Annotated in this window: 45 protein-coding genes and 2 tRNA genes (1 of these 47 running past the window's edge); 28 read left to right on the top strand and 19 right to left on the bottom strand. The window is 45.0% G+C overall.

Features of this window, described 5'->3' with window-relative positions; translation table 11 throughout:
- The 4 genes from GQF63_RS06280 to GQF63_RS06265 all read left to right on the top strand — a co-directional run.
- A protein-coding gene (locus tag GQF63_RS06280; protein ID WP_160368373.1) for a DMT family transporter crosses the window boundary here: on the top strand, window positions 1-132 show its end. Its footprint begins 747 nt before the window's first position; only the last 132 of its 879 coding nucleotides appear in the window; its start codon lies off the left edge, out of view; it ends in the stop codon at window positions 130-132.
- 858 nt (window positions 133-990) lie between these two features.
- Window positions 991-2,292, top strand: a complete 1,302-nt coding sequence (gene der, locus GQF63_RS06275; RefSeq protein WP_160368372.1) for a ribosome biogenesis GTPase Der — start codon at window positions 991-993, stop codon at window positions 2,290-2,292.
- A 14-nt stretch (window positions 2,293-2,306) separates the two neighbouring features.
- Window positions 2,307-3,773: a cysteine--tRNA ligase gene (gene cysS, locus GQF63_RS06270; RefSeq protein WP_160368371.1), complete on the top strand. Its 1,467-nt coding sequence runs from the start codon at window positions 2,307-2,309 to the stop codon at window positions 3,771-3,773.
- A gap of 22 nt (window positions 3,774-3,795) precedes the next feature.
- Entirely contained in the window at window positions 3,796-4,656 is an 861-nt protein-coding gene (locus tag GQF63_RS06265; protein ID WP_160368370.1) for a DUF4440 domain-containing protein, read from the top strand.
- A 73-nt stretch (window positions 4,657-4,729) separates the two neighbouring features.
- Here the strand turns inward: GQF63_RS06265 and GQF63_RS06260 are convergent, their stop codons facing one another.
- Window positions 4,730-6,100, bottom strand: a complete 1,371-nt coding sequence (locus GQF63_RS06260; RefSeq protein WP_160368369.1) for a peptidylprolyl isomerase — start codon at window positions 6,098-6,100, stop codon at window positions 4,730-4,732.
- 171 nt (window positions 6,101-6,271) lie between these two features.
- On the opposite strand from GQF63_RS06260, the gene GQF63_RS06255 reads away from it, so the two are divergent.
- On the top strand, window positions 6,272-7,369 hold the full coding sequence (locus GQF63_RS06255) for a lactonase family protein (RefSeq protein WP_160368368.1): 1,098 nt from the start codon (window positions 6,272-6,274) through the stop codon (window positions 7,367-7,369).
- 6 nt (window positions 7,370-7,375) lie between these two features.
- Here the strand turns inward: GQF63_RS06255 and mnhG are convergent, their stop codons facing one another.
- Genes mnhG through GQF63_RS06220 form a run of 7 tightly spaced genes read right to left on the bottom strand, consistent with a single transcriptional unit; the run spans window position 7,376 to window position 13,126 of the window.
- A complete protein-coding gene (gene mnhG / locus GQF63_RS06250; protein ID WP_160368367.1) occupies window positions 7,376-7,792 on the bottom strand; it encodes a monovalent cation/H(+) antiporter subunit G in 417 nt (138 codons plus the stop codon).
- The gene (locus tag GQF63_RS06245; RefSeq protein WP_160368366.1) at window positions 7,785-8,057 is read right to left on the bottom strand and encodes a monovalent cation/H+ antiporter complex subunit F; all 273 of its coding nucleotides are present in this window, start codon (window positions 8,055-8,057) and stop codon (window positions 7,785-7,787) included. The genes mnhG and GQF63_RS06245 overlap by 8 nt, the downstream gene beginning before the upstream one ends.
- The gene (locus GQF63_RS06240; protein ID WP_160368365.1) at window positions 8,054-8,530 is read right to left on the bottom strand and encodes a Na+/H+ antiporter subunit E; all 477 of its coding nucleotides are present in this window, start codon (window positions 8,528-8,530) and stop codon (window positions 8,054-8,056) included. Before GQF63_RS06240 ends, GQF63_RS06245 begins: the two co-directional genes overlap by 4 nt.
- Entirely contained in the window at window positions 8,527-10,044 is a 1,518-nt protein-coding gene (locus tag GQF63_RS06235; protein ID WP_160368364.1) for a proton-conducting transporter transmembrane domain-containing protein, read from the bottom strand. The genes GQF63_RS06240 and GQF63_RS06235 overlap by 4 nt, the downstream gene beginning before the upstream one ends.
- Window positions 10,041-10,397, bottom strand: coding sequence for a Na+/H+ antiporter subunit C (locus GQF63_RS06230; RefSeq protein WP_160368363.1), 357 nt, complete (start codon window positions 10,395-10,397; stop codon window positions 10,041-10,043). The genes GQF63_RS06235 and GQF63_RS06230 overlap by 4 nt, the downstream gene beginning before the upstream one ends.
- Before the next feature lie 4 nt (window positions 10,398-10,401).
- Window positions 10,402-10,815 carry a Na+/H+ antiporter subunit B gene (locus tag GQF63_RS06225; protein ID WP_160368362.1) on the bottom strand — a complete coding sequence of 138 codons (414 nt, stop codon included), beginning with the start codon at window positions 10,813-10,815 and terminating at the stop codon, window positions 10,402-10,404.
- 1 nt (window position 10,816) lies between these two features.
- On the bottom strand, window positions 10,817-13,126 hold the full coding sequence (locus GQF63_RS06220; RefSeq protein ID WP_160368361.1) for a putative monovalent cation/H+ antiporter subunit A: 2,310 nt from the start codon (window positions 13,124-13,126) through the stop codon (window positions 10,817-10,819).
- A gap of 146 nt (window positions 13,127-13,272) precedes the next feature.
- On the opposite strand from GQF63_RS06220, the gene GQF63_RS06215 reads away from it, so the two are divergent.
- A complete protein-coding gene (locus tag GQF63_RS06215) occupies window positions 13,273-14,355 on the top strand; it encodes a metallophosphoesterase (protein WP_160368360.1) in 1,083 nt (360 codons plus the stop codon).
- A 634-nt stretch (window positions 14,356-14,989) separates the two neighbouring features.
- Here the strand turns inward: GQF63_RS06215 and acs are convergent.
- Window positions 14,990-16,903 carry an acetate--CoA ligase gene (gene acs / locus GQF63_RS06210; protein ID WP_160368359.1) on the bottom strand — a complete coding sequence of 638 codons (1,914 nt, stop codon included), beginning with the start codon at window positions 16,901-16,903 and terminating at the stop codon, window positions 14,990-14,992.
- 185 nt (window positions 16,904-17,088) lie between these two features.
- Between acs and GQF63_RS06205 the strand changes: the two genes are divergently transcribed.
- The 8 genes from GQF63_RS06205 (at window position 17,089) to GQF63_RS06170 (ending at window position 28,797) form a co-directional block, all read left to right on the top strand.
- Window positions 17,089-17,958: a UbiA prenyltransferase family protein gene (locus GQF63_RS06205; RefSeq protein WP_160368358.1), complete on the top strand. Its 870-nt coding sequence runs from the start codon at window positions 17,089-17,091 to the stop codon at window positions 17,956-17,958.
- Between the two features lie 286 nt (window positions 17,959-18,244).
- Window positions 18,245-18,802, top strand: coding sequence for an RNA polymerase sigma factor (locus GQF63_RS06200; RefSeq protein ID WP_160368357.1), 558 nt, complete (start codon window positions 18,245-18,247; stop codon window positions 18,800-18,802).
- Between the two features lie 138 nt (window positions 18,803-18,940).
- Window positions 18,941-20,089 carry a FecR family protein gene (locus tag GQF63_RS06195; protein ID WP_160368356.1) on the top strand — a complete coding sequence of 383 codons (1,149 nt, stop codon included), beginning with the start codon at window positions 18,941-18,943 and terminating at the stop codon, window positions 20,087-20,089.
- A 123-nt stretch (window positions 20,090-20,212) separates the two neighbouring features.
- Entirely contained in the window at window positions 20,213-23,869 is a 3,657-nt protein-coding gene (locus GQF63_RS06190; RefSeq protein ID WP_160368355.1) for a SusC/RagA family TonB-linked outer membrane protein, read from the top strand.
- 25 nt (window positions 23,870-23,894) lie between these two features.
- Window positions 23,895-25,442 (top strand): RagB/SusD family nutrient uptake outer membrane protein, encoded by a 1,548-nt coding sequence (locus GQF63_RS06185; RefSeq protein ID WP_160368354.1) that lies wholly within the window; start codon window positions 23,895-23,897, stop codon window positions 25,440-25,442.
- A 15-nt stretch (window positions 25,443-25,457) separates the two neighbouring features.
- Window positions 25,458-26,339, top strand: coding sequence for a zinc-binding metallopeptidase (locus GQF63_RS06180; protein ID WP_160368353.1), 882 nt, complete (start codon window positions 25,458-25,460; stop codon window positions 26,337-26,339).
- A gap of 11 nt (window positions 26,340-26,350) precedes the next feature.
- Window positions 26,351-27,658 carry a DUF4302 domain-containing protein gene (locus tag GQF63_RS06175; protein WP_160368352.1) on the top strand — a complete coding sequence of 436 codons (1,308 nt, stop codon included), beginning with the start codon at window positions 26,351-26,353 and terminating at the stop codon, window positions 27,656-27,658.
- An 11-nt stretch (window positions 27,659-27,669) separates the two neighbouring features.
- Window positions 27,670-28,797, top strand: a complete 1,128-nt coding sequence (locus GQF63_RS06170) for a BACON domain-containing protein (protein ID WP_160368351.1) — start codon at window positions 27,670-27,672, stop codon at window positions 28,795-28,797.
- Between the two features lie 87 nt (window positions 28,798-28,884).
- On the opposite strand, the gene GQF63_RS06165 is transcribed toward GQF63_RS06170, so the two are convergent.
- Both GQF63_RS06165 and rsmA read right to left on the bottom strand, forming a co-directional pair.
- Entirely contained in the window at window positions 28,885-29,814 is a 930-nt protein-coding gene (locus GQF63_RS06165) for an NAD(P)-dependent oxidoreductase (protein WP_246163354.1), read from the bottom strand.
- A gap of 1 nt (window position 29,815) precedes the next feature.
- Window positions 29,816-30,595 carry a 16S rRNA (adenine(1518)-N(6)/adenine(1519)-N(6))-dimethyltransferase RsmA gene (rsmA, locus tag GQF63_RS06160; RefSeq protein ID WP_160368349.1) on the bottom strand — a complete coding sequence of 260 codons (780 nt, stop codon included), beginning with the start codon at window positions 30,593-30,595 and terminating at the stop codon, window positions 29,816-29,818.
- Window positions 30,596-30,727: 132 nt separating this feature from the next.
- Between rsmA and pdxA the strand changes: the two genes are divergently transcribed.
- From pdxA to miaA, 4 genes are all read left to right on the top strand, one after another.
- Window positions 30,728-31,783 carry a 4-hydroxythreonine-4-phosphate dehydrogenase PdxA gene (gene pdxA / locus GQF63_RS06155; protein ID WP_160368348.1) on the top strand — a complete coding sequence of 352 codons (1,056 nt, stop codon included), beginning with the start codon at window positions 30,728-30,730 and terminating at the stop codon, window positions 31,781-31,783.
- Between the two features lie 72 nt (window positions 31,784-31,855).
- A complete protein-coding gene (locus GQF63_RS06150; protein ID WP_160368347.1) occupies window positions 31,856-33,256 on the top strand; it encodes a CCA tRNA nucleotidyltransferase in 1,401 nt (466 codons plus the stop codon).
- Window positions 33,257-33,327: 71 nt separating this feature from the next.
- Complete coding sequence (locus GQF63_RS06145; RefSeq protein WP_160368346.1) at window positions 33,328-33,912, top strand: IS1096 element passenger TnpR family protein; 585 nt, start codon at window positions 33,328-33,330, stop codon at window positions 33,910-33,912.
- A gap of 87 nt (window positions 33,913-33,999) precedes the next feature.
- The gene (miaA, locus tag GQF63_RS06140) at window positions 34,000-34,908 is read left to right on the top strand and encodes a tRNA (adenosine(37)-N6)-dimethylallyltransferase MiaA (RefSeq protein WP_160368345.1); all 909 of its coding nucleotides are present in this window, start codon (window positions 34,000-34,002) and stop codon (window positions 34,906-34,908) included.
- 387 nt (window positions 34,909-35,295) lie between these two features.
- On the opposite strand, the gene GQF63_RS06135 is transcribed toward miaA, so the two are convergent.
- Window positions 35,296-36,099, bottom strand: a complete 804-nt coding sequence (locus tag GQF63_RS06135; RefSeq protein ID WP_160368344.1) for a hypothetical protein — start codon at window positions 36,097-36,099, stop codon at window positions 35,296-35,298.
- 117 nt (window positions 36,100-36,216) lie between these two features.
- On the opposite strand from GQF63_RS06135, the gene GQF63_RS06130 reads away from it, so the two are divergent.
- The gene (locus tag GQF63_RS06130; RefSeq protein ID WP_246163352.1) at window positions 36,217-37,731 is read left to right on the top strand and encodes an alpha-L-fucosidase; all 1,515 of its coding nucleotides are present in this window, start codon (window positions 36,217-36,219) and stop codon (window positions 37,729-37,731) included.
- A gap of 46 nt (window positions 37,732-37,777) precedes the next feature.
- Here the strand turns inward: GQF63_RS06130 and GQF63_RS06125 are convergent, their stop codons facing one another.
- The 4 genes from GQF63_RS06125 to recJ form a co-directional block, all read right to left on the bottom strand.
- A complete protein-coding gene (locus GQF63_RS06125) occupies window positions 37,778-38,848 on the bottom strand; it encodes a branched-chain amino acid aminotransferase (RefSeq protein ID WP_160368343.1) in 1,071 nt (356 codons plus the stop codon).
- Between the two features lie 719 nt (window positions 38,849-39,567).
- Entirely contained in the window at window positions 39,568-41,085 is a 1,518-nt protein-coding gene (locus GQF63_RS06120) for a GH3 auxin-responsive promoter family protein (protein ID WP_160368342.1), read from the bottom strand.
- 19 nt (window positions 41,086-41,104) lie between these two features.
- Window positions 41,105-41,839 (bottom strand): LPS export ABC transporter ATP-binding protein, encoded by a 735-nt coding sequence (gene lptB / locus GQF63_RS06115; RefSeq protein ID WP_160368341.1) that lies wholly within the window; start codon window positions 41,837-41,839, stop codon window positions 41,105-41,107.
- 30 nt (window positions 41,840-41,869) lie between these two features.
- Complete coding sequence (gene recJ, locus GQF63_RS06110; RefSeq protein ID WP_160368340.1) at window positions 41,870-43,570, bottom strand: single-stranded-DNA-specific exonuclease RecJ; 1,701 nt, start codon at window positions 43,568-43,570, stop codon at window positions 41,870-41,872.
- 114 nt (window positions 43,571-43,684) lie between these two features.
- Between recJ and GQF63_RS06105 the strand changes: the two genes are divergently transcribed.
- The 3 genes from GQF63_RS06105 (at window position 43,685) to GQF63_RS06095 (ending at window position 46,323) form a co-directional block, all read left to right on the top strand.
- Complete coding sequence (locus GQF63_RS06105; RefSeq protein WP_160368339.1) at window positions 43,685-44,467, top strand: MBL fold metallo-hydrolase; 783 nt, start codon at window positions 43,685-43,687, stop codon at window positions 44,465-44,467.
- A 68-nt stretch (window positions 44,468-44,535) separates the two neighbouring features.
- A complete protein-coding gene (locus GQF63_RS06100; protein ID WP_160368338.1) occupies window positions 44,536-45,015 on the top strand; it encodes a cation:proton antiporter regulatory subunit in 480 nt (159 codons plus the stop codon).
- A gap of 9 nt (window positions 45,016-45,024) precedes the next feature.
- A complete protein-coding gene (locus GQF63_RS06095) occupies window positions 45,025-46,323 on the top strand; it encodes a cation:proton antiporter (protein WP_160368337.1) in 1,299 nt (432 codons plus the stop codon).
- A 29-nt stretch (window positions 46,324-46,352) separates the two neighbouring features.
- Here GQF63_RS06095 and era read toward each other — a convergent pair whose 3' ends face one another.
- On the bottom strand, window positions 46,353-47,231 hold the full coding sequence (era, locus tag GQF63_RS06090) for a GTPase Era (RefSeq protein ID WP_160368336.1): 879 nt from the start codon (window positions 47,229-47,231) through the stop codon (window positions 46,353-46,355).
- Between the two features lie 112 nt (window positions 47,232-47,343).
- Between era and GQF63_RS06085 the strand changes: the two genes are divergently transcribed.
- Both GQF63_RS06085 and GQF63_RS06080 read left to right on the top strand, forming a co-directional pair.
- Window positions 47,344-47,416, top strand: a tRNA-Met gene (locus GQF63_RS06085).
- Window positions 47,417-47,468: 52 nt separating this feature from the next.
- Window positions 47,469-47,541: transfer RNA gene (locus GQF63_RS06080), tRNA-Met, on the top strand.
- A gap of 169 nt (window positions 47,542-47,710) precedes the next feature.
- Here GQF63_RS06080 and GQF63_RS06075 read toward each other — a convergent pair.
- Both GQF63_RS06075 and gltB read right to left on the bottom strand, forming a co-directional pair.
- A complete protein-coding gene (locus tag GQF63_RS06075; RefSeq protein WP_160368335.1) occupies window positions 47,711-49,162 on the bottom strand; it encodes a glutamate synthase subunit beta in 1,452 nt (483 codons plus the stop codon).
- Window positions 49,163-49,179: 17 nt separating this feature from the next.
- Window positions 49,180-53,679 carry a glutamate synthase large subunit gene (gltB, locus tag GQF63_RS06070; protein WP_160368334.1) on the bottom strand — a complete coding sequence of 1,500 codons (4,500 nt, stop codon included), beginning with the start codon at window positions 53,677-53,679 and terminating at the stop codon, window positions 49,180-49,182.
- Between the two features lie 207 nt (window positions 53,680-53,886).
- Here gltB and GQF63_RS06065 point away from each other — a divergent pair, with 207 nt between their 5' ends.
- The 4 genes from GQF63_RS06065 (at window position 53,887) to GQF63_RS06050 (ending at window position 57,387) form a co-directional block, all read left to right on the top strand.
- Entirely contained in the window at window positions 53,887-54,987 is a 1,101-nt protein-coding gene (locus GQF63_RS06065; RefSeq protein WP_160368333.1) for a mandelate racemase/muconate lactonizing enzyme family protein, read from the top strand.
- A 199-nt stretch (window positions 54,988-55,186) separates the two neighbouring features.
- Complete coding sequence (locus GQF63_RS06060; protein WP_160368332.1) at window positions 55,187-56,167, top strand: deoxyhypusine synthase family protein; 981 nt, start codon at window positions 55,187-55,189, stop codon at window positions 56,165-56,167.
- Between the two features lie 25 nt (window positions 56,168-56,192).
- Window positions 56,193-56,747 (top strand): hypothetical protein, encoded by a 555-nt coding sequence (locus tag GQF63_RS06055; protein ID WP_246163350.1) that lies wholly within the window; start codon window positions 56,193-56,195, stop codon window positions 56,745-56,747.
- A gap of 61 nt (window positions 56,748-56,808) precedes the next feature.
- Window positions 56,809-57,387, top strand: coding sequence for a non-canonical purine NTP diphosphatase (locus GQF63_RS06050; protein ID WP_160368331.1), 579 nt, complete (start codon window positions 56,809-56,811; stop codon window positions 57,385-57,387).
- Window positions 57,388-57,671: the final 284 nt, after the last annotated feature.

Genomic DNA, 57,671 nt, shown 5'->3' with positions numbered 1-57,671 from the left:
TATGGTATCCTCTTAGCCTTGCTGATTTTTGGGCAAAAAGAAGCGATGTCTTCGGGTTTTTACATGGGGGCAAGTATTATCCTGGCCGCTGTATTTATATACCCTTATTTGAAGTCCAAAATCCGTTTCTAATCCTTGATTATTCTTTTAAATTAATCTGGTTGTTCCTGAAAAAGGGTCTACCATGTTGGGCTGGGTTGTTCGCTTATTCCTACTTTTTTATCGGAATTGTGGAAAATAATTAATTCCTACCTTAAAGGATTTACCTGTAAATATTCTTCTACAATAAAATAATAAATCCGTCGGGATTCCATTGCGCAACCGATTGCGTAGCATTTTATTTTTGCTTAAGTCTCCCATTCCCTGTATCTTTTTCTAAAATTTCATAGAAAATATAATACTATGTTTAAAAAATACATAAAGTAAGATAGTATTATTTGAAATGTAAGGGATGTTTGATTGTATAGGTAAATCGTTTAATGTTTACTGCAAACATGGAAATACAAGGAAATTATAATAATTTTTCGAGTAGATTAAAACATTCCGAATAGCTGGTGTCACTAATACTTGCACGAAAATTGCAATTAGTAATATGAATGCATTAACATGTTCCCTATAAAAACGGTTTAATAGAAAATAAACGGTTTTTATTCAATAGAATCTCTAACTATTAATTTTCAAAACGAGAAATGAGGTTGCTTTTCACACAGGCAACCTCTCTTTCTTGGTGAAATCTTCCTCCCAGCATAACAGCAGCTTGGTCGATGCAATGATGAATTTCCTATGCTGCCTGAATGCCTTTTAAAGAGACCTATTTGCAGCGCCTGCGAAAACTTTTCTAAAATAGCATGTTATCTTAAGGTAAATCCTTTGCTTTTTTCCCTTTCTTTTAGCTTAGCAGTACCAAGATGTTTTATTTAATCGTAACTTTGTACTTTTACAAAAAGCTGAACATTAGGTTGCCGGGAGGTAACGAATCAATAAAATAATATGGCAAATATCGTAGCAATTGTTGGAAGACCAAATGTAGGGAAATCCACCTTATACAACCGTTTAACGGAAAGTCGCAAAGCGATCGTGGATGACTTTAGCGGAGTAACCCGCGACCGTCATTATGGTCAGGCAGAATGGATTGGCAAGAAATTCACCGTCATCGATACGGGTGGCTTTGTGCACGGATCGGAAGATGTTTTCGAAGCAGCTATCCGTGAGCAAGTATTGATTGCTATCGAGGAAGCTTCCGTGATCTTGTTCGTAGTCGATGTAACAACCGGTACTACAGACTTAGATGATGAAATTGCCGGCATCCTACGCCGCAGTAATAAACCTGTCTATATCGTATCCAATAAAGTGGATAGCGCCAAACAGGTAAATGACTCGGCAGAGTTCTACTCCTTCGGTCTTGGTGATCCGTATAACATCTCTTCCATGACTGGTTCTGGAACCGGTGAGCTCCTTGACGATGTGGTGAGCCATTTCGAAGTGGAGGAAGAGGAAGAATCTACCTTGCCGAAGTTTACCATCGTCGGACGTCCGAACGTTGGTAAATCATCCCTTACCAACGCTTTGCTAGGTAAGGAACGTAATATTGTGACCCCAATTGCCGGTACAACGCGCGATGCCATCCGTATCCACTATAACCAGTTCGGACACGAATTCCTATTGGTTGATACCGCTGGATTACGCCGTAAATCGAAAGTTAGTGAGAACATCGAGTTCTACTCGGTAATGCGTACCATCAAAGCCTTGGAAGACTCTGACGTGGTGATCTTGATGTTGGATGCCAAAGATGGCATTGAAGCACAAGATATCAATATTTTCCACCTGGCCGAGAAAAACAAAAAAGGGATCATGATCTTGGTGAACAAATGGGATACCATAGAGAAAGACCATAAAACAGCGAAAGCTTTTGAAGAAGCGATCCGCAATAAGATTGCGCCGTTTACCGATGTGCCTATCTTATTTACTTCTGTAACCGAGAAACAACGTATTTTCAAAACCGTGGAAACGGCCATGGAAGTTTATCAAAATAAAACCAAGAAAATCCCTACGTCTAAGTTGAACGAGGTGATGTTGGAGATTATTGAGAACTACCCGCCACCAGCGAACAAAGGAAAATACATCAAGATCAAATACGTGACGCAGATTCCAGGAAGATCGCCTATGTTTGCTTTCTTCTGTAACTTGCCCCAGTATATCAAAGATCCGTACAAGCGTTTCATCGAAAATAAACTCCGCGAGAACTTCGATTTCAAAGGAGTGCCTATTCAAATCTTTTTCAGACAAAAATAGTATCAATACCCGATATGCAGCATAACTTAGTTTTATACAATACCCTTACACGTAAAAAAGAGAATTTCGAACCTATACACCCTAACCTGGTTGGGATGTATGTGTGTGGACCCACTGTTTACAGTGATGTACACTTGGGGAACTGTAGAACCTTCGTATCCTTTGATTTAATCTATAGATACCTGCTGCATCTGGGCTATAAGGTGCGCTACGTGCGCAACATCACCGATGCCGGACACCTGGAAGGCGATAATGACGAGGGCGATGATAAGTTTGCGAAGAAAGCCAAGCTAGAACAGCTGGAGCCAATGGAGATTGTACAAAAGTATACCATCGGATTCCATGATGTTTTGCGCTTGTTCAATACCTTGCCGCCAAGCATCGAGCCTACAGCAACCGGCCATATCTCGGAGCAAATCGAGATGGTGAAACAGATCATCGATAATGGCTATGCCTATGAAGTGAATGGCACGGTTTATTTTGATGTAGAGAAATACGTTAAAGAATATAACTATACCATCCTGACGAACCGTAACCTGGAAGACATGCTTAACAATACCCGTGAGCTAGGCGGACAGGATGAAAAACACGGACGTCTGGATTTCGCCCTATGGATCAAAGCCAAACCAGAGCATATTATGCGCTGGCCTTCCCCTTGGGGAGTAGGCTTCCCGGGATGGCATATCGAATGTTCCGCCATGAGTCGTAAATACTTAGGCGATCAATTTGATATTCATGGCGGAGGTATGGACCTGGCCGCGACCCACCATACCAATGAGATTGCCCAATCGCAAGCTTGTAACCATAGCACCCCTGCTAAATACTGGATGCATACCAATATGCTAACCGTTAATGGCGCAAGGATGTCGAAGTCGGCAGGAAATGGCTTCCTACCAGGGGAGTTGTTTACCGGAAACCACGCCTTGCTAAACCGTGGCTATTCCCCGATGGCTGTTCGCTTCTTTATGTTGCAGGCCCATTACCGCAGTACCTTAGACTTCTCCAATGAAGCCTTGGATGCGGCAGATAAGGGATATAAGCGCTTGATGACGGCCATTGCCCTGTTGGATAAGATCAGCCCGGCTGCTAAATCCACCTTCGGTGATCTGAAAGCTATTCAGGAAAGAAGTTATGCAGCCATGGACGACGACTTCAACTCGCCGGTATTAATTGCCGAGCTCTTTGAAGTGGTGCGCATAATCAACTCCATTTACGATGGTAAATTAACCATCAACAAGAAAGACCTCGACGCGTTAAAAGCCTACATCCAAGCCTTTGTATTCGATATTTTAGGGCTGAAGGATGATCAACTTGGCGACGCTGATAATATGGATGATTTGATGCAGATTATTATTGATTTGCGCAATGATGCCAAGCAGAATAAAGACTTTGTGATGTCAGATCGCATCCGTGAACAACTTACCGCTATCGGAATTCAACTCAAGGATAGCAAAGATGGAACACTTTGGAATAAGATTTGATTAGTAAGGTAAAATTTAAACAATGATTTACAAAAAAGCCTTTACTGTACTTACCACGGCCTTGATCTCCCTGTCGAGCTTTGCTCAGCTTCCGGAGAAAGTCGGTGGTTTGTTATCGGTAGATAAAACGGCGGCAAATCTTTCAAGAACAGAGAACCCTCATACCGGATTGAAATACATGGTAGATAAGCTATCTACCTTTTTTGTACCCTCGCCTGTGAATGCGGTGAACTACCTGGACAACCGTCCGAACATCCCTGATGTACTTACCTGGAATCCCAATTTTGCATTGGTGTCTCGCAGTTTAGACTGGGGGGTTACTTCCGGGCCGTTAGAGTTCCAGAAAGTAGGCGCTATTAAACGATACGGACAGTATGTGACGGTATGGCGTCGGGATAAGAAAGGAGCCTGGAAAGTCCATGTACGTGCGGAAGTAGAGAACTTCGGCAAGGGTAAATCCAGCGGACTGGAATATTACGAACCGGATGAGAAGGCCTATCTGAAACACCGTTCAGATAAGCGTCTGCAGCAGCGTGAGGAAGTCGTGAAGCAAACAGATGAGTTGTTCTCAACCATTCTGAAAGCCGATACCAAAACCGGCTATAATGAATTCCTGGCCGATGATGCTCGTTTCTATTTTCCATGGCAACCCGAAATGGAAGGTCGTGAAAAAGTCGTAGCCTTCTTAAAGAAAGAGCGTATAGAGATCGATACGGATCCGGTTGGTGTTGGACGTGCCTATAGCGGTGAGTTTGCCTATACCAACGGTACTGCGACCGTAGGCATGAAAGATAAGGTGGTTAAGTTTAACTACATCCGTATCTGGCAATTGAAAGAAGATTTTCAATGGAAAGTGATCTTGGAAATGATGTTCGAAAGGTAATATCCTACACATAAGCATACAAAAAAGGCGAATCGGAAGATTCGCCTTTTTTTATAGTTCTTGTTGCAGCGTATTATTTTGCTGCGATATCATTGTCTGTCGGAGTTAACCACATCTTCAATTCGTCACAAGTCTGGAAATCTTCACTCACGTGTACAAAGGTAGCTTTGGTTTTCTTTTCAAACCATTCGCTCAGCTTTCTACGGGTTTTATCCTCTTGTGCGGCTTCCTGAATCTTCGCGAAATCCTGCTCTAAACTGGCCGTGTGTGGCGGAATCCGGGTCTTCAGGTAGTTGAATTTATAGGCCACTTGTTCTGTTCTGTCCTTAAACTGGTAAGGTTTCGAGAACTCGCCTGGTTTTAAAGGGTCAATAGCGATAAATAATTCCTTCTCTAAGGCATCCACCGGAATCAAGGTCGTTCTGGATGCCGATTGTTCGTTAATCACCATACCGCCATTGAATTTGGTTTCTTTATTGTCGGAGAACATGGCGGCTGCCGTGTGGAAAGGAAGCTTTCCGCTGCTCACCTTATCGTAGATACTATCGATCTTCGCTTTTGTGCGCTCTAAGCTCGCCTGTGTTGGCTTTGTTTTAATCAACACGTGTCTTACATTCACCTCTTCACCACGGCGCTCTAACACCTGTAAAAAGTGAAATCCGAACTGCGTCTCGAATACCGGCGATACTTCCCCTTCTTTTAAGCGGAAGGCCATTGCCGAGAACTCCTTTACGTAAGTATCACGGGTTGCAAAACCCAGCTCACCACCGTAAGGGGCTGATCCATCTTCCGAATAGAAACGGGCAACCGTTCCGAAGTCCGTACCATCCAGCACTTGTTTTCTATATTTCTCCGCTTTATCACGGAATACATTCTTTTCTTCCTTGGTCAATACCGGATTGACCACAATTTCCCCAATCTCCACTTCGGTATTAAAGGCCGGTAAGCTGTCTTGGTTTAAGCTTTCAAAATAGCGTTTTACCTCTTGTGGGGTGATGCTAATTTTCTGCACAATGGTACCCTGTAGTTTATTGGCTTTCATTTGCTCGGCCATAATCGGGCGCATTTCCTCTTTGTATTGCAATAAAGAGCGTTTCAAGAAACCTTCCAAGCGTTCTTGGTTCCCTGCGCGGCGCACCATTTCACGCATACGTGCATTCAGCTGATCGTCAACTTCCGACTCTGTCACTTCTACCGAGTCAATTACAGCTTGCTGAGCCAGTAACTTCGTCATGATCAATTGTTGCAGGGCAGTACATTTGAACGACTCATCTGGCGTACCACCATTGGCAAGGTATTGCATATACTGGTTATCGATATCCGATTGCAGGATAATACTCGAGCCCACTGTTGCCACCACACGGTCAATAATCTTTTCTTGGCCTTTTACTGTTAGGGAACAAAATGCTAAGAAAAGCGTTATACTATAAAAAAGGTTTCTCATTCTTGTATTGTCAATCTATAGAGATAGTTCTCTGGCAAAATTATTAAATATTATGCCTTTTTTCTACATTTATCCTAGAATAAATAAATTTCGTACGCTAAGCATATTCGCGCTGGCGCTAAAATACCTAATTGAAGGTGAAATAAATTGGGTTTTAACCATATTTAACAGATGAAAAAGAGCTATTTACTAATCTTAGTTTCCATGTTTACTTTATCCATGAGCCAGGCACAACATAAACAAGTTCCTATGTTTGTAGGAACCTATACTTCCGAGCAGGGAAGTAAGGGTATTTATTCCTACTTATTCAATTTGGAAACCGGAGATGCGGAGGTGCAAAGTGAGGTAGAAAGCACAAGTCCATCCTTTTTAGCGCGTACCGATAAGTTTTTAGTGGCCGTTAATGAAGTAAACGACGGTAGCCAATCGCTGTCATCTTTCAACTTGCAAGATGATATCCTGACCTTCGAGAACAAACTATCTACCAAGGGCGGTTCTCCGTGCCACGTAATGCTGGGCGATAAAGGTCGTTATGCCGTAGTATCCAACTATAGCGGCGGATCTTTGGCCCTATATAGTATGGATGAAAACGGCCATATCAATGCGATGGACGATTATAAAGAATTTACAGGCAGCTCTGTAAACAGCAAGCGCCAAGAAAAACCGCATATCCACTCCGCCTTTCTAGGACCTGATAAAGCAGTGTATGTTTCGGATTTAGGAACCGATAAAATCTATGTGTTTAATGTAGTTCAGGAAGCCGGAAAGTATCAGTTTATGGAAAAAGCCGTTATTGCTGCCCCTGCAGGAGGCGGTCCACGCCACCTAGCCTTCCATCCCAACGGAAAAACCATGTACTCCCTGCAAGAGCTTACGGGCGATGTGGTGGTCTATCGTGCTAAAAAAGGAAATTGGGAGCAGGTGCAGGTTATTAGCATGAACGATGCAGGCTTTCAAGGGGAAAATGGCGCCGCCGATATCAAGGTAAGTGCTGATGGGAAATACCTCTATAGCAGCAACCGTGTGGATGCCAATACCATCAGTACCTTTGCTATTCAAAAGGATGGGCAATTGGTCTTGAAACAGGTGCTACCGGTAGAAGGGAAGGGGCCTCGGAACTTCAACTTCTCGCCAAATGGGAAGTTTGTATTGGTCGGCAATCAGTTGACTGATGAGATCGTCGTTTTCAATCGTGATGCTAAATCAGGCGAATTAAGCGATTCAGGAAAGCGTATTCCCGTATCCAAACCCGTTTGCATCATCTTTTAAAAAGGTTTAATCCGTTGCATCATCGGTCTCCGCAATCTGGTCTTCCTTGCTGAGGTCGGCCTTTTTCGGGTCACTTTCCAGCGTATGCTTCTCGGTATTATACATGCCTTGCAATTGATCTATTACCGTGCCTTTCCACAGTGGTGTACCGGTCACGTAGGCTGCACGGCCAATCATATGCGCCGCAATAGGAGCGGTTAGAATCAAAAAGAAGATAATCGCAATCGACTTGGTGGTGACGGAAATATCATCCGGGAACATAATCGCTGCGCAGATCAATAAGAGCCCTACCCCGAGTGTGGAAGCCTTTACCGTTACAGAAAGGCGCAGGTAGAAGTCGGGCATACGCAATACCCCAATGGAGGCGAAAAAGATCGACAAGGCACCTACGGTGCTCAATATGGCTAAAATTAAATCAATCATCTTTTTGTTTTTCAATGTAATAGGAAAAGGCAATGGTGCCCAGAAACGCAATCAGCGCCAAGATAATGGCCACATCCAACAGCACTTCCTGTTCCTGCCGGATACTGTAGACGGTAATAATCCCGATCCCGATCGTAATAATCAGGTCCAGGGCAATAACCCGATCCACCACGGTTGGCCCCTTAAACAAACGGATAAACACCAAGAGCACCGAAATGGTCAAGATAGGCAGGATGACAAAATCAAAATACGCTTCTAAACTCATCTTAAAATTTCTAATAACTTACGTTCCACCCCCGTTTTCAATTGACGGATAAACTGCTGTTCATCCTTGAGGTACATCACATGGATATAAATCGCCTTTTTATCGTCGCTGATATCAATAATCAGCGTCCCTGGCGTCAGGGAAATAAAGGTGGATAATATGTTGATTTCAAAATCTGTTTTTGTATTCACCGGATAGCGAACAATGCCGGGTTTAAAGAAATACTTCGGCGTAATCACATCATAGGCCACTTGAATATTGGCTTTGATCAGTTCGAAGAGGAAGAAGAAAAAGAAGGAAATGATCTTCGGGACGCGATAGAAATAGCGTTGATCCGTTTCATTTCGGTTCATAATCCACAGCACCCCGAAACCCAGTAAATAGCCGAATAGGAAGTTCGAATAGAACAACGATCCGGAGAGGGCTACCCAAATAAAGGATAGCAATAAGTTCATCAAGAAAAACTTTATCATTTCTTAAAAACTTTATCGCCCAACACCGTTTTCACGTATGAGCTGGTATCCAACAATTCATTACTGATGCGGTCCACTGCCAGCACCACATGCTCGGCCTGCAAGCCGATATACAAGGTAACGGAACATAACAGCACAATCGGCATCAGCAGCAAAACTTTCTTGAACGGCGGAAGTTCCTTAAACTTATCTTCCACCGGCTGATCTTCCGGCGTATTCTTCCAAAAAACATCCGCCCATAGCTTCGCAATCACATACATGGTCACTAAACTACCGATAATTAAAGCTGCAATAAAGAAGTACTGCCCGCCCACGAAGGCTTCCTGAAACAGGTAGATCTTTGGCCAGAAGCCCGACAGCGGTGGCACCCCAACCAGGGAAAACAGCACCAAGGCAATCAGCAGTGATATCAGCGGATAAGCTTTATACAAACCTCCCAATTTAGTCATATCCATGGTGCCGCGCACCTGTCGAATATAACCGGCTATTAAGAACATATTGGTCTTCACCATGATATCATGGATCAGGTAGAAAACTGCACCCATTAGGGCCGCTTTGGTAAACATCGCGATACCCCCAATCATAAAACCGATATGACAGACGATTAAATAAGAGAACAAGCGACGGATATTTGTTTTAATCAGCGCACCGAATGCTCCCGTCAGTATCGTAAGCACAGCCATCACCATCAATAGGTTTTTGGTGAACTCGTCGGGCACAAACATCAAGCTAAACACCCGCAAAATAGCATATACCCCAACTTTGGTCAGTAGCCCTCCAAAGGTTGCCGCCACGGCCGATGGTGGTGTATGGTAGGAGGAAGGAAGCCAATAATACAGCGGGAATACGGCCGATTTAATGCCGAAGCCCAGCAAGAAAAAGATGGCTGCTACATCCAGCAAGGGTTGATTGTGAAACTCTCGAATCCGGATGGACAGGTCCGCCATGTTCAAGGAACCGGAAATCCCATATAAGATCCCGATACCTGTCAGAAAGAAGGTGGAAGCCAGGATATTCATCGCCATATATTTCACGGCACCCTCCAACTGCGCTTTCCGTCCCCCGAGGGTCATTAACACGAAGGAGGAAATAATGATAACCTCGAACCAAACGTATAAGTTAAAGATATCGCCCGTGAGGAAGGCACCATTCAAGCCCATCAGTAGGAAGTGGAAGATGGGAAAATAGCCATAGAGCATCCGTTGGCGGGCAATCCCTACCGAGGAGAAAATCGATACGGCAAAGCCGGCAATGGCGGTGAGCAATACCATGCTTACGGCCAATAAATCGGCCACGAAGACAATGCTAAACGGGGCTTCCCAATTGGAGGCATGCATGCTTAAGGACCCCTCGGTATATACCTTGGCAAATAAACGTATCGCGATCAATAAGCCAATAAAGGCGCCACCAACACTCAGAAAGCGTTGAGTTACCGTTTTTCGCCAAGCAATAAGCTGGAGAATAGCGGTAAACAGGTGGATGAAAACAGGCGCTAAAATGTGGTTATCAATCATAAATCTTCTTCTTCCGGCGTATTTAAATCGTCTAAATCATCTGAGTCAACCAAGGCATACACCCTTTTCAGCAACACAATGGCAAAGGCCGTTAAGGCGAAGCTGATTACAATGGCTGTCAATATTAAAGATTGGGGAATGGGGTCGGCATAGATATCCTGAAACACATTCTGATCTGGGCCAATCACCGGCGGTTTTCCCTTGGTAATGGTGCCCAGTAAGAAAATCAAGATATTGGTACCATTGCCCAATAGCATAATCCCCAGCAAGAGTTTAACCATGCTTCGGCGTAGAATCAGGAAGATTCCCGCCGCGTATAAAAGTCCTAAAACAACGACTAACAGTAACTCCATACGCTTAATCCTTGGTTAGTGAGATGGTAAACAAAATAGTAAGGACTACCCCGACTACGACCAGGTAAACACCCAGATCAAAAAACAGGGCCGATCCGATGGAGCCAATTACAGGAATCTTTTCCTCAAACCACAATCCCGTCATCGGCGGTAGGCCAAAAAAGGTAGGCATCACCATGCTTAACGCGGCCAAGCCCAAGCCAACCGGGATTAAGGATAGCGGCTTGCGCCCTAATATTTTCATAGTGGCTTCGGTGCCGTTGGCAAAGCTATGCAGCACGAAGGCGATGGAGGCCACCAGGCCCCCCACAAAGCCACCACCCGGCGAATAATGCCCTCTTAATAAGAGAAAAAAGGAAAATAAGAGCAATATGGGTAGTAAATACCGGGTTGCTGTTTGTAAAATAATACTTCTCATGCTATTCCTTTTCTGATGATTTCAACCTTAATTTTAATAAACTATACACCCCGACGGCTGCAATACTCAACACCACCGTTTCAAACATGGTGTCAATCCCCCGGAAGTCGGCAAGAATCACATTCACCACGTTTTTACCCTTGGCCAGCAGGTAGGCATTTTCGCCGTAAAAATTGGAAGTGTCTTTAGAAACGGGCTCATAAAGCACTTTTAACGCAATAATAGATAAGATGGTACCGAAGCCTAAGGCCACAATCATATCGCGAAATTTTTGCTTCGGAGAGGCCAAGCTTAAGAAACTTGGTAATTTATAGAGTACCAAAACAAACAAAACCGTCGTCAGGGTATCAATGGTAAATTGCGTCATCGCTAAATCCGGCGCACTGTAGAATACGAACATCAAACAGATACAATAGCCGATAACACTCATAGACACCACCGAGGTTAAGCGCGATGGGGTTAAGATAACAATCAACAAGGCACCTAAGAGGATAATCACCACCGCCACTTCATAAATGGTTAATGGGGTCAGCTGATCCCAGTTGATCTGTATCGGGCCACTCAGCCATAATTTATAGATGAGCAGGGCTTCCGCAAATAAAATAATCTTTAAATGGTAGGAACGCAGGTAACCGTTATGGATGCTGTTGGTATATAAAGTAGAACCCTTAAAAACACCATCCGTGAACCGGTTGATGAGGTATTGTGGCGAAAGTTTATTCCAACGAGCCACCGCATTCAGCTTGTTCTCGCTAGGTTTATTGATGAGGTAAAGCAGGGTGCCTACAACTAGGGTAATGGCACTGAGGAGCAAAACGGTGTTAAAGCCATGCCATATTTTCAAGTGCATATGAGTCTCGGCCCCAAAAATAGCATTGGCCGTGGCTTTGCTCAGGAAATCGCCGGTAATGCCGGGCAATATCCCGAAAAGCAAACATAAAACAGCCAGAATTAAAGGCGTCAGCCACATCGATAGGGGCGGTAAATGCAGCTTTTCATAGGCTTGCGGCAGGGGCCCAAAGAAGGGTTTTATGCCGGCCATAAATCCACCGGCAAGCAGGCAGATATTAGTAAGCAGGGCAACAGCCGTTAAAATCAGCGGCCAATTGCCTTCGGTGTGTAAGGTGGCTTCATAGATTAAATCTTTCCCGATAAAGCCAAAGGTAAAAGGGAGGCCCGCGCTAGATAAAGCAGCAATGCCAGCCGCCAAGGCTACCGGAAACAGCACCTTGCGTAATCCGCTCAGCCTGCTTATATCACGGCTGCCTGTTTCATGGTCTACAATCCCTGTAACAAGAAACAGGGTCGCCTTATACAAGGCATGCACCAAAATAAATACCGAGGCCGCAACAATAGCATCCTTGCTGCCTAAGCCCAAGAGGAAAACCAAAACACCCAAAGCAGCTATCGTTGTGTAGGCTAGAATAGCCTTCATATCCATACGGAACAACGCATGCACGGCAGCATAGACCATCGTAAATCCACCCACAATCATTAAAGGGTAGCTCCAGTAGTCTGTTCCTCCCATAATGGGGAAGAAGCGCGCCAGCAAGTAGATGCCGGCTTTTACCATGGTGGCCGAGTGTAGGTAGGCCGAAACTGGAGTTGGCGCCTTCATGGCACCCGGCAGCCAGAAATGAAAAGGGAATTGGGCCGATTTGGTAAAGGCACCTATAAACAGCAAGCCTAAGGCCAGCGGGTATAACTCATGTTGTATGATCGCATCGCGCGAGTAGATTAATCCTGAAATTTGATAAGTGCCCGCAATATTGGCGATCAAGATCAGGCCGGCAACCAGAAAGAAACCTCCCATACCGGTAATAGTGAGAGCGGTTAAGGCACTCTTGCGGGAATCTTCCTGCTCATTGTTAAAGCCAATTAAGAAGAAGGAGCTGATACTGGTCAGTTCCCAGAACACAAAAAGCAAGAGCAGGTTATCGGAAAGCACCAAGCCCAACATGGCCGACATAAACAACAGCAGGTAGCCGAAGAATCGGTCGTAATAGGGATGGCCTTTGAGGTAGGTGCGGGCATAGAAAAAAATACCCGTACCGATGCCGGTAATCAATAAGCAGAATAAAAGGGATAATCCGTCTAGTCGGAAATCAAAGTTTACGCCTAAGGATGGTACCCAGTCGATCATTTGGCTGAAGGTACTGCCTGCGGCAACCGCAGGAACGTAGGCCAAATAATACAGAAACAAACTTGCCGGAATCAGCGGCAAAACCATGCTCCATTTCGACTTAATTTTATGGCCTAAGGGCACCAGAAGTAAAGTGGATAGGAAACCAAATAAAATTGTAAAAAGCATGAATTATAGTGTAATAAATTTGGGATACGCCTTAAAAATAGTAAAAAACTGCGATTTTCCCATGTAAAATTCATATTAAGGATCAAATAATATTCGTAAAACATCGGTTTTATGCCTAGCTTTAACAATCAACTAATCCATTTGTTATGAATAAAAATGCTTTTCGGATAGCTAGTCTTTTTTTTAGCTTATTCTTTTTTGCCTTCAGTAGCTTGGCCCAGCAGGCCTACCAAAAACCTAAATTAACTAACCCCGACTCCTGGTCGATGGTCTTGATTCCCGATCCGCAATCTTACGTGAAGTTTGAACGGAACCTCGGTATATTGCATACCATGATGTCGTGGGTGAAGGATAATACAGACTCCTTAAACATGCAGTTTGTGCTGTGTACCGGCGACTTGGTCGAACAGAATGATTTATTGAACCCGAATGGCAAACAGGCCGACCAAAACAGTAAGCAGCAATGGCACAACATCAGCTCGGCTTTCCATCGCTTAAATGGCTTGGCACCTTATGTGTTGGCTACAGGAAACCACGATTATGGACACGTAAGTGCCGAATACCGCGCTACCCAATACGATCGTTATTTCTCGGCCGAGCAAAATCCGCTGAACGCCAGAGCCCTGCGTGAGGTAGGTCCGAACTTAAACGGAAACTCCACAGGTGTAAATGCGGTGTATGAATTCAGCACCCCGCACCCCAAGAAATTATTGGTGATGGTATTGGAGTTTGCCCCGCGTAATGAAGTGGTGGAATGGGCCAAGAAAACCGTAGACCAACCGAAATATGCCAATCATGATGTGATTTTATTAACCCACGTTTACCTCGATAAAAACAGCAAGCCTATTGTGACCCAAGGTTACAAAATTGAAGATGTCAATTATGGCGAAGCCTTATTTGAGAAATTAGTAAAACCATCGAAGAACATCCGTTTGGTATTCTCCGGACATATCGGCGAACCTGATCGCTTTGAAGGCCACCTGGGTTTCCGGCAGGATAAAAATGCCGCCGGCAAAACCGTTACCCAAATGACTTTCAATGCTCAGGCCATGGGCGGAGGCTGGCATGGCAACGGCGGTGATGGCTGGTTGCGCTATTTGGAATTCCTGCCCGATGGAAAAACAGTGAAGGTGAAAACCTTCTCTCCACATTTTGCCATTTCACCAAGCACACGGAATTTGGCCTATAAAACTGAACCTACCCAAGAATTTGAGTTTAAACTCGATTAAAAGAATGCTTTCGGCGATGAAGATTGCCTAAGGAACTAAAAATAACGTAACAGGGTCTTGCGAAGCTAGCTTCACAAGACCCTGTTACGTTATGGGGCATTTTATTATATAGCAAAGCTTAGAAATATATCTGCCTTTGCTATGGTTGTTTGTTATCTCTTTTTATTGACTATTCTTTCCCTTTGTATAACCCTCTTGAAAGGGGTTTGATACGGGTGAGAAAGGGGTGAGAAAGGGGAGTGAAAGGGGTAAGCAAGGGGAGAGGGTTAGTGGAGAGTGCTGTCATCGTGCTGTCATCGTGAGCGGAGTCGAACGACTGGTACGTCATTGCAATCTTCTTGATTGTCAATTGACTATAAAAGTGGATAGTTTGAATTAAAATACTATCATCATATTAGTAAGTATTGTAACTCTTTTTTATCATGCTAGGCTAAAATAAGAAAAGGAGTAAAAGCATTTGTCAATGCTTTTACTCCCTTTAATAGTGATTTGTATTAGTAAGAAATTGTTAATCAGTTAAATTGTGCTTAAAGATTGCACTGACGTACCAGTCGTTCGACTCCGCTCACGATGACAAAACGGCGACAGCACGATACTAACTACTAACTACTCAATACTAACTACTAAGACTAACCTACCTAAACTTCTCTGCTCCTTGGATAATAGCATCTACTACCGTTGGATCTTGCAGCGTTGAAGTATCACCTAAGCTGCCTAATTCATTTTCGGCAATCTTGCGTAAAATACGGCGCATGATTTTTCCGGATCTTGTTTTCGGTAATTCCGTTACAAACTGGATGATATCTGGTTTGGCAATGGCTCCGATGATACGGGTTACGGTTTGTAAAATATCCTGGCGTGTTTTTTCCTCATCGATGTGGTGGTTCGCAATGACATAGGCGTAAATACCTTGTCCTTTTACCGGGTGAGGGTAGCCTACGATGGCTGATTCCACTACGTCGGAGTGCATATTAATGGCGTTTTCAACCTCTGCCGTTCCGATACGGTGACCAGATACGTTCAATACATCATCTACACGACCGGTGATGCGGTAATATCCTTCCGGGCTACGGTAACAGCCGTCGCCGGTGAAGTACATGTCTTCATAGGTCGAGAAATAAGTTTGTTTACAGCGTTCGTGGTCGCCCCAAGTGGTGCGCAACATTCCTGGCCATGGGAATTTGATGCATAAGTTTCCACTAACATCATTCCCTTGAATTTCTTCGCCATTTTCATCCATTAGGGCAGGTTGTACCCCTGGCAGTGGAAGCATAGCATAGCCTGGGATCTCTGGTGTAATACCGGCAATCGGCGTAATCAAGTGACCACCGTTTTCCGTTTGCCACCAAGTGTCAACAATCGGCGCTTTGCCCTTTCCAATTTTATCGTGGTACCATTGCCAAGCTTCCTGGTTGATCGGCTCACCAACAGACCCTAACACACGTAAGGAGGAAAGATCTTTATTTTCAACATACTCATCACCAAAGGCCATTAACGAACGTAAGGCTGTAGGTGCGGTATAAATTATATTTACCTTGTATTTGTCTACGATATCCCAGTAGCGGCCCGCATCCGGGTAAGTCGGGATCCCTTCGAACATGAGGGAAGTGGCGCCTTGCGACAGCGGCCCGTATACAATGTAGCTATGTCCTGTAATCCAACCGATATCTGCGGTACAGAAGTAAACTTCTCCCGGTTTGTATTGGAAGGTATTGGCAAAGGTGTAGCCGGTGTATACCATGTATCCCGCGGTGGTATGCACCACCCCTTTTGGTTTTCCGGTGGAACCGGAGGTGTAAAGAATAAACAACACATCTTCGGCATCCATTTCTTCTGCCGGGCAAGCCGGGTTGCCTTGGGTCTCCACTTTTTTAATTTCATCTTCCCACCATACGTCACGACCTTTCAGCATGGCTACAGGAGTACGTGAACGGGTAAGAACAATAACTTTTTCAACAGATTTGCACTGCATCAAGGCATCGTCTACAATGGCTTTCAGTTCTAAGACTTTCTTGCCACGGAAGCCACCATCTGCAGTAATTACCAATTTACAGTCGGCATCGTTAATGCGATCGGCAATAGACTGTGCGGAGAAACCACCGAATACCACCGAGTGAATTGCACCGATACGCGCACAAGCCAATACTGCAATCACCAACTCAGGCACCATCGGTAAATAGATACATACGCGATCGCCTTTGCGGACATTGTTATTTTTTAAAACATTGCCAAATTGCTCTACTTTTTGAAGCAGTTGCTTATAGGAAAGCACCCGATGGGCTTCATGCGGATCGTTCGGCTCCCAGATAATCGCCGGGCTATCGCCGTTCTGGTAAATATGGCGATCTAAACAATTCTCGGTAATATTTAACTTACCACCTTCAAACCACTTGATATTCGGCTCCGAGAAGTTCCAGTTCAGCACATTGTTCCATTTTCTTTTCCAAAAGAAATTATCGGCAATACCTGCCCAGAACGCTTCAGGTTCTTCCACACTTTTCTTGTAAGCATCCTGGTATGCTTCAAAAGAATTAATTTGAAAACTCATTTTTAACTTTAAAAAATTATAGGTCTACATTATCTTTATAGGAGGTTTTATTAGTTTCGGTCAATTTGTTATTGAATACAGAAAAATTCAACCTCGGTAGGACTAATTTAATTTTTTTTACGGGGAAATGCTAATTTTTGTACGCAGAGTAACTATTAAATTGGCAACAAAATCGATAATCTGCCTTGAATATTGTAAAGAAGATATACTATTTTTTTGTTCATAGCAATCTCTTGATTGCCTTGGCAGCGGTGGCCCAGTGTGCCCTGAGTTACTATGTATTGAACTTCCCTGTAGACTATTCCATCTTGCTGATTGAGGGCACGACGACCTTACTGTTGTACAACCTCAGTTTGTACCTATCTAAACCCAAGCATCCCGAGCTGTCGCCTTACCTAAGAACCCGCTGGGTATTTAAACACGAATGGCTTTTATGGACCTCCAGTGCCTTAGCCGTGCTAATTACCTTTTGGGCCATGCTGCATCTGCATGTATGGACCCTGCTTTACCTGGCTGCCGTGGGATTGGTCAGTATGGCCTATGCTATCCCCTTTGTGCGTGTTAATGGGCAAAAGAAAGGCTTGCGGCAAGTGCCGGGCTTAAAGTTGTTCTACATCGCAGTGGTTTGGTCGCTCAGTAGTGTAGGCCTGCCGGTGGTGGAATTATATGCGGCAGGGGCTGAAATCAATTGGTTTACGGCCAATTACCTAGGTATCGTTAAGATTTTATTCCTATTGGTATGTACCTTGCCCTTTGATATTCGTGATATTGCGCAGGATACCCAATACAAGCTGAAAACCCTGCCCACCATGATGGGCGAACAAGCAGCCATTAACCTGGCTTACCTTCTCGGGATTGCCCACCTATTGTTGATTGCCTTTTCGCCCTACAGCATTGCGGTAAAGGCAGGCATGCTCCTCACGACCGTATTTATTTTAGTGCTGATGAAAAGCGTGCTGTTTACGGTGAAGCGAAATTACCATACGGTGTACTTGCTAGACCTGGCTTTGATTGTGCAATGGTTAGCGGTGTATCTTTTTTTACAAGCAGGTTAATTTAATTGTCATTCTTTTTGTTTTTCTATCCCGAAGGTTTAGTCGCTTCGCAATTTATGGACTTGGTTTACAAGTTCCTTTTCCTTATAATCGAATTCCTAACTTGTTTAAATCCTTAAATTTCCCGGTGTTTTTGCAATAGAAAAATATTTTTATTTCTTTTGTTAAATAATTATTAATTAATCCCTTCCAGAAAGGGAATCTATTCATTTTTAGCGATTTAATTGGAATGCTGTGCGAGGTTGTTAAAGCAACTGAACTGCCAGCAAAACAGAGTTCTGAAACAATGCGTGACTTTCAGTTGTGGAATCTGATGCAAGAGCGGGATGAGGAGGCTTTTGCAACCCTGTATCACAATTATGTGGATGCCTTGTATGCCTATGGCCTGCACCTTGGCTACCATGCCGAAGACGTGGAAGACGCTATTCACGATTTGTTTGTCAGCCTTTACCATAAGCGTGGGCAATACCCTACGGTTCAAAACGTGAAGGTCTATTTATTGATTGCTTTAAAGAATACTTTACTCAATCGCCTGCCCAAGGCGAAGATGGAAATCCTGAATCCGGAACTGCATGATCAATTGGAAGATAGTTTGGAAGAACTTTGGATACATCAGGAAGAGCGCGGCCTAAAACGGGAATTGTTGAAAGAGGGCATTACCCACTTGAGCCCCCGCCAAAAACAAGTGCTCTATTTCCGCTACTACAAAACCATGAGTTTTAAGCAAATTGCCGAAGAAATGCAGATTAATACCCAATCGGCAAAGAATATTGCGCAAACAGCCGTAAAAAAACTGAAAACTTATTTTTCTGTTCTTTGGTTTATTTTGTGCTTCTTTTATTAATAGACGCATTAAATCTGCGATTCCTAATACTAAAATCTTACCCCTTTTAAAATTATTTTCAAAAAATTGAAAAAAGCATGAGTACCTTTTTCAATTTTCATTGTCCTGCTTCTGATTGCCCGTTAGGACGTCTATTTTATGAATAAAAATAATTACCATAACCATACCAGCGTAGAAGACTTGCTACGTGATGATTTTTTTATCAGTTCGATGCTTTCGCCAACGGACGAAACAGCTGCTTTTTGGGAAAACCTACTGCATAGCGGTGTGCTTTCGGCATCTGTTTTCGAAGAGGCCAAAGAGAAACTCTGCGGACCGGGGCCAAGCATGGATGAGCAGGATAAGGCTTTGTTGTTTGAACGTATCCAACGCAGTAGCCGTAGACCTGTGAGCATGCTGACCTTTTATCGGGCGGCAGCAGCGGTCTTGATTGCGGGATTATTGCTTTCTGTTTGGCTTTTCTGGCCAGGGGATAAGCTGTCTGAAAACCTAGCGCACGCGGATCATCCGGCTTTAGATACCGGGGAAATCCTATTGCGAACCGCCGATGGGAAAACCATGAATATTGAAGGATCAGAAGCGGTACTTGATTTTTCGCAGGCCAATGCCATCAGCATCAATAAAAAAGAAATTGATGTATCGCAAATGGAAGCTGCCGAACAACACGAAGCACGCGTGCCTGCCGGCAAGCGTATTTCCTTAATTCTTCCGGATGGTACCAAGCTGTGGGTGAACGCTGGCTCGACGGTGAAATTTCCGAGTCGCTTCCCGGCATCGAAACGTGAAATACAGGTGGATGGTGAAATCTATGCCGATGTGGTGAAAGATGCCAAGAAGCCCTTTATATTCCATACCAAAGACTTTGATGTGCAGGTGTTGGGCACCAGCCTAAATATTCATGCTTATGCGCAGGAAAAGCAACATCGCGTAACCTTAGTTGAGGGTAAGGTGAAGGTGAATAGCGCCGCAGGCGAGCATGTGCTGCTGCCGAATGACTCTTTTGTGAAAACGGATGCTGCCGAATCGGTTGCTGTCGTGGATGTGGCATACTTCACGTCTTGGAAAGACGGTTATTACCGCTTTAAGGAGCAGCCCCTACGCGAGGTTATTCGTAATCTGGAGCGTTATTATGGTGCCGAGATTAATTATGAACCACAAATTGCCCAATTGAAATGTTCCGGAAACTTGGACTTAAAAGAAGACCTACATGCCGTATTGCGCGGGGTGGCCTTTTCCATGGATATTCAATTGAAAAAAGATAATAATACCTATAACCTTCAGCAATAAGCCTATGTAAAAGAAATGTAGTATAACCAAACTAACGAAAAAAGGCAATACGCATATTGGTATTGCCCCTAAAAAAATGCGTTGCCGCGCATCTTATTTAAATTAACTCTGAATAACAAATTTATGAAAGAATTTGAAAAGGTAGGCAATACGATTTCAAAACGCTATTGTCGCAACCTTGTGTTAGCTTCGTTGTTGCTGCTATATTCAACGAATGCTGCTTACGCCCACCAGAATCCGGTGGAAAGCCCTATTAATCCTCGAGTAACTGTGAACATCTCGAATACCACCCTAACCGATGCTTTTAAGAAGCTGGAAGGCTATGGTATTTTGGTGTTTTACTCCTCCAACATCGATAAGCCCAATAAAATGGTGCAGGTGAAAGCGGAGAATAAAACGCTGAAAGAGATTTTGGACGCCATGCTGGCCGGTACAAACAATACCTACGCCATTGAAGGCCGCCAGGTATTTATTAAACGGGGGAATACCCCTAGTCTCAGGCAATCCAATGAAACGGAAAAACAAGAGCTAGAAGCTTCCGGCCGTGTTTTATCGGAAGATGGATTGCCTATTGCCGGTGCTTCGGTATCCGTTGTAGGGACAACGACAACCGTGGCCTCCGATGACCTAGGGCATTTTAGAATTAAAGTGCCGAATGGTAAAGCTAAATTGGTAATCAGCTACCTGGGTTTTGAAACTACCCAAGTAACAGCGGGTTTGGATATCCGGGTAACTTTGGTGAAGAAGGAAGATGTGATTGAGGAAGTGGTAGTGACCGGGGTAACCAAAACCGATAAGCGCTTGTTTACCGGTGCGGCGACGAAGTTAAACGCCGAAGACATGAAAATCGATGGTATGCCGGAGATCAGCCGTTCCTTGGAAGGGCGTGTGGCCGGGGTATCGGTGCAGAACGTGTCGGGAACATTCGGTACAGCACCAAAGATTCGCGTTCGTGGGGCAACTTCCATTTATGGCAGTTCGAAACCTTTATGGGTGGTAGACGGCGTTATTATGGAAGATGTAACCGAGGTGAGTGCCGATGCCTTATCTTCGGGTGATGCGGTAACTTTGATTAGCTCGGCGGTTGCCGGCTTAAACGCAGACGATATCGAAAGCTTCCAGATCCTGAAGGATGGTTCTGCAACGTCCATCTATGGTGCGCGCGCCATGGCCGGGGTAATTGTTGTGACCACCAAGAAGGGAAAAGCCGGCGTTAGCCGCTTAAGCTATACCGGGGAGTATACAAATCGTCAAATTCCGGGATACGGTGAGTTTAACATCATGAACTCGCAAGAGCAAATGGGTATTTACAAGGAGATGGAAAGCAAGGGCTGGTTGAACTTCGGGGAAACTTACCGCGCGCAAAACTCAGGGGTATATGGCCATATGTATCGCTTGCTGAATACCTACGACGAGAAGACAGGCATGTTTGGCCTCGCCAATACCGAAGAACAAAAGCTGGCTTACTTAAGAGCGGCTGAAATGCGTAATACCGATTGGTTTGATGTATTGTTCAACAATAACATTATGCACAACCACTCGATCAGTATGACCAACGGTACGGATCGCTCGACTTACTACGCTTCCATTTCTGCAATGAATGATCCGGGATGGACCAAGCAGAGTAAAACCAACCGCTATACGGCTAACTTAAACATGAGTTATAAGATCTTACCTGACTTGACCTTAAACTTGATTTCTTCGGCTTCCAGCCGTACGCAACGTGCGCCGGGAACTTTAAGTCAGGAAACAGATCCGGTATTCGGGGAGGTGAAACGTAATTTCGATATCAATCCTTATAACTATGCGATGAATACCTCGCGTGCGCTGGATCAGAACACCATGTATATCCGTAACTACGCGCCTTTTAACATCTTGCATGAGTTGGATAACAATTACATCGATATCGGTGTAACGGGTTTAAAATTCCAGGGTGAGGTGAAATGGCGTGCCATGCCTGGTTTGGAATTCTCGGCCTTAGGTGCTTTTAAATACGAGAACAGCTCGCAGCAACATAACATTCTGGATAATGCCAACCAAGCGATGGCTTACCGTGCGATGGATGATGCGACTATTCGCGATAACAACAGCTTCCTGTATTTGGACCCGAACAACCCTTATGCTTTGCCGATATCGGTATTGCCGGAAGGGGGAATCTACCGCCGTACAGATTATGGCATGAGCGGGCAAGACTTCCGCGTGTCGGGGGCTTATTCTAAGACTTTCGATAATAAGCATATTATCAACTTTAACGTCGGTGGTGAGTACAACTCTTACGACCGTGATAAATCCTTCTTTAACGGTTGGGGAATGCAGTATGCCTTAGGTGAAATTCCTTTCTATGTATATGAATTCTTTAAACAGGGTATCGAACAAGGAACAGATTACTACTCCTTGAACCATACCAGATCACGTAAAGTTGGATTTTTCGCAAACCCTACATACTCCTATAAACATAAATATATCTTGACCGGTACTGTTCGTTACGACGGTAGTAACCGTTTAGGATCGGCCAACTCGGCCCGCTGGTTGCCTACCTGGAACGTTGGGGCGTCCTGGAATGCGCATGAAGAAGACTTCTTCGCAAACTTGCAACCGATTTTCTCGCACTTTACCCTGCGTTCTTCCTACAGTTTGACTGGAGAAAGCGGTGTAGACTTCGTAAATAACGCCAATATGATTATCAACAGTTATAATCCTTGGCGTCCATTCTCGGATATGAAAGAAAGTGGCTTGAGAGTAACCGACTTCCCGAATGATAACCTGACTTATGAGAAAAAACATGAGTTGAACATAGGAGCTGCTCTCGGATTCTTGGATAACCGCATCAACTTAGAAGCCGACTGGTATACACGGAATAACTTCGACCTAATTGGCCCTATCTATACCGATGGGGTAGCTGGGAAGTCCTTGAAATGGGGCAACGTAGCAGCCATGAAGTCCAAAGGGGTAGAGTTTACTTTGTCGACACGCAACTTCGTGCAAGAAGATTTTAACTGGAACTCCAGCTTTACTTTCGCCTGGAACCAAACCAATATCACCAAATTGGATGCTACCTCTAGCGTCGTAGACCTGGTGAAAGGGACAGGTTATGTGCAGGAAGGCTATCCGGTACGTGCGATATTCTCGATTCCATTCTCGCATTTAGATCGCGAGGGATTACCGGTGTTCATCAATGAAGATGGACAGGAAACTTCTTTCGATATCGACTTCCAGCAGAATGCAATCGAGAAGATGAAGTTCTTGAAATACGAAGGTTCCGCCGACCCGCATACCATGGGTAGTTTGGGGAACATCTTTACCTACAAGAACTTCCGCTTGAATGTATTTATGACCTATTCCTTCGGGAATGTGATTCGTCTGGATCAGGTCTTCAAAAACAAATACGACGATATGCGTGCGATGCCACGCGAATTCGCAAACCGTTGGACCTTACCTGGCGATGAGCAATTGACGAATATCCCATCGATTATTAATCGCCGTGATTCGGATGATAATCCGGATATGAAAATCGCCTATAACGCGTATAACTTCTCCTCCGAGCGTATTGCTGACGGTGGATTTATCCGCATGAAGGAGATTTCCTTAGGCTACGAGTTTCCGAAAGAATGGATCGGACAGCGCGTGAACAACCTATCGGTGAAGCTGCAAGCCACCAATCCTTTCTTAATCTACGCAGATAAGAAGCTGAATGGTCAAGATCCGGAGTTCTTCCGTTCAGGAGGGGTAGCCGCACCGGTACCTCGCCAATACACTTTCACGGTAAGAATTGGTATTTAATCGATACGCTATAATTGAAGATAACATGATGAGAATATATAATAAAATGTTGATTGGTCTTGCGGTAGTAGGCTTTTTAGGATCTTGTGACAAGACCCTCGATACGCCGCCAGACTCAAGAACCGAACTCGATACGCCCGAGAAAATCCAGAAGCTGTTGGTATCTGCTTATCCAAGAGCATCGGTCTATTGGATGAATGAAATGGCATCGGATAATACCGATTACAACGGCGATCAATTTTTTGCATACGATCGCTTTCAGGTACAGTCTTTCCTTTGGCAAGACATCACCGAGGCTTCCAACGATAATACCTATGAAATTTGGAGCAAGCATTATGAAGCCATCGGTACTGCCAATGCGGCTTTGGAAGCCATCGAAAAGCTATGCAACCCAAGCAATTTAAATGCTGCGCGTGGCGAAGCGTTGATGTGCCGTGCCTACAGTCACTTTGTATTGGTGAATGCTTTTTCGCATGCTTACAACAAAACTACTAGCGAAACAGACTTGGGTATCCCTTACTCGGATAAGATCGAGAAGGAGCTGATTACCAAGCACGACCGTGGATCGGTGGCTCAGACTTACGCGAATATTCAAGCGGATATCGAAGAGGCACTTCCATTGGTTAGCGACTCTTACTATACGCAGCCGAAGTTCCACTTTAACATCAAGGCGGCGTATGCTTTTGCCGCTCGTTTTTACCTGTACCACCGGGAATACGACAAGGCTATTGCTGCGGCAAACAAAGCCTTAGGTGCCGATGCACGTGCTGACCTTAGAAACTGGGATGCCTTGCAGAAGATGAGTAACAACAACTTCATTAAGCCGAATGCTTACATCAACAAAGATGAAAAATCCAATTACCTGTTAATGGATGCGGTTTCAAGCTGGGGCTATTGCCATGGCCCATACAAGGGTGGAGGTCGTTATTCTTACAACAAGTACATTGCTGATACTGAGGCAACCAATTCATCAGGACCTTGGGAAGACTATGCTTTATTAAACTTCCGCACCCTGAACTACGATGCGCAAGTGAAGAAGATGGTTTCCTATAAGATCGGAGCCTACTTTGAGTATACCGATATCATCAATAAGATTGGTTATGTGCATTCTGTACAGGCGATCTTCACGGCCGATGAAACGTTATTGACCCGTGCGGAGGCTTATGCCCTGAAAGGGGATGTAGATAATGCTGCGAAAGATATGTTAACCTTCTTCGGCAATTATACCATTAAACGAAACATCAGCAAGCAAAGCATCTTGAACTATTACAAGAACATCGCTTATTACAAATACGATGTGCCTACGCCAAAGAAAGCCTTCAACATCGACTTTACATTATCAGAAGATCAGGAAAATATGATCCATTCGGTATTGCATGCGCGTCGTATTTTGAACATGCATGAGGGCTTGCGTTGGAACGATGTCAAACGCTATGGTATGGTTATCTACCGTCGTTTGGTACAGAACAACGAAGTAGGCGTATTGGATGAGTTAAAACCGAATGATCACCGTCGTGCATTCCAATTGCCTAAAGAGATTTTAGGCGCCGGACTAGCACCAAACCCTAGGTAATAATCGTATTAGAACATGAAAAAAATTAACATAATCTATTTTGTTGTCGCGCTTTCGCTGGCCTTGGGTGCTTGTCGGAAAAGCGATGGGGTAGATGAAGGAAATTCCATCTTCCAACCGAAAGATCCTGCTACATTAACAGCTTTCGATCACTGGATTACGAAAAACATCTCCTATCCGTATAACATCGATATCTTATATAAATACACCGATATCAATACCGACCCTCGTTTTATTCTAACGCCGGCGGATATTGATAAATCGCAAAAGATGCTGCAGGTGGTAAAGTATGCCTGGTTAGAAGCTTATGATGAGGTGTTGGGTGTAGATTTCACGCGTAAATATGCTCCGAAGCAATTTATGTTTGTCGGCTCTTCGGCCTTTGATAGCGGAAATACCAAGGTATTGGCTACAGCTGAGGGCGGGGTAAAGATTACCATGTATGAAATCAACCAGATGAAACTGGATGCTGAATCTTTAAGTGAAAACTACTTCCACGTAATTCACCATGAGTTCTCGCACATCCTTCACCAGACCAAAAACTACAGCACGGATTTCCAGAAGATCTCCGAATCTGATTACATCAAGGACGATTGGGCATCAGGGATTACCGAAGAAACAGCACGGAAGAAGGGCTTTGTTTCGGCCTATGCGATGAGTGAGCCTAATGAGGATTTCGCGGAAACCTATTCTCGCTTTATCACTTCCACCGATAAGAAATGGGCAGCTTTACTTGCTCCGGGAGGTGCCGAAGGAACAGCTATCATCAATAAGAAGCTGAATATCATTCGCGAGTATGCCCGCAATTCCTGGGGCTTCGAGCTTGACGAGCTGCGTGCCGTGGTCTTGCGTCGTTCCGAGCGTGTAACCCAATTGCCGTTTATCGAATTTAATTAAGAGAGACAATCATGAGAAAACTATATACAATCGCGATTGCTATGGGTGTCATGCTGACGTTCAACAGCTGTAGCCGCTTTGAAGATCCGATCTTCGATCAATCTTCGGCACAACGCATGAACGAAGCTTTCGCAAAATACGATGAAATATTACAGCAAGCACCCTATGGCTGGAGCCTTGATTATTATTACGGCGACTACCAGAATCCGGATGGCGGCTATAAAATGCTGATCAAGTTTAAGGACGGTATGGTTGATTTAGCCTCCGAACTAACAGCCAATAAGGTGGAAGCCGGTACTATTGTGAAGTCTTCCTATTCCTTTGCGTCTGATAACGGCCCGATCTTAAGCTTCGATAGTTATAATCCGGTGCTGCATTTCTATTCCGAAGCCACATCTTCCAACCCGCAGGGGCTAGGTGGCGACTTTGAGTTTATCCTCGAGTCGGTTACCCCGGAGAAGATTGTCATGCGTGGGAAGAAGTTTGCAAACCAACTGGTGATGCGTCCTTTAAAGGAGGAAAAAGACTTTAAGGCCTATGTGGACGAGGTGAAAGCCTTGAAAGCCTTGATGAGTAAACTGATGCGTTTCGAATTGCAGAACAACGGTGCTGCAAGCCAAACAGCCATCAATTTAGATCAAAGCAAATGGTATGATACCGAGTATCCGGAGGATATTACGCGCTATGCGGTATCTGATGAGGGTATTGATCTGCAAAAACCAGTGCAAATCGATGGTAAAGCCTATGAAGAATTCATCTTCGATGAGGCCAGCTTAACGTTCCACGCGAAAGAAAACAAAGCCATTACCTTGAAAAGCGTGAAGCTAGATTATACCGATATCCCGGGGAATTATGTGCTTTCTTACATCAGTAATGTAGGTTCTAAAAACGAAGTGGTACAGGTGACGGAAAATGTAGCCGGGAAAAGCTATACCCTGACTTCCAAAACCTTTATCCGTCCTATTCAGTTGGAGTACGTCAATGGAAACCTGGTGTTTAAGCCTCAAAATCTAGGGAAAGCACCTGCTGGAGCTTCAGGAAACCTATGGATGACGGTAGGTTATGAAACCAACCTGTTAGGCTATATCATCAACACGTTTGAAACCAATGCCACCCATATTATGGCGGGCTTATGGATGCGTGGGACTCGTGAAAAGCCACAATTCACCGTCATGTCGCAATACAATAGACCCGGATTATTTGGTAGCTCGCCTATGAAATACCTAGGCTTGCATACGGTTGTAGGCAGCAGCAAAGAGTTCTATTCCAATGAAGAAGGCGTGCGTTTTATGTTTAATATAAAACTCGCTAAACAATAATATTGAAGAAGATGAAAAATATTTTAAAGAGCATTTTAGTACTGGGCTTCTTCCTAACGCTGATGGCATCCTGTAAAAAGGAGGAAGCAGCACCGGAGCTGCGCGTCATCGAAACAAATTTGGAAACCGGTCCCTTAGAAAATATAGGAACCATCCAATTGTCCTCGGCCGATTTTACAGCCAGTGTAGAAGATGAATGGTGCAAGATTCAGCAAGAGGGCGATGTGATCCATATTGTAGTGGAGCAGAATGCAGAGAAAACAAACCGTTCTACCTTAATCCACATTACGTCCAACGCAGGCGCAAAACTGGTGGTTCCGGTTACTCAGCGAGGCTTGTTGTTTGAGGTAAACTCACAAACCAACGATTTGAACTATTCCTTCTCTGGAGGCTTAAAGAAAATCAATATCATCAGTAATATTGATTATCAGGTTAAATTCGATCAAGATTGGTTAAGTGCAGAGGTTGTTGGGGATACGCTTTATGTGAAAGCAGACCCCTATAAGCCATCTGATGTGAATGCCCGCCGCACCGGTACGGCGCATATTATCTATGGTACGGAGGAAGTAGCCTTAGAATTTGCACAGTTTAACATCCTTTCCTTTGAGGACTTCCTGGGCCAAGCCTTCTTATCCTATATTGATGATAGCAGCTTGGATGAAGCTTTCCGCAAGCGTATTCCTGTCACTATTACCGCCAAAGTAGCCGGATCGGTCTTTACGGTAACCACAGGACCAATGGAAGTGTTTGAAAACAGACCGATTGCTTTCGATGTGACCTATAATGCCGATGCGACGATACAGATTAATTCCGGACAGCTATTGCTTCCTGAGTTTGTCGATGCGAGCGCCAAGGACATTATCAATAACAATAAGGTGAAAGTATATGCAGCAGCCTATAATATTGCCGATAAGTTCTTTAGCGGTAATACCGATCCTTTATTAAAGGCCTATGGTAAACCGACAGATACCCACATGAACTATACTTTTGAGAAGTTTAATGAATGGACCAGTGGTCGAAAAACATATACAGCCGATGGTTTGGCCGTGAGTGCCTACCGTTTTGGCTCTTCCGGTATGAGCCGTTACGGCCTTATCCCGCCATATCTCTATATGATGGATATGCGCATAGAAAAATAGTTTCACTGTTTAGTTAATAATTAGAAAAGGGACGTCGTGATGATGTCCCTTTTCCTTTTGCTATTTGCACCTATAAAATCAACTGTCTTAGGCTTGTTTCGCCCAAGAGATAATCTTGTCGGCCAAGAAGGCCGATAGTTTATAGTAACTTTCAAAAGTCCAGCCAGCCACATGCGGGCTCAGCAAGACGTTATCTTTGCTAATTAAATCCTGATACCAATCCTGATTTGCTAAAGCTGGAAACTTCTCCACCGGCAATACATCAAAAGCGGCTCCTAGTATTTTCCCCTGATCCATTGCTTTCAATACCGCCGGAATCTGTGCAATACCACCACGGGCACCCATCAGGAAGAATATCGGTTTGCGGAAATGGAACAGGTATTCCTCATCCACCATGCCTGTTGTTTCGCGGGTCAATGGAATGTGGAAGCTCAGCACATCGGCTTGGCGCACCACCTCTTCCATAGAAACCTCTTTGGCATAGGCGTCAGAAAATCCAGTCTTATATTTATCGTAGGCAATCACGTTGACCTCGAATCCCGATAGTTTCTTTGCCATAGCTTGGCCATTATGGCCATAGCCAATCAGAGCCACGGTGCGGCCTTTCAGCTCATATCCTCGGTTTTCTTCCCGCAGCCATTGTCCCGTTCGCACCTCCTGGTCGCCACGACGGGTATTATTCATCAAGGATAGCAACATACCGATCATATGCTCGCCAACGGCATCTTTATTGCCATCGTTGGCCGAGAACAATTGGATTCCCTTGCTCATGGCATAGGCCTCATCAATATTATCCATACCGGCACCCGATCGTCCGATGAGTTGCAGCTTGCTGCCCAGGTCAATAAAAGCCTGGTCTACTTGAAATTTAGAACGGATAATTAAGCCCTCGTAATCCGGAATCAATTGCTCCGCTTCCGGACGGCTGATTAAGGGTTGGTAATTAAAATCGATACCGGCCTGGCTAAGTTTTTCTAAGAAAACATCATGCAGGTCGTCTACAATTAACAGTTTCATGTTAGTTGGCATTACTTATTTCGTTGGTCAGTTCCACAAAATCGGCAACACTCAAGCGCTCTGCCCGCAACTCGTATAAAGGGTTGTCGCTCATTTTGTCTTTAGGAACCACGGCCGATAGGGCATTGCGTAGGGTTTTACGACGCTGGTTGAAGGAAGCCTTCACCACGCGCCAGAACAATTTCTCGTCGCAGTCTAAGGTCTCCCGCTCATTTCTCACCATGCGCATCACTCCCGAAAGCACCTTTGGTGGCGGGTTAAAAGCACCGGCCTTTACGGTAAACAGATAGGATACATGGTAGTAGGCCTGCAGAAAAACACTCAGGATACCGTATTCTTTGGACCCCGGTTTGGCCACACAGCGTTCTGCCACTTCTTTTTGAAACATACCTACCATTTCTACCACCTTATCCCGTTCTTCTAAGATCTTGAATAGAATCTGCGAGGAAATATTGTAGGGGAAATTCCCGATGACGGCCATTTTGCCCGGAAAGTAAGTGCTGAAGTCTAATTCCAGAAAGTCGCCATGAATCAATCTGTTTCCCAGTTGCGGATACTTGTCGGCTAAAAAGTCAATAGACTCATCGTCTACATCAATTAGGAAGGTTTCATACTCTTCTTTTTGCAATAGGAAATCGGATAATACCCCCATGCCGGGGCCTACTTCCAATACCTGCTTGAAGCCTAAACTTGGGGTCAAGGCATCCACTATGCGTTGTGCCGCATTTTTATCGTTTAAGAAATGCTGGCCTAAATGTTTTTTAGCACGTACCGAACTCATACAGATTGTTTAGCGACAAAGATACTATTTTCTATTGGCACGCTTAAGAATTTGCATTTAACTATTTAAATCGCAATTGGGAACGCCATATGATGTTTTTTTGCTATTTTTGATTAACAAAGTGTATTGACAATGAGTGAAAAGTTAAAAATCGGGATATCGGTAGGTGATATAAACGGCATTGGTTTAGAAGTAATTATCAAGTCTTTAATGGACAATAGGATGCTAGACTTCTTTACGCCAATCGTTTATGGCAATACCAAAGTTGCTTCCTTTCACCGCAAGGCGATAGGAGTAAACGATTTTAGCTTCAACGTCATTAACACAGCCGATCAGGCGAATGCCAAACGCCCCAACATGATTAACTGCTGGCAAGAAGATGTTAAAATTACCTTGGGCGAGCAGAATGAAATTGGCGGTAAATATGCATTCTTATCCCTACAACGGGCCACTGCAGATTTAAAAGAAGGCTTGATTGATGCCTTGGTAACGGCTCCGATCAATAAACACAATATTCAACAAGAAGGCTTTCATTTTCCGGGCCATACCGAATACCTACAGGCCGAGTTTGGCGCCAAAGACGTCTTAATGTTTATGGTGAGCGAGGATTTACGTGTAGGTGTAGTAACCGGCCATATCCCTGTCAAAGAAGTGGCAGCAGCCATTACCATGGACAGCATTCTGCATATGCTGCGCATGATGAATGACAGCTTAAAGACAGATTTCTGGATTCAAAAACCGAAGATTGCCGTGTTGGGCTTAAACCCACATGCCGGCGACGATGGCTTAATTGGAACGGAAGATATCGAAATCATCCGCCCAGCTATTGAAAAAGCCAATGAAGAAGGCATCTTCTGTTTTGGCCCTTATCCTGCCGATGGATTTTTTGCCGGCGATAATTACCAGAAGTTTGATGCGGTGCTTGCCATGTACCACGATCAGGGCTTAATTCCGTTTAAGCATATCGCTTCTAGAACGGGTATTAACTTTACTGCAGGTCTTCCTGTTGTGCGCACCTCGCCAGACCATGGCACGGGTTACGACATTGCCGGTAAGAACATGGCTTCGCATACTTCCTTTGTGGAAGCTATCTTCGAGGCGGTTCATATTGTTCAACGCCGTAGAGAGCAGGCTGTATTAAGCGCAAATCCACTTTCTTTCCGTCGATTATCGAAAGATCGCGATTAATACCTCCGTTTAATACTAGCGTTTAGGCTAAAGTTTTTCCTATTATTTTCCTTACTTTTGCACTTTGTTGCTATGAGTGAAGATTTAAAACATCCCATTTTCCCGATCATAAAAGATTTAGCGAAGGAACTGCAGGTTTCTTGTTTTGTTATTGGTGGTTATGTTAGGGATAGGTTAATGGGGCGGCCCTTTAAAGATGATATTGATATCCTGGTGTTGGGCTCGGGCATTGACTTCGCGACGGCTTTAGGTGAAAAGCTGCATAGCAAAGTGGCGGTTTACAAATCTTTTGGCACCGCTATGTTGATGTACCAAGGCCTACAAGTAGAGTTCGTAGGTGCACGGAAGGAATCCTACCGTCGGGAGTCGCGAAAGCCCATTGTAGAAGATGGAACCCTAGCCGATGACCAAAATCGCCGCGATTTTACCATCAATGCCATGGCATTCTCCTTAAACGAGGAAAACTATGGTGCCCTTATCGACCCTTTTCAGGGGCAAGAAGATATTCAAAACCGCATTATCCGTACGCCATTAGAGCCGGGCATTACCTTCTCGGATGATCCCTTGCGCATGATGCGTGCCATCCGCTTCGCTACCCAGCTGAACTTTAGAATTGATGCCGCCGCCCTGAATGCCATTCATGAGCAGGTGGAGCGCATCAAGATTATTTCCAAAGAACGGATTGCCGACGAACTAAATAAGATTATTCTGGCTGAAAAGCCTTCCATAGGGTTTAAATACCTGTTTGATACCGGCTTGTTAGCCCATATCTTCCCGGCTATGCAGCAATTGTATGGCGTGGAATATGTGGATGGTAAAGGCCATAAAGACAACTTTTACCATACCCTGGAGGTATTGGACAATGTAGCCGAGCTTTCTGACGATCTATGGCTACGCTGGGCAGCCATTATGCACGATATTGCCAAACCGGCAACCAAACGTTTTGATAAGAAAGCCGGCTGGACTTTCCATGGCCATGAAGATCGAGGTGCCAAAATGGTACCTAAGTTATTTGCCGAATTGAAACTTCCCCTAAACGAGAAGATGAAATTTGTGCAGAAGTTGGTGCTTTTGCACTTACGCCCGATTGTATTGGCGAAGGATATAGTAACTGACTCGGCTGTACGTCGCTTATTGTTTGAGGCTGGAGATGATATTGATGCCTTGATGATGCTGTGCCATGCCGATGTAACCACCAAGAACGAGTTTAAGAAGAAGAAATACCGCGAGAACTTCGAACTGGTGAAACAGAAGCTGAAGGACGTGGAAGAACGCGACCACCTGCGCAACTGGCAACCACCCATTGATGGCGACGATATTATGAAGGCCTTCGGCATTGGCCCCGGACGCTATGTGGGCATCATAAAAAATGCCATTCGCGAAGCAATTCTTGAAGGTGAAATACCGAACACGCGAGAAGAAGCGTTTAGCTTTATGCTGGCCAAAGGCGAGAGCCTCGGTCTGAAGCATTAGCGAAACAGAAAAATAAAAAAATGCGTAACTTTATAGCTGGAATTTATTACCGCTTAAACATATAAAAACAAATGGCAATTTATAGATTTAGAGTAACCTTCGAGGATTATGAGGATGTGTATAGGGAAATAGATATGCCTTCAAAAAGCACCTTTTTCGAACTACACGAAGCCATTCATAAATCCACGAAATATGAAGTGGAGAAGTCTTCATCTTTTTATGTGAGTAATGATCAATGGAAAAAAGGAACAGAAGTAGCCTACCTGCCAAACGACCGCAAGAAAGCAAGTGGCGTGTTGGAAATGGAAGGCATCCGTTTAAGTAAGTTCATTGACGATCCGCATCAGAAGTTCTATTATATCTATAATTTCGACCGCCCTTACGACTTTCATGTAGAATTGATTAAGATTTTGAAAGAGGAGGATGGTAAGGAATATCCGGCGATTTTTAAATCTATCGGTGAAGCACCTAAAAACCTAACGGCAGCAAACTTCCCGGTGGCGGGTGCTGAAGATGATGAGGATGATGACTTTGTGGAAGAATCGAGCGAAGAGTATGGCGTAGATGAGGAGGATGATTACGATATGTTCGATGAGGAGGAAGAAGGCGGCGAGGAAGAAAACCAAGATAATAACAGCGGAAACGACGATTATTAGTCGTTAACCGACTTCATGTATACCCAAGGAACCAGCGACCTGTTCTAATGTAGCTGGTTCCTTGTTTTTTTTATAGGGAATAGTAACATGCAGGCACAAAAGACATTGATTTCGATAGTAGGCCCTACCGCTGTAGGAAAAACAGCCCTGGCTATTGCCTTGGCTAAACATTATCGTACGTCCATCCTTTCGGCCGATTCTAGGCAGTTTTACAGCGAAATGAGTATTGGCACCGCCAAGCCTTCCGACGAGGAACTCGCCGAAGCCCAGCATTATTTCATCAACTCGCATAGCATTGCCGATGACTACTCGGCTGGTGACTATGAAAAAGATGCCCTCATTCGCCTGGCTACCCTTTTTAAAAGCACAGATCAAGTCATCTTGGTCGGTGGTTCAGGCTTATTTGTTAAAGCCCTTTGCGAGGGGCTAGACGATTTGCCGAAAGCCCCGGAGGATATCAGAAATCGCCTGAATGCTGAATTTGCCGGACATGGTCTAGCGCCGCTGCAAGCACGCCTGCAAGCCATCGATCCGGAAAACTACCCGTATATAGACTATGAGAACCCGCAACGCGTAATCCGTGCCCTGGAAGTGTTTGAAACAACCGGAAATCCGATCTCCTTTTACCAAACTCGCCAGCAAAGTAAACGGCAATTTAAGGTATTGACCATAGGATTAAATATGGACCGCGCCTTATTATACGACCGGATCAACAAACGGGTAGACCTCATGATGCAACAAGGCTTGCTGGAAGAGGTGAAAGCCTTGGAGACCTTTCGTCATAAACCCGCTTTACTAACCGTAGGCTATGCCGAGCTATTCGATTACCTCGACGGCAAGCGCAGCCTGGAAGATGCCATAGCAGCCATAAAACAAAACTCCAGACGCTATGCCAAACGGCAGATAACCTGGTTTAAGAAATATGGCGATACGCATTGGTTTGAACCCCATCAAACCAAAGAAATAATTCAATTTATTGATCAGTATTTGAGGTAGGGAAGCTATATCTCACACGCTTTTTATCACGTTTTTTTGTCACGTTTACTATCACTTTTTGTCACTTTTTGTCATGGTGAGCGGAGTCGAACCACGAACGACTGGTACGTCAATACAGTTAATCATATCTATCAACTATTAATAATACCTTTACGCAATACGCTTGCAATAAGTGGGGTATGCATTGCTGATTGCACTGACGTACCAGTCGTTCGACTCCGCTCACGATGACAGCACAATGAAAAGCACTTCAACTTCTTTTCTCCCCCCAACTTCCCCCCTTTGCAAAAAGCTTTGAAAGGGGATTGCATTGGGTTTGAAAGGGGAGTGAAAGGGGACTAGAAAAAAGAAGAGTTAAAGCATTGCCAAAGAAAGCGTAATATAGGTCTACTTGTTAGGCAATCCCTTCAGTAGCTCAAGGTCCATTTCATGCAGTCCATCTTCCGATTCTGTTAATCGCCACAGGCAAGTTTGGATGATCCCTTGCATCTGATAATATTGTTCCAGGGTGGTTTTGTTGCTGAGGTAATGTTCTAGGTTAATCTTTTTGTTTTTTAGCAGGGCACAGAAATCATATAAAGTTTTGGAATTGCTGATGACCGACCATTCGTAAATTTCATCCGGATCGGAGCCGTAGCGATCGGCATTACCGCAGTATAAAAACAGGTGGATACGTTTTGTTGATTTCTTCGGAATCTTAAAGCTACACTGTTGTAGCAGGACGCCATTCTGGTATTTTCCAGAGGTAGATTTTAGGATTAATCCCGGGGGGAATACCACGTCTTTATCTTGATCTGTATCGTTTTTTAGTACCATAGCAATGGTCACGAGCATACCACTACCGCGGCAGGTATCGGCATTTAAGCTACCTGCTGCTGCCAGCATTTCGCTTTTCAAGCGGGCCATCTTAGCAGGTTGTTTCATTTGGCTACGCAAGGAGCTGTACAATTCATCTAGGATATAAATTTCGCTTCCTCGAAGGTCGCCTACATGGCTAATACCGTCGGGTAATTTAAATTTTGTTCCTCCTAATTCTCCATTGGTATTGCCAAGTCCCTCGATTTTGCCCGGTTTATCGTTTTTTAATTCTTGCGGGAATTCGTTGTCATCGTCAGATTTGCTGCAGGAGAGTTGTAAAAAGGAAAGGCAGGCTGCAAAGAGTAAAATCAGGTAAGTTTGTTGTTTTTTCATGATAGTGTGTTGTTGAACTCAAAGATATCTCAACTTATAGCTTAATAAAATACCTGTTTTCGGGGAATGTGTGCTAATTTTTTAATTTTCTTATCTTAGCTAATCGAGAACTTATTTATGAAGAGCAAATCCTGTTTAAAACGCTATTATACACTATTCATAAGCATGTGCCTTTGTTCCTTGTCGCCGGTTTACGGGCAATGGACAGGCCCTAAGCAACAGCCGAAGACGCAAACCACCGTGAAGTATGGATCCTTAACACCAAAACATCGAACCGATTCGGCGATGGTTAACTTCCGCAATTATGGCCTGGGGCAGTTTATTCATTGGGGTTTATATGCCATTCCGGGGAATGAATGGGAAGGGGTAAGCGCACGCAAGGGGGCTGCAGCTTCCGAATGGATTCGCAGCTGGTCTGGCCCTACAGCACCGGAAAATTGGAAAGAAACCTACGATAAGCTATACCAACAGTTTAATCCGAAGGCTTTTGATGCAAAGGCTTGGGCCCGGCAAGCCAAAGAAATGGGAGCGAAGTACCTTATTTTTACCACCAAACACCACGATGGCTTCGCCTTATGGCCAAGCCGATACAGCGATTATAATATTTCAGCCTCCCCCTACAAAAAAGATATTGTTAAGGAAGTGGTTGATGCCTACACGGCCGAGGGTATTGATGTGTTTCTTTATTTCTCGGTGCTGGAATGGAATAACCCGGACTATATGCTGAAGGCACCGCAGACCGAGGCGGAGAAAAAGCGTTTCCAACGCTTTTTGAACTATACCAAAAACCAACTCTTGGAATTATTGCAAAATTACCCGCAGATTAAAGGCTTTTGGTTTGATGGCACTTGGGATCAATCCTGGATTCAGGCCTATCCATTTACCTATGCCTTAGAAAAGGAACTGCGCGATAAACATCCTGGATTGATTATCGGCTCTCGCTTCCGCAATGATGAACACGGAAAACGTCACTTCGATAGCAATGGCAATTTATTAGGCGATTATGAACAAGGCTGGGAGCGGAAGCTGCCAGGAGATTACAGTTGGTTGAACGGGAACGACTGGGATGCGGTGATGACCATTCCGCCCAATGGCTGGGGCTATATGAAAGACTGGTCGGGCCTTTATACCAAAACGACCGACGATTTGTTGGAGATGCTGTTGCAAGCCGTCTCCATGAACGGGAATTTCGTATTGAATTTTGGCCCGGACGGCCAAGGGAATATGCATCCCGAAGAGGATACAATAGCAAGCGAATTGGGGCAGTGGATGCAGAAAAACGGCGAAGCGATTTACGGTGCTAGCCATGCGGACCTGCCGATATCAAAATATGGCTATTATACCCAAAAGGAGGGCTACCTGTATCTTACGGTATTCAATAGGCCGGTAAATAATATCCTGCGGATTGCCCTGCCGAAGAATAGTAAAGAGGTGCCTGTTGCTGCGGAGCTTTTGGCGGGCGGCGAGCCATTACTGTTGAAGCATAGCGAAATAGGTTTGGACTTGGATAAGCAGGCCTATTATGATATTCAATTGCCGCGAGGCTTTCAAACCGACCGTGCCTTCGTAGTGAAGATGAAATTGGGAAGCCCCGAAGCACAGCGACAGCAGTTAATGGACGCTAAAATGTAGGCACAAAAAAAGGGAGCAAAGCTCCCTTTCCTACTATGTATATGATTTATTTAACAATAAAATTCCACTGGTGGGTGTCTTCAGATTTACCATAACGTAGATCGTTCAGGTAAGAAAGCACCTTGTTCGAGAATTCTCTCCCTTCTACCGGAGGTAGGGTATAGTCTTGCCCTTCAAAACCAATACGGTCGATATGGGTAATGGTTGCCGCTGTTCCGGCAGCAAAAGCTTCCGTTACAGTTCCGGCTTTAATGCCATCAATCAGCTCGGCCACAGAAACACGGCGTTGCTCGGCTTTGTATCCCCATTCTGCGGCAAGCTCCATAATGGTGCGGCGCGTTACGCCATGTAAAATGGTGTCGCCATGTGGGGTAATAATGGTATCGCCAATACGGAAGATCAAGTTTGCGGTTCCTGCTTCTTCAATGTATTTATGTTCATTGGCATCGGTCCACATAATCTGGTCATAGCCTTCGTTGTTTGCCAACTGCGTTGGGTATAACGATAAAGCGTAGTTACCGGCATTTTTAGAGAAACCAACACCACCTTCTGCGGCACGGGTGTAATGTGTTTCTACTTTCAAGCTGATAGGCTTGCTGTAGTAAGCACCAACTGGACAGGTGATAATGATAAATTTATAAGAAACAGATGGATGTACGCCTAATGCAGCTTCTGTAGCGAACATAAATGGGCGAATGTATAAAGCGGTACCTTCTTTGGAAGGAATCCAATCGCGGTCTACGTCCAATAATTTCTTTAAGCCATCCATGAAGATTTCTTCTGGCACTTCTGGCATTTGTAAACGGGCTGCAGACTTGTTAAAACGCTCCCAGTTTTTGTCGGGGCGGAAGATACTCACGGTACCGTCTGCAAATTTATAACCTTTAATGCCTTCAAAAATTGCTTGGCCATAATGCAAGGCAGACATCGATGGGCTGACGCTCAACTCACCATAAGGAACGATGGCTACATCTGTCCATTGACCGTTATCATAGTTTGCCACTAACATGTGGTCAGACATGATTTGTCCAAATTTTAAGTTGTTGAAATCTACCTGCGAGAGTCTGGAATGCTGAGTCGGCTCTACGCGAATTGAAAGCTGTTCTGTCGCGCTCATATCAATTGATTGTTTAAGGTTCGCAATTTAGTTAAAATAATTAAATGGATAGGCAAAATCAGCGTTAATTTTAAGGAGTTAGCCTTAATCAGTAGGGGATGAACCTAAACGCTGAACTTACCCTGTTCATGGGGAGGTAGCTTAAAATTAACATACAGGAAATATGTATGTTTTCCTAGGCATAACTGTATACAGTTTGCTATACTGTTGTATTCTCGAAATGAGTTAATTGGCCTGAATAGGCGGTTTTCAATTTGCGGTATTGTTCTTGCAGTTTGGCTTATGCTATCGTCGCAAAATAGCTACATAAAATTAAATTGTTTTATTAGAGAAATAGCCTTGGTTTGGTCGCTTTTTAAGCGCCTTGAACACAAGGTCTATAGCGGTGTCTGCAAACCTCAGGGTTTATTCGCCGTCGCGATTTGTTATTATTTAACCAAATTTTTGTTATTATGGAAAGAGAACTCGCTAATATCAATGCCCAGGAGACCAAACCAGTGGGTATGTTTAAATTTATTTTGGGATTTATTGTATTCCTTTATAAAACGGCCATTCGTCCATAGTCCGAATTTCTTTAGTGCTTGCTGGAATTTTGCACAGCCCAACGTGTCGAAATAAACAGCAGGATAGCATACGCTCAAAAGCTGCATAAGAATGCCTTCCATCCATGGCAGCAAGTTAATTCTTTAGGTTTTCATTAAAAAAAAATAGCAGATTCCTTATTGATTGTTCATCAATTTCAGGAGCGGATCGAGGTATTCACGGCTGTTGGCCAAACGTGGTACTTTATTCTGACCACCTAGTTTGCCCCTAGACTTCATCCAATTGTAGAAGGTTTCCTTCGGTGCATTGTGAATAATAGGGAAGCTTAGCGCCATATTTTTATAGCGTTTTGCATCGTAGTCAGAGTTTATTTCGCGCAGGTGGCTGTCTAACAGTTCGCAAAAGCGTTGGAAATCGTTTGGTTCTTTTTCAAACTCGATGACCCATTCATGGGCACCGGCAGTTTTATCGTTAAAATAAACCGGCCCTGCGGTATAGTCTTTAATGGCTGCCGACGTTCCGGTACATGCCGCTTGCAAAGCTTGGTCGGCATTGTCTACAATCACTTCTTCCCCAAAGGTATTGATATACTGCTTGGTGCGTCCGGAGATTTGGAAACGATAAGGCGATAGGGAGGTGAACTTTATGGTGTCGCCAATTTTATAGCGCCATAGTCCCGCATTGGTCGAGATAATTAAGGCGTAGTTTTTACCTAACTCTACCTCATGGAGTCCTAAGGTTTTCGGATGCTCCTCATGTAGGTTTTCCATCGGTAGGAATTCGTAGTAAATGCCATAGTCTAGCATTAGCAACAGATCTTCCGAGTCCGAGCGATCTTGTAAGCCGAAGTAGCCTTCTGAAGCGTTATAGTTCTCCAGGTAATACATGTTTTCGGACGGGATGAGTTTTTTAAACTGCTCGCGGTAGGGCTTAAAGCTTACACCACCATGGCTATAGAACTCGAGGTTTGGCCATACCTCCAAGAGGTTTTCCTTGCCTGTAATTTCGAGAATGCGATTAGCCATCACCATGTTCCAGGTTGGCACGCCAGCCAGGCTGGTTACATTTTCCTTGATGGTAATCTGGGCAATCTGCTCGATCTTCTCTTCGAAATTGGGGTTTAAGGTCACTTCGATATTCGGTGTCCGGAGGAACTCGGCCCAAAAGGGCAGGTTGCGGATCAATATGGACGATAAATCACCGTAGTAGGAGTCGGGGCTAAAGTTGTTGATCATGGAAGAACCCCCGATGACCACCGACTTTCCAGTAAAAACTTTGTTTTCGGGTTTATTATGGCAATAGATGGAAAGCATGTCTTTTCCACCTTGGTAATGGCATTCCTCCAGGGCTTCCATGCTTACCGGAATAAACTTACTGCGGTCGGAAGTGGTTCCTGAAGACTTCGCAAACCACTTGATATCCGATGGCCAAAGGATGTTTTGTTCCCCTTTGATCATGCGGTCTATATAGCCTTTGAGGCTGTCGTAATCTTGAATTGGAACTCTGTTTTTGTATTCTTCAGGGGTAAAGATGCTGTTGTAGCCGTATTTTCGACCCCATTCAGTTGCTTCGGCGTCGGAGATTAAACTTTGAAACCACTCTTCTTGTACATCGTGCGGATACTTCATGAAAAGGTCGATCTGGTGCATTCGCTTTTTCATGATCCAGGTAAAGAAGGAATTTAGTAGTGCCATATGAGGTTAAAATATAAATTTAAAACTTTTTACGACGTAATTCAAAATGTCGACCTAAGTAAAATTTACGGGCAAGCTCGTTATTGGCAATTTCCTCGGGGGTACCTGTTAGCATAATCTTTCCTTCGGTAAGCAGGTACGCGCGATCGGTAATGGATAGGGTTTCTTGAACGTTGTGGTCGGTAATAAGGATACCGATATTACGGGTTTTAAGCTTGGCAACGATGGTTTGGATCTCCTCGACCGCAATAGGGTCTACCCCGGCAAAGGGCTCATCCAAGAGGATGAAGTTGGGGTTGGCGGCCAAGGCGCGGGCGATCTCCGTCCGACGGCGTTCCCCACCGGAAAGCAAGTCGCCCCGGTTCTTACGTACGCGGTGTAAACTGAACTCGGTAAGTAGTTCTTCGAGCTTTTCTTTGCGTTCGGCTTTATTGGGGTAATGGATCTCTAATACCGCCAGGATGTTGTTTTCCACAGATAGCTTACGAAATACAGAGGCTTCCTGCGCCAAGTAGCCAATACCGCGTTGCGCACGCCGGTACATCGGGTCTTGGGTAATTTCCAGGTCGTCTAAGAAGACGTGTCCGTCGTTGGGTTTAATTAAACCTACAATCATGTAGAAGGAGGTTGTTTTTCCGGCACCATTGGGGCCTAGGAGTCCTACAATCTCGCCTTGTTCCACATGAAAAGAGACGTCGTTCACAACGGTACGTTGCTTGTATTTCTTGATAAGATGTTCTGCTTTAAGAATCATGGGTTTAAACGTTTCCTTGCAAAGATATTTTTAAAATCGAATAGCTTTTACATTTAATTGCAAATTCTTCTTGCCGCGCCAGTTGTTTTCCTCAATGGCATAGCATATATCGAAGGGTTTGCCGCTATTTATGCGGTCTGCATGTTCGCCCAAACCAAAGCCTATACATTCAAACGCAAAGGAATCTTCTTGCTTTACGCTGAATTTGAGGTGGGTAGCTCCAACCACATAGGCTAATCCGGCGGCCGTTACGCGCTGCGACATGAAAACTGGCGCTTCGTTTTGCGGGCCAAAGGGCTCAAACTGGCGTAATATACGGTAAAATTTGCCGTCAATATCACGCAGTTGGATGACTTTCTCGATTAATACCTCCTGTTGTAACATTTCAGGCTTGATGGATTTGGAGACCACCTCCTCGAAACGCTCTTGAAATAGGGGTACATTGCTATGCTGCATGGTTAAGCCTGCGGCGTATTTATGGCCTCCGTATTGATCGAGGAGGTCACTGCATTCGCTTAGGGCTTCATACAGATCGAAACCTAACACCGAGCGGGCAGAGCCGGCAATATGGCCATTGGTTTCTGTGAGGATAACCGTAGGGCGGTAATAGCGCTCGGTGAGGCGGGAAGCCACGATGCCGATAACGCCTTTATGCCAATCGGATTTATAGAGTACCGTCGTTTTACGGCTTTGAAGACCTGTGTCGTTGTCAAGTAAGGAGAGGGCTTCCTCCGTGATGCGCAGATCGAAATCTTTACGCACATTGTTCTGGTCGTCGATATTCTCGGAGAAGATCTTCGCTTCGGATAGCGATTTGGAGGTCAGCAATTGAACGGCATCCTTGGCATGGTCTATCCGGCCGGCCGCGTTGATGCGTGGGCCAATCTGGAAGACAATATCATTGATGCTAAACTGTCCGGTTTTATGGGTCGACAGGTTGATGAGAGCCTGCAGCCCACAACAGGCATTGCCGTTTAGTTTTTTAAGTCCGAAATGGGTCAGGATACGGTTCTCCCCGGTAATTGGAACGATGTCTGAAGCAATGCTGACTGCCACCAGATCCAGGTATTGATAGGCCATTTCCATATCCATTCCGTTTTGGATAATGAAGGCCTGGATAATTTTAAAGCCTATGCCACATCCGGAAAGTTCTTTGTAAGGGTAGGGGCAATCGTCCCGCTTTGGATCCAGAACAGCTACAGCGTCTGGAAGGCTGTCGCCGGGAAGGTGATGGTCGCCAATGATAAAGTCGATCTGCTTGCTTTTGGCATAATTGATTTTATCGATGGCCTTAATGCCACAGTCTAAAGCGATGATTAAGGAAAAGCCTTGCTCATGCGCATAGTCAATACCTTCGGTGGAGATGCCATAACCCTCTTTATAGCGGTCAGGAATGTAGTATTCCAGTCGGCTGTGGAAGTTACGGAAGAAATTGTACACTACGGAAACGGCGGTCGTACCATCGACATCGTAATCGCCATAGATCAATATCTTCTCGTTATTGCCTATTGCTCTTTCGATGCGTGCGATGGCCGCATCCATTCCTTTCATCAAAAAAGGATCGTGTAAGTGTGTTAAGGAAGGTCTAAAGAATTCGCGGGCTTGCTCAAAGGTTTCAACGTCCCGATTTAACAATAACTCTGCAATTATACTATTTACGCCCAGCTCATCTTTTAATTTGTTAATATTGTCGACATTTTTTTTTGGTTTTTGCACCCACCTTTTTTGCATATCTTTGCATTCTTATAACGTGTAAATATACATTTTATAGTCATACTTACCTAATGGGGACGGGGCTATACGTGTACACACTTACTTAACTCGCAAGTAAACAAATAAATAGATATGGTTCGAGCATATTCCCTTTATGAGGGTTCTTATTCTGTTGATAAATCCAAGAAATTCATACCATTTGATCCTAAGAAAGATGATCCTAAAGATCGTCCGGGTTCTCTTTTTATCCATGTGCACCCTTTTTTGGTGGAAACAGAAGCTGGCTTGGTCTTGCTGGATACCGGATTAGGACAACGCACCGCCGATGATGAATTGCTGATTCATGCCAACATCAAGAAGCTGGGTTTCGATATCGACGATGTACGTTTTGTGCTGATGTCGCATTTGCATAAAGACCACGCTAATGGGATGGTGGATTTTAAGGATGGCGTGAAGCGCATTGCTTTTCCGAATGCGGAATATTACGTGCAGGAGAAAGAATGGGAAGCTGCATTCAGTACCGAATCGCCTTCCTACCGAACCGATGTGTTTGATGTGGTGCAACGCTCGGGCAACTTGAACTTCGTGAATGGCGATGGCTATATCAACGATGAAATTCGCTATAACCTTTCCGGAGGGCATTCCGAGTTCCATCAGGTATTCCATATTGAAACAGGTGGCGAGCATTTCTTCTTCGGCGGCGATGAACTGCCTGAGCCGGAGGAAATCTTCCGGAACTTTATCGCCAAGTACGATTTCGATGGCCGTAAAGCGAAGGCCTTACGCGAAGAATACTGGGCTGCAGGGGCACCTGAGGGCTGGGTATTTATGTTCTACCATTCAAAAAGCATCGCGATCGGGCGTCCTGAAAAGCGAGAAGATGGTAGTTATAAGATCATCGATGCTACGAAATAGGGCGAGATTGTTTATATTTGAGGGTCTTGAATTTCATATACTTAGGTTTTATTTAAATAAAAGTTAATATGTCGATAGTTAGAGAAAGTGATCTAATTGGCATTGGGAAGAAATACCAGATTGAAACTGAAGCCGGTGACAATATGGTGGTTGTTATCCACGACGATGGCAGACGTGAGCTGTATCGTCATGAAGATGAAGATAACGAAACCCATTGTGTAATGACCCTGTCAGACGAAGAGTCGAGACAGGTGGCCGGTATTCTGGGTGGACTGTCCTACAAACCGAAGGCATTGGAAACCATCGAAGTCGCCCTAGACGACTTGCGTATCGAATGGTACAAAGTGGAAGTATCTAACGATGGGGTAAATAAAAGTATTGGCCAGCTGGAAGTACGCCAGCGCACCGGTGCCTCTATTATTGCCGCCATTAAAGGTGAGGAAACCATTATTAACCCTGGGCCAGAGTATGTCATCCAACCGGGTGCTACCTTGGTGATCGCTGGAAAGCAAAAGAACATTAAATTGTTAAAGGAAATCCTACTCTAAACAACGCCTATGCCTAATACTTTGATTATTGAAATCGGAATTGCCGTCCTTCTTGTCGCCTTAGTTGGCTTATTGGCCAACCGACTACGTTTCTCTGTAATCCCCTTTTTTATTATCATCGGTATGGTATTGGGCCATGAATCCTACCCCAATTTTATTAAGGATATGCTCGCTTCCGTGGGGAATGAGGGCTTCACCCATGCCGTAGAGTCGGTATGGAAGTTCTTGACCTTCCGCGAGAGTAAGCCTTTTATCGACTTTATGGGCAGGTTAGGGGTGTTGTTTCTCCTATTCTACTTGGGCCTTGAGTTCTCTGTAGGGCGCTTAATCAAATCCGGGAAGTCTATTGTGGCGGGCGGATCCTTTTACGTCGCCTTGAACTTTGTGTCCGGACTGCTGGTTGGCTGGATGATGGATCTTCCTTTTAAGGAGGTGATGGTGCTCTGTGGTATCATGACCAGTTCTTCAACGGCTATTGTAGCTAAGGTATTAACCGACCTGAAGCGTACAGCGAATCCGGAAACGGAGGTAATCATGGGAATGATTATGTTCGATGATCTGTTTATCGCCATGCATATTTCCTTCCTGTCGGGGCTTATCCTCACCGGAAGTAGTTCCTTCTGGGCGGTCGCTGGCACCTCGCTATTGGCCCTAGGCTTTATCTTAACCTTCCTGATCTTAGGTAGAAAGCTTATTCCTTTCATTGATAAATTATTGCAAGAGAAGTCCTCAGAGCTGTTTATCCTGATTATTTTTAGTTTGTTATTCACCATTGCTGGCTTCTCGGAGACTATCCATGTGGCGGAAGCAATCGGTGCTTTAATGGCGGGTTTGGTCTTTGCGGACTCGAAATACCTAAAGAAAATTGAGGGTATGGTCTTGCCCTTTAAAGACTTCTTCGGGGCGATGTTCTTCTTTAGCTTCGGGCTTTCTATTGATATGTATTCCCTCGGTGGGGCGGTAGGCTGGGCAGCCTTTGCAGCAGTTATCACCATCATCGGGAATGTGGCATCGGGCTATTTCGCGACAAGATTCTCGGATCTGAAGCCGAAGAATTCGGTCGATATCGGATTTACCCTATCTGCAAGGGGAGAGTTCTCCATCATCATGGCGAACATCGGGAAAGCCGGGAAGTTATTGCCGGTTATCCAATCTTTTGTGGTGGTGTATGTATTGATTCTTTCTATCGTATCTCCGCTGCTGACGAAGGAGTCTCGGAACATTTGGAACCGCCTGTCGGGCCAAAAAGAAGCCCCTAAGAAGGTTAAGAAGAAACTTAGCGACTTAGAGGCATCTGGGCAGGAATAATCCCGCATAGCTATTTATTTCTTGTTTGCTTAATCGTCGTATCCGAAACGTTTAAGGTAGTTTTTCTTGCTACGCCAGTCGGGTAATACCTTCACGAACATTTCCAAGAATACTTTTCCGCCGATAAACTCTTCAATATCCTGACGTGCATAGGTGCCTACTTTCTTGATCATGGCGCCGGCTTTCCCGATGATGATGTTCTTCTGGGAATCGCGCTCCACGATAATCTCTGCCGCAATACGGGTTATTTTAGGCTCTTCCTTATAAGAGGTGATAATAACCTCAGTACTGTAAGGGATTTCCTTATCATACAGCTTAAACACCTTCTCGCGAATAATTTCCGACACGAAGAAACGCATGGACTTATCCGTTAGCTCGTCCTTTTCGTAGTAAGGTGCATGTACAGGTAGTTTTTCCTTAATGTAGTTCATCACAGATTCTACATTGTAACCATGTAAGGCCGAAATCGGGAAGATGACGTCCGGATTAATTTTCTCTTTCCAGAACTCAATCTTCGCCTTCACTTCGTCCTCCGATGATTTATCCACCTTATTGATGATAATAGCCACCGGCGAACTGGTGTTGCGTAATTTATCGAGAACGTCATTCTCATCGTACTTCTCATGGATGTCTGTAACAAAAAGAAGAATGTCGGCATCAATAATAGAACCCATCACAAAATTCATCATGGATTCCTGTAAGGAATAGTTTGGTTTGATGACGCCAGGGGTATCAGAAAAGACAATTTGATGGTCTTCATCATTTACGATACCAATTATGCGGTGCCTAGTGGTTTGAGCCTTCGGTGTAATGATAGACATCTTTTCCCCTACTAATGAGTTCATTAGGGTTGACTTCCCGGCATTTGGTTTTCCAATGATACTGACGAATCCTGCTTTATGCGACATTATTTTGATTTTTATTTGTTTTACAAAGAAACAAATAATATCTTTGTACTCCAATTCGGAGATAATATAATCTGCATCTAGGATACCAACAGATGAGATTTCAACAATACATTGCGGGATGGAGCAGTTGGTAGCTCGTCGGGCTCATAACCCGAAGGTCATCAGTTCGAGTCTGGTTCCCGCTACTAAAAACCCGGATTAAGCGCGAGGCTTAATCCTAAGACATTAAAAATACATTGCGGGGTGGAGCAGTTGGTAGCTCGTCGGGCTCATAACCCGAAGGTCATCAGTTCGAGTCTGGTCCCCGCTACTATTTGAAGGTTTCAATCGAAAGGTTGGAACCTTTTGTTTTTAGATAGGAGATGTGAGATATGAGATATGAGAATTTGGACTCCAGTATTGGGGAAATGAACCTTATTTGGAATCTCACATCTACTAGCGCATCAAGCATCTCAAATCTCATATCTCAAATCTCATCTCTAATTTTCTTTGCTTTCCAATACCGAAGAACCCATTAGGAATTCATCTACCTTGCGGGCGCATTCGCGACCTTCGGAGATTGCCCATACCACTAAGGACTGTCCGCGGCGCATATCGCCGGCCACAAAGATATTATCGATATTGGTTTGATAGGCTGTTTCGCTGGCTTTCACATTGCCACGCTGATCCAACTCTACCCCTAATTGCTGTAGCAAGCCTTCGTGTTGCGGATGGAGGAATCCCATAGCTAGGGTCACCAATTCGCAGGGGATCTCACGTTCCGAGCCTTCCACTTCGGTGAATTTGCTAGGGCGTCCCAGTTCATCGGTTTCCCAACTTAGGTCTACAATGCGGGCGGCACGCAGGTTTCCGTTTTCATCGCCTAAGAATTCCTTGGTGCTGATGCTCCAATGGCGTTGGCATCCTTCCTCATGGGAGGTTGTTGTTTTCAGCAACATTGGGTAGCTTGGCCATGGCATGGCAGCTGTTCGGGCTTCTGGTGGAGTAGGCATAAGCTCGAATTGAGTTACCGATTTGGCGCCATGTCTATTCGATGTGCCGACACAATCAGATCCTGTATCTCCACCACCGATCACTAAGACATGCTTTCCTTGCGCATGGATATCCGCTTCTTCGAAGCTGGAATTTCCAACACGTTTATTTTGTTGTTTTAGGAACTCCATGGCATAATGTACGCCCTTAAGTTCTCTACCCGGAATGTTTAAGTTTCTCGGGATGGTCGAACCTCCGGTCAATACCACGGCGTCGTATGCGTTAAGTTCGTGCGCCGCTACGTTTTTACCGACTTCTGCATTGGTGCGGAACTCCACACCCGATTGCTCCATAATCTCAACCCGACGGTCGATTACCGATTTGTCGAGTTTAAAATCCGGGATTCCGTAGCGCAATAGCCCGCCAACCTTATCATCACGTTCGTAGACCACCACATCATGACCCGCTTTGTTCAGCTGTGCTGCTGCGGCTAGTCCGGATGGTCCTGAGCCCACCACGGCTACACGCTTACCCGTTTTCAGGAACGATTTATTAGGCTTCACATAGCCCTTCTTATAGGCAATCTCGATGATATGCTTCTCGATCTCCTCGATAGCCACCGGCGATTTGTTGATCCCGAGCACGCAAGCCGATTCGCAAGGTGCCGGACAGATGCGCCCGGTAAACTCCGGGAAGTTGTTGGTTGAGGTTAAAATCTGGTAGGCTTCTTCCCATTTGCCATCATACACGGCGTCATTAAACTCCGGAATCACATTGCCAAGGGGGCATCCCGAATGGCAGAAGGGTATTCCGCAGTTCATACAGCGGGCAGCCTGGTTATTCAATTGCTCATCCGAGTAAGCTTGCACAAACTCCTGATAATTCTGTTTTCTTTGCTCCACTTTCTCTTTTAGCGGAAGCGATCTCTCATATTCTAAAAATCCTGTTGGTTTTCCCATGGTTCTATCCTCCTCGATTAAGCGGTCACTAATTTTTTAAGTATTACATTTTTGTATTCTTTCGGGAATACTTTAATAAATTGATTTTTGGCCGTGCTCCAATTGGTCAGAATATCATTTGCTCTGGCACTCTTTGTCAACAGGATATGTCGTTTCAGTAAGCTGATGATTTCTGTTTCATCGGCTGCTTCTAGCGGATCCAAGTCTACCATTTCGGTATTGCAGTTTTCGCGGAAGTTGCCGGCGATATCATATACCCAAGCAATACCACCACTCATTCCTGCGGCGAAGTTCCGGCCAGTTTCGCCCAGAATCAAGGCTCTACCGCCTGTCATGTACTCGCAACCATGGTCGCCGATACCTTCTACGACGGCTGTGGCGCCAGAATTCCGAACGGCAAAGCGTTCGCCGGCGCGGCCGTTGATAAAGAGGTATCCCGAAGTTGCACCATACAAGGCCACATTACCGATGATGATGTTCTCATCCGGAATTAAGGTACTTTCTGCGGCCGGGTAAATGGCCAGCTGCGCACCGGAAAGACCTTTACCTACGTAATCGTTGGCTTCGCCTTCCAGTTCGAAAGAGATCCCTTTGGTATTGAACGCACCGAAGGATTGCCCTGCGGAGCCTTTGAAAGTAAAGTTGATGCTGTTGTCAGGCAAGCCTTCCGAGCCGTATATCTTCGAAATCTCGTTGGAAAGCATAGTGCCTATGGTACGGTCAGTATTCTTCACGTTGAAGTGGCCAAACACCGGAGTTTTGCTTTCCAGGGCTGGTTTTGCCAAGGTCAATAATCCCCAATCTAAAATCATGCTCATGCCGTGGTCTTGCTCCTCGGTGTTGTGCAAGGTTTGTCCGTTGGCATTTGCGGCCACATGTAAGATGCCTGAGAAGTCTATTTTCGCCGCTTTCCAATGTTCCAGATTCTCTCTTTTCTTTAAGAACTGCGCTCTTCCCACCATCTCGTTGATGCTGCGGAAGCCAAGCTCGGCCATAATTTCGCGCATTTCCTCTGCCAAGAAACGGAATAGGTTCACCACATCCTCCGGTTTCCCCGAGAAGAGTTTGCGAAGATCCGGGTCTTGGGTAGCAACACCCACCGGACAGGTGTTGAGGTGGCATTTACGCATCATGATACATCCGCCGGCCACTAATGCTGCGGTAGCCACGCCCCATTCTTCTGCACCCAATAAGGTAGCAATCACCAGGTCTCTACCGGTCTTCATCTGTCCGTCGGCCTGCAACACCACGCGGCTGCGTAGTTTGTTCTGCACCAGGGTTTGATGCGCCTCGGCCAGGCCTAATTCCCAAGGAAGGCCTGCATGTTTAATGGAACTGATGGGTGATGCACCGGTACCACCGTCATAGCCAGCAATCAAGATAACATCAGCATGTGCTTTTGCCACCCCTGCCGCAATGGTTCCTACGCCGGCTTTGGATACCAGCTTCACGTTGATGCGGGCATCGCGGTTGGCATTCTTCAAGTCGAAAATCAGCTGCGCTAAATCTTCAATCGAGTAAATATCGTGGTGTGGAGGCGGGGATATCAAGCCCACGCCCGGGGTCGAGTGACGCACTTTGGCAATCCAATCGTCCACTTTATGACCAGGGAGCTGTCCGCCTTCCCCCGGTTTGGCGCCTTGCGCCATTTTAATCTGTATTTCATCGGCTTGGGTGAGGTAATTTGAGGTCACACCGAAGCGTGCGGAAGCGACCTGCTTGATTGCCGAGCGCATCGAATCGCCATTTGGCAATTTAGCGTAGCGGATTTCATCCTCACCACCCTCACCGGTATTCGATTTCCCGCCGATGCGGTTCATGGCAATCGCCAAAGTGCTGTGTGCCTCGTGCGAAATGGAACCGAATGACATGGCACCCGTAGCAAAGCGTTTCATGATTTCGCTGGCCGGTTCCACCTGGTCGATGGATATGGCTGTTCTATGTTTCGCAAATTCCAATAAGCCACGAAGGGTATACATGTGTTCCTTCTGGTTATTGATTAGGCTTGCGTATTTTTTATAGGTTTCAAAGCTATCGGTACGGCAGGCTTGTTGCAGCAGGTGTACCGTTTGCGGATTCCATAAGTGGCCTTCGCCACGTCTTTTCCATTGGTATATACCCCCCTCTGGCAATAAGGTTGGTGCCAGGCGGCTGTTTTCAAAGCCACGCCAGTGTTTGGCTAAAGATTCCTTCGCAATATCATCCAGGGTTAATCCACCAATTCTGGATACCGCACCGCAGAAGTAGCTATCCACCACTGAAGCATCGATTCCCAATACTTCGAAAATCTGTGCGCCATGGTAAGATTGCAGGGTGGAGATGCCCATTTTCGAGAAAATTTTCAGTAGGCCATTGCAAACGGCTTTCACATAGTTCTTCTTCAGGTCGTCCCAAGTCAGGTCCGTGTCCAGTTGTCCTTGCTCGCGCATGGTACGGATGCTTGCCAAAGCCATATACGGATTGATGGCCGTAGCGCCAAAGGCTAACAAACAAGCAAAGTGATGCACCTCCCAGGCGTCGCCCGCCTCAACCACCAAACCTACAGCACCGCGATTTCCAGTTTTAATTAAGTGGTGATGCACGGCAGAAACCGCCAATAAAGAAGGGATAGCCGCGTGTTGCGAATCTATCGCACGGTCGGAAAGGATAATCACCTCAAAGCCATCGCGCACGGCATCATCGGCATAGCGGCATAGGCGTTCCAGGCCCGCTTCCAAAGAGCCCGCTTTGCCATCGGCACGGAAATAACTTTGAATGGTTTTCGCCTGAAATACACCGGTATCGATGGAACGTAGTTTTTCCAGTTCGCTGGAGGTTAAAATCGGATGCTCCAGCGTCACGCAGTGACAGAATTTCTTGTCTTCAATTAAAATATTACCGGCATTCCCGATAAAGGTTGCCAAGCTCATGACGAGGCGTTCCCGAATAGGATCGATTGGCGGATTGGTTACCTGCGCAAAGAACTGTTTGAAGTAGCTGGAGATATGCTGCGGCTGATCTGATAGCACGGCCAAAGGCACATCCGTTCCCATCGAGCCAATAGGCTCATAGCCGGTTAAGGCCATCGGGGTTAAAATGGTTTCAATATCTTCCCGAGAATAGCCAAAAGACTGCTGATACTTAAATACCGACTCTTTAGAAAGGTAGGTAAAAGTAACTCGTGGCTCGGCCAATTCTTCCAATTTAATTTTATAATTGTTAATCCAGTCGCCATAAGGTTGTTGGCGAATCAACTCGCCTTTCACTTCCTCATCTGAGCGGATTTTACCGGCTTCCATATCCACCACGAATATTTTACCCGGCTGTTGTCTTCCTTTTTTAATAATGGTAGCCTCATCAATAGGCAATGCACCGGCCTCTGAAGCCACCACCACACGGTCATCCGAAGTAATGGCGTAGCGCAATGGGCGCAGGCCATTTCTATCTAAGGTTGCACCGATAATTTTTCCGTCGGTAAAACATAGGGCTGCAGGCCCGTCCCAAGGCTCCATTAAGGTAGCATGGTATTCGTAGAATGCTTTTTTCAAAGGATCCATCTGTGTATTGCCGTCCCAGGCTTCCGGCACCAACATCAGCATCACGTGGGGTAAGCTTCTGCCGCTATGCAGCAGCAATTCCACCACATTATCGAGGCAGGCCGAATCCGATTGGCCACGATCTACCACCGGTAATAAGATTTCCATCTCCTCTTCCGTAAAATAAGGGGATGAAAGCGAGCGTACGCCAGCATAAAACCAGTTTAAGTTACCTGTTAACGTATTGATTTCGCCATTATGGGCAATCATGCGGAAGGGCTGCGCCAAAGACCATGATGGGAATGTGTTGGTTGAAAAACGCGAGTGTACCAGGCCGAATGCCGATACCACACGCGGATCATGCAAATCTTCAAAATAGGAACCCACCTGATAGGTAGTCAGCTGACCTTTATAGATAATGGTTTTACAAGAAAGGGATGCGATATAAAGTGGTAGTGGGTAGGCTTGATGTTCTTTGATTTTCTGGATAATGAGGCGCCGTAGCACATATAATTTCCGTTCAAAATCCTCGGTATTGCCCACCCCTTCCGGTCGGGAGATAAAGAACTGCACGATTTCCGGTTCTGCTCCCAAGGCGGTAGGGCCAATGCCCTGTCGGTTTACGGGTACTGCACGGAAGCCCAGGAGATCCATTTTACGATCTGCAGCAGCCTCAGCAATTACTTGGCGGCAAATTTGATTCATTTCCGCATCCTTCGGTAAGAAAACCATCCCCACGCCATAATAGCCTGGTTCTTGCAATTGAATGCCTAGCTTAATGCATTCTTCCCACAGAAATTCATGCGGTAACTGAATCATGATGCCGGCACCATCGCCCGACTCCGGATCACAGCCACAGGCGCCACGGTGTTCCATGTTCTCTAACATGGTGAGGGCATCTTGTACTTGTTGATGCGATTGCTGCCCTTTGATATGAGCCACGAAACCAACGCCACAGGCATCGTGTTCAAACGCTGGATTGTATAGTCCTTCTTGCTGCATTGTATAATGAATCTTTTATAATTTAAAACAGGTTTGCTAATATAAGAATAAAAATAACACTTTATTGAAAAACTTTTAAAAAATATAATGAAACGTTGATTAATACATAAATTAAATCAAAATAATTATCGAAATTGTATTTGCTTCGCCATTTGATTATAAAAATGAAATATCATTCGTTAATTTTGTTCACATAACAAATTAATTATGACCATCCGCGAAATTGAAATTTACCGACTCAGTATCCCTATGGAACCTTTCGTGATTGCGACAGGAACGATGGACTATGCCCAGAACACCTTTATTCGGATAAAAACTGATAGCGATTTAGTAGGGGTAGGGGAATGTTCGGCCTTTCCCATGATTGTTGGCGAAACCCAAAACACCTGCATTGCAGTGGCGAAGGACTTTGCTAAAATCTGGATCGGGAAGGATGCCTTAGCGCTAGAAGAGCGCTTGGCCGAGCTGCACCTGTACATCGCCGGGAATGCCACGATTAAGTCGGCTTTTGATATGGCCTTATACGACCTGGCTGCCAAGCATGCCGGTTTGCCTTTATATCAATTCTTAGGGGGAAAACCTCGGGATATTGTAACAGACATTACCTTAGGCATTGCCTCGCCGGAGGAGATGGCCGAGAAGGCGAAGAAACTGTATGAAGGTGGCGCGGTAGCCTTAAAGGTAAAGCTAGGCAAAAAGCCGCAAGACGATATTGCCCGCATCAGGGCCATTCGCCAAGCGGTAGGTTTTGATATTCCTATCCGCATCGATGCCAACCAAGGTTGGACCTATGCGGAAGCTGTCGAAGCACTTCAAGGCTTGGAACCCTTGAAAATCCAATTCTGCGAGCAACCGATGCGCACCTATAACGATCACTTATTAGCCCAATTGCGCAGCGAAACCATTGTACCCATTATGGCCGACGAATCCGTCTATACGCATTACGATGCCGAGCGTTTGTGCCGTACCGATAGCTGCGATTATATCAATATTAAGTTCTCCAAATCATCAGGCATTCATGAATCCTTAAAAATTCAGGCTGTAGCGCAGGAATACGGTATTCCCTGCATGATTGGCGGGATGCTGGAAAGCCGTTTGGCTTTAGCTGCCAAGACGCATTTTGCCTATGCAGCACCAAATGTGAAGTTCTTCGATTTGGATACCTGCATGGTTGGCCACTTGGAAGACCCGGTTATCGGCGGGATTCAATACGATGGTTATGCCATCAAATTATCCGATGGATTGGGCATTGGCGCAGATATGGATCCAGCCTTTTTGGAAGGCTGTGATAAATGGACATTCTCTTAAATTAAAATACGATGTTAAACAACGATACCTGGCACATTGGAACAGCAGAAGTCATTATTCTCTTTATTCTAGTCGTTATTATTTTGTTTTTTGCCTATATCTTCAGCAGGCTGCTCAAGCGAAAGTAAATCGTTAATCAGCCCCATTTTAGGGAATAATTCAGTACATTTGTCCCCTATATCAGATATATATTTAGCATATGAGCACACAACGCGGACCTATTTCTCAATTCATTGAGAAAAACTATCTACATTTTAATGCAGCGTCATTAGTTGACGCCGCAAAAGGCTATGAAAAACATCTTGAAGAGGGTGGTAAAATGTTGGTTTCTTTAGCAGGGGCAATGAGTACTGCTGAATTAGGTATCTCCTTGGCGGAGATGATTCGTCAGGATAAAGTGGCGATCATTTCTTGTACAGGTGCCAACCTGGAAGAAGATGTGATGAACCTTGTGGCGCACTCGCACTACAAACGTGTTCCTAACTACCGTGATTTAACACCACAAGACGAGTGGGAATTATTGGAAAACCACTACAACCGTGTTACAGATACTTGTATCCCGGAAGAAGAGGCGTTCCGTCGTTTACAATCGCATATGGAGAAAGCATGGAAAGATGCTGAAGCCAATGGCGAGCGTTATTTCCCACACGAGTTCTTATACAAAGTGGTATTATCGGGCGATTTAGAGCAATACTATGAAATTGACCCTAAAAACTCCTGGATCTTAGCGGCGGCAGAAAAGAATATTCCAATCATCTGTCCAGGATGGGAAGATTCAACGACTGGTAACATCTTCGCTTCTTACGTTATTAAAGGCGAATTAAATGTGCACACCGTTAAAACTGGTATTGAATACATGGTTTACTTAACAGAGTGGTACCGTGCTAATTCAGGTGGTAAAGGTGTAGGTTTCTTCCAAATCGGTGGAGGTATCGCTGGTGACTTCCCAATCTGTGTGGTCCCAATGATGTACCAAGATTTAGAATGGCATGATGTACCTTTCTGGTCTTACTTCTGTCAGATTTCTGACTCCACTACTTCTTACGGATCTTACTCTGGTGCTGTGCCAAACGAGAAGATTACTTGGGGTAAATTAGATACGGAATCTCCAAAATTCATCGTAGAGTCTGACGCAACAATCGTAGCGCCATTAATCTTTGCGTGGGTATTGGGTCAATAATCCATTTTACAATTAAGTTTCGGTTTTGGCATCTCTTTTAACCACAGATAACGCAGCAGCCTTGCAGGCATTAATGTCTGAAACGCTATTTAGCATGGGTGAGGAGCAACAGGCAGCCTCCGGCGGCTTTGTGCAAAACCAAACGCAAACATACATTCCTCCGGCTGCAGATGCGTCTGCAGCAACGGAGGAATTTATTTATCAAGGCGATAAAAGCACGGGGGTGTTGTTTATTCTACGCTACCCGGACTATCCTTATTTCTCGCCACAGGCCGAAGAAGCTTTCTTGAAAACCATCGGTGCCTTGCAACTTAACGCCAGCAATGTGGCCGTGCTGAACTTGGCCAATCCGCATAATCCCAACGATTTTAAACGTATTATGCAATTCTTCCAACCCAAGAAGATTACCCTCCTAGGTGTAGAGCCCTTATCCTTAAAGCTTCCTGAAATTGGACATAACTCCTACATGAAAGGAAAAGTAGCTACCGTGTTCAATACCTTCAGCTTTGAAGAGATGTTCGCCGATGTGCAGAAGAAAAAGCTGTTCTGGGGCGAATTCAAAACCTTTATCCTTTCTTAATTTCACCCTTTTTCCCATTTTTCTTTCCGGATAGCTTACCTTTGCCAAAAATTAAAGGCCCATGGAATTGATATTTGCCACAAATAACGCCCATAAATTGGAGGAAGTACAAGCGATGGTAGGTGATAAGTTTATCTTGAAATCACTTGCAGATATAGGTTGTACCGATGATATTCCCGAAACAGGAATCACCTTCCAAGAGAATGCCCAACAGAAAACCGATTACCTCCGCAGCCGTTACCAAGTCGATTGCTTTGGCGATGACTCTGGTTTGGAAGTAGACGCCCTAAACGGCGAACCTGGTGTGTATTCCGCCCGTTATTCCGGCTCGCGCGATATGGAGCAAAATATCGATCTGGTCTTGTCCAAACTTGGGGATAGCAGCAACCGCACGGCCCGCTTTAAAACCGTAATCTCCTTGTTCCTGCAGGGCGAGCAGCACTTCTTCGAAGGCAGCGTAGAAGGCCGAATCATCGAACAGCGCATTGGAACCGAAGGCTTTGGTTACGACCCTATCTTTATTCCAGATGGCTATACCCAAACCTTCGCTGAAATGAGCCTCGCCGAAAAAAATAAAATCAGCCACCGCGCGAAAGCCATCGCCAAACTGGTGGCCTTCCTGAAAGAAAAAACAGCTTAAGCATTCCGCATATTCCAGTACGGCCTTCCTTTGGGAGCATGGCAACGCTGGCTTGTTTCAACCGCTTTGCTCTCCCCTTTCATAGCCCTCTTCAAAGGGGTTTGATACGGGTGTGAAAGGGGAGTGAAAGGGGAATGAAAAAGAGATGTGAGACAGGTGTCTTATACTGAAATAGGTTTACAAAAAGCGAACTGATTACTAAATTAGGTTTACGCCTTATTTTTTATACTAAATAGGGTTGTCTTTGTTTTTGTTTTTGGATTTCATTGTTTTTTTCTGATGGT

Origin of the sequence: Sphingobacterium humi, from assembly GCF_009768885.1 — a bacterium.
Lineage (GTDB): Bacteria > Bacteroidota > Bacteroidia > Sphingobacteriales > Sphingobacteriaceae > Sphingobacterium > Sphingobacterium humi.
Note: the sequence above shows the minus strand (reverse complement) of the source record. Positions and strands in the feature narration are given on the sequence as shown.

What these genes read in the sequence shown, in the direction of transcription:
- GQF63_RS06170 (WP_160368351.1), top strand. Translation starts at nt 27,670, where the DNA reads ATGAAAAATATTTTAAAGAGCATTTTAGTACTGGGCTTCTTCCTAACG.
- rsmA (WP_160368349.1), bottom strand. Translation starts at nt 30,595, where the DNA reads ATGAGTTCGGTACGTGCTAAAAAACATTTAGGCCAGCATTTCTTAAAC.
- GQF63_RS06265 (WP_160368370.1), top strand. Translation starts at nt 3,796, where the DNA reads ATGATTTACAAAAAAGCCTTTACTGTACTTACCACGGCCTTGATCTCC.
- GQF63_RS06185 (WP_160368354.1), top strand. Translation starts at nt 23,895, where the DNA reads ATGATGAGAATATATAATAAAATGTTGATTGGTCTTGCGGTAGTAGGC.
- GQF63_RS06120 (WP_160368342.1), bottom strand. Translation starts at nt 41,085, where the DNA reads ATGGCACTACTAAATTCCTTCTTTACCTGGATCATGAAAAAGCGAATG.
- era (WP_160368336.1), bottom strand. Translation starts at nt 47,231, where the DNA reads ATGTCGCATAAAGCAGGATTCGTCAGTATCATTGGAAAACCAAATGCC.
- der (WP_160368372.1), top strand. Translation starts at nt 991, where the DNA reads ATGGCAAATATCGTAGCAATTGTTGGAAGACCAAATGTAGGGAAATCC.
- GQF63_RS06095 (WP_160368337.1), top strand. Translation starts at nt 45,025, where the DNA reads ATGCCTAATACTTTGATTATTGAAATCGGAATTGCCGTCCTTCTTGTC.
- GQF63_RS06150 (WP_160368347.1), top strand. Translation starts at nt 31,856, where the DNA reads ATGAGTGAAGATTTAAAACATCCCATTTTCCCGATCATAAAAGATTTA.
- GQF63_RS06235 (WP_160368364.1), bottom strand. Translation starts at nt 10,044, where the DNA reads ATGATTGATAACCACATTTTAGCGCCTGTTTTCATCCACCTGTTTACC.
- GQF63_RS06245 (WP_160368366.1), bottom strand. Translation starts at nt 8,057, where the DNA reads ATGAGTTTAGAAGCGTATTTTGATTTTGTCATCCTGCCTATCTTGACC.
- cysS (WP_160368371.1), top strand. Translation starts at nt 2,307, where the DNA reads ATGCAGCATAACTTAGTTTTATACAATACCCTTACACGTAAAAAAGAG.
- GQF63_RS06215 (WP_160368360.1), top strand. Translation starts at nt 13,273, where the DNA reads ATGAATAAAAATGCTTTTCGGATAGCTAGTCTTTTTTTTAGCTTATTC.
- lptB (WP_160368341.1), bottom strand. Translation starts at nt 41,839, where the DNA reads ATGATTCTTAAAGCAGAACATCTTATCAAGAAATACAAGCAACGTACC.
- GQF63_RS06220 (WP_160368361.1), bottom strand. Translation starts at nt 13,126, where the DNA reads ATGCTTTTTACAATTTTATTTGGTTTCCTATCCACTTTACTTCTGGTG.
- recJ (WP_160368340.1), bottom strand. Translation starts at nt 43,570, where the DNA reads ATGCAAAAAAGGTGGGTGCAAAAACCAAAAAAAAATGTCGACAATATT.
- GQF63_RS06165 (WP_246163354.1), bottom strand. Translation starts at nt 29,814, where the DNA reads ATGAAACTGTTAATTGTAGACGACCTGCATGATGTTTTCTTAGAAAAA.
- GQF63_RS06075 (WP_160368335.1), bottom strand. Translation starts at nt 49,162, where the DNA reads ATGGGAAAACCAACAGGATTTTTAGAATATGAGAGATCGCTTCCGCTA.
- mnhG (WP_160368367.1), bottom strand. Translation starts at nt 7,792, where the DNA reads ATGATTGATTTAATTTTAGCCATATTGAGCACCGTAGGTGCCTTGTCG.
- GQF63_RS06135 (WP_160368344.1), bottom strand. Translation starts at nt 36,099, where the DNA reads ATGAAAAAACAACAAACTTACCTGATTTTACTCTTTGCAGCCTGCCTT.
- acs (WP_160368359.1), bottom strand. Translation starts at nt 16,903, where the DNA reads ATGAGTTTTCAAATTAATTCTTTTGAAGCATACCAGGATGCTTACAAG.
- GQF63_RS06200 (WP_160368357.1), top strand. Translation starts at nt 18,245, where the DNA reads ATGCGTGACTTTCAGTTGTGGAATCTGATGCAAGAGCGGGATGAGGAG.
- GQF63_RS06255 (WP_160368368.1), top strand. Translation starts at nt 6,272, where the DNA reads ATGAAAAAGAGCTATTTACTAATCTTAGTTTCCATGTTTACTTTATCC.
- pdxA (WP_160368348.1), top strand. Translation starts at nt 30,728, where the DNA reads ATGAGTGAAAAGTTAAAAATCGGGATATCGGTAGGTGATATAAACGGC.
- gltB (WP_160368334.1), bottom strand. Translation starts at nt 53,679, where the DNA reads ATGCAGCAAGAAGGACTATACAATCCAGCGTTTGAACACGATGCCTGT.
- GQF63_RS06180 (WP_160368353.1), top strand. Translation starts at nt 25,458, where the DNA reads ATGAAAAAAATTAACATAATCTATTTTGTTGTCGCGCTTTCGCTGGCC.
- GQF63_RS06130 (WP_246163352.1), top strand. Translation starts at nt 36,217, where the DNA reads ATGAAGAGCAAATCCTGTTTAAAACGCTATTATACACTATTCATAAGC.
- GQF63_RS06240 (WP_160368365.1), bottom strand. Translation starts at nt 8,530, where the DNA reads ATGATAAAGTTTTTCTTGATGAACTTATTGCTATCCTTTATTTGGGTA.
- GQF63_RS06050 (WP_160368331.1), top strand. Translation starts at nt 56,809, where the DNA reads ATGGAATTGATATTTGCCACAAATAACGCCCATAAATTGGAGGAAGTA.
- GQF63_RS06260 (WP_160368369.1), bottom strand. Translation starts at nt 6,100, where the DNA reads ATGAGAAACCTTTTTTATAGTATAACGCTTTTCTTAGCATTTTGTTCC.
- GQF63_RS06175 (WP_160368352.1), top strand. Translation starts at nt 26,351, where the DNA reads ATGAGAAAACTATATACAATCGCGATTGCTATGGGTGTCATGCTGACG.
- GQF63_RS06225 (WP_160368362.1), bottom strand. Translation starts at nt 10,815, where the DNA reads ATGAGAAGTATTATTTTACAAACAGCAACCCGGTATTTACTACCCATA.
- miaA (WP_160368345.1), top strand. Translation starts at nt 34,000, where the DNA reads ATGCAGGCACAAAAGACATTGATTTCGATAGTAGGCCCTACCGCTGTA.
- GQF63_RS06195 (WP_160368356.1), top strand. Translation starts at nt 18,941, where the DNA reads ATGAATAAAAATAATTACCATAACCATACCAGCGTAGAAGACTTGCTA.
- GQF63_RS06065 (WP_160368333.1), top strand. Translation starts at nt 53,887, where the DNA reads ATGACCATCCGCGAAATTGAAATTTACCGACTCAGTATCCCTATGGAA.
- GQF63_RS06060 (WP_160368332.1), top strand. Translation starts at nt 55,187, where the DNA reads ATGAGCACACAACGCGGACCTATTTCTCAATTCATTGAGAAAAACTAT.
- GQF63_RS06230 (WP_160368363.1), bottom strand. Translation starts at nt 10,397, where the DNA reads ATGGAGTTACTGTTAGTCGTTGTTTTAGGACTTTTATACGCGGCGGGA.
- GQF63_RS06145 (WP_160368346.1), top strand. Translation starts at nt 33,328, where the DNA reads ATGGCAATTTATAGATTTAGAGTAACCTTCGAGGATTATGAGGATGTG.
- GQF63_RS06125 (WP_160368343.1), bottom strand. Translation starts at nt 38,848, where the DNA reads ATGAGCGCGACAGAACAGCTTTCAATTCGCGTAGAGCCGACTCAGCAT.
- GQF63_RS06105 (WP_160368339.1), top strand. Translation starts at nt 43,685, where the DNA reads ATGGTTCGAGCATATTCCCTTTATGAGGGTTCTTATTCTGTTGATAAA.
- GQF63_RS06190 (WP_160368355.1), top strand. Translation starts at nt 20,213, where the DNA reads ATGAAAGAATTTGAAAAGGTAGGCAATACGATTTCAAAACGCTATTGT.
- GQF63_RS06100 (WP_160368338.1), top strand. Translation starts at nt 44,536, where the DNA reads ATGTCGATAGTTAGAGAAAGTGATCTAATTGGCATTGGGAAGAAATAC.